We start from the raw sequence: 57,671 nt of genomic DNA, 5'->3' as shown, positions 1-57,671 counted from the left end.
TAAGAAATATCAAATACTGCGCAAGCTTGTTGCGCCTTTTGTGCATAAGATTGTGTCGGTAAGTGATGACTTACATCAATGGCTAATAAATGTCGTAGGCTTGTCTGACAAAAAATGCGATCTGATTTTAAACGGTGTAGATACTGCGCAATATAAACCGGCAGAACGGCACACTGGCGCTGCGGTAAGTGAAGGTTCAACTGCCGCACAAGCGCTGATTTTTGGACACGTAGGCCGACTGCAAGCAATTAAGAATCAAAAGAACCTGATTGCAAGTTATGTATTAGCCTGCGAGCAAAGCGAAAAATTCAAAGCGGAAACAAAACTTGTTGTTGTAGGAAAAGGACCGCTGCAAGAAGCCTTAGAGCAACAGATAGCCAATTCATCATGCCCACAAAATATAGAAATGTGGGGTGAACGCCACGACATGCCAGCGGTATACCAAGCGCTTAACGTATTCGTTATGTCATCTGATGCTGAAGGTGTTCCAATGACTATGCTTGAGGCAATGTCTAGCGGCTTGCCAGTTGTTAGCACACGTGTTGGCGGCATCCCTGAAATAACGAGTAAGGAGCAAGCCATTTTAGTCGATGCTAAATCGGTGGAAGCACTAAGCGAAGGACTGTTGCTTATGTTCGATAAATACAAAGCTGAAGGCGAATATGGGCCCGTATTCCAAGAGATGCAGGCAGCCTCGCAGCAATTAGTGGAAGAACGATTTAGTCAAAACACCATGATCAATCAATATTTAGCGTTATACCAACAAGGATTAGCTCATGTGCGGAATTAGCGGCTTTATATCGTTGACGGGTAAATACAATATAGACGAGTCTTTACTGAAAGAAATGAACAGAACGCAAGCACATCGCGGCCCAGACGCGGAAGGCTATTATTTCGATAAAGGCATTGGTTTGGCACATCGTCGCTTGTCGATTATTGATGTGTCGAGCGGCCAGCAACCGATGTTCAGCGACAACAAAGATATTGTGATTGTGTTTAACGGCGAGATCTATAACTTCCTCGACGTGAACGCCATGCTGGAAGCAAAAGGCCACGTATTTAACACTCACAGCGACACCGAAACCATCATTCGTGCCTATCAAGAGTGGGGCACTGATTGTTTGCAACACTTTAACGGCATGTTTGCTTTTGTGCTATACGACAAAGCGCAAAACGCGGTGTTTATGGCGCGCGATAGAGTTGGCGAAAAGCCCTTCTTTTACACCATCATCAACGATAGCTTCTTATTTTCATCAGAATTAAAAGTGCTGCAGGCTCACCCTGAGTTTGACCAAGCGCTGTCTCCGCAAGCGGTGGAAGATTATCTAACCTTTGGCTACGTGCCAGAAACACGCTCTATTTTTAAGCATGTTAAAAAGCTTCAGCCAGCGCACTTTATGCACTTTCCTATTTCCAATGATATGAGCGATGCCAGTTTGCGCCAACATCAATATTGGGACATTGAACAAACCAGCAGTAGTAAAATCGGCAACCCAGAAACGCTGTACGCCGACTTTAAACATAAAGTCAGCCAGCGCATGATGTCGGAAGTTCCTTTAGGTGCCTTTTTATCTGGCGGTGTTGATTCAAGCGGCGTGGTTGCGGCGATGGCGCAGCTTAATCCAGATAAAAAAGTGACTACCTGTTCTATTGGCTTTGATGTGCCAGAATTTAATGAGTCTGAGTTCGCGCAAGCGGTGGCTGATAAATATAATACTGATCACCATCTAGATATCGTAAGTCATGATGATTTCGGCTTAATTGACAGTTTGATTGATATGTACGACGAGCCTTTTTCCGACAGCTCAGCCTTACCCACATTTAAAGTATGCGAGGTAGCGCGAAAATACGTCACGGTTTGTTTATCTGGCGATGCGGGTGACGAATTATTTGGCGGTTATAGACGTTATAAGCTGCATAAAAACGAAGAAAAGTTGCGTTCGAAAATACCCAGTATTATTCGCCAATTGGTGTTTAAGCCCTTATCAATTATTTACCCCAAGGCGGATTGGGCGCCTCGCTTCTTGAGGGCAAAAACGACCTTTCAGTCGCTATCAATGAGCAGTTGGAAAGGCTATTTGAATGGCGTGAGTAAAATTCGAGAAGATGAGCGCAAAAAACTGTATTCAACTGGCTTTGAGCAAAAGCTAGAGGGGTACAATTCAGAGCAAGTTTTCATTGATATCCTGCGAACTAAGTCGTTTGACTGCCCAGTGAAAGAAGCGCAGTACCTTGATTTTAAAACCTGGATGCCAAGTGATATTTTAGTCAAAGTTGATCGTGTAAGTATGGCAAATAGCCTAGAAGTGCGCGTGCCCATGCTTGATCATGAGTTTATTGATAGTTATTTTAGTTTGCAGACTGAGCAAAATATTGAAGGGTCGAACGGTAAAGCCTTATTTAAAAAAGCCTTAGAGCCGCATTTACCGCACGACAACTTATACCGTGACAAGATGGGCTTCAGTATACCGTTGTCGGAATGGTTGCGTGGGCCCTTGAAAGAACAATTGCAAAAAGCCATTTCTGAGCCGAAGTTATTAGCACTGGATATATTTGATAGCCGGCAGCTTGAGAAAATGTTTCAAGCGCATCAAAACAATAAGCGCGATTATGGTGCTGAACTGTGGACGGTGTTTATGTTTTCGCAGTTTGTGCGGAAAAATGATGTGTATTGGTAGCCGCAAGTTTGGCTAACATTTGAACGAATGAATTAGTAAGGATTAAATGTGAAAGTATTGCACGTGTTAGACCACTCCATACCCCTGCACAGTGGTTACACTTTCAGGACCAAAGCTATTTTAGAGCAGCAGCACGGCTTTGGGATTGACACTGTGCATGTGACAAGCGCTAAACAAGGCGATTTTTCTACTAATCCTGAAACCATTGACGAGCTCATTTTTTATCGAAGTGAAGTACCTACTGGTTTTTTTAGCAAGCTGCCTTTGATTGGTCAAATGGCAATTATTTCGAGCTTAAAGAAGTCCTTAGTCAAAGTGATTAAAACGGAAAATCCAGACATTATTCACGCGCACTCTCCTTCATTAAACGGCGTAGCTGCTAATTGGGCGGCAAAGAAGTTTGGTATTCCATTTGTGTATGAAATAAGGGCTTTTTGGGAAGATGCCGCAGTTGATCACGGCACCTGTAAAGAAGGCGACTTACGCTACCGCTTAACACGCGCAATGGAAAGTAATGTGGTTAAAAATGCTGATGCCGTTACCGTAATATGCCAAGGCCTGAAAGACGATTTGATTGCCAGGGGCGTAGCGAGCAGCAAAATAACGCTCATTCCAAATGCGGTTGAACTGGATAAGTTTATTCACAGAACACCGGATGAAAGCGCCAAGCAGGCATTGCGCGACAAGCTCAATATGGGCGATGCTTTTGTGCTTGGTTTTATTGGTTCTTTTTACGCCTACGAAGGACTAGATATATTAGTGCGAGCCATGCACACCTTGGCTTCAAGTGATAAGCCTTTTAGCCTATTATTAGTGGGTGGCGGCCCTCAAGACGCTAATTTAAAAGCTTTAGCTAAAGAGCTGAAGGTTGAAGATAAAATTATCTTTACCGGCAGAGTTGCTCATGCCGAAGTGGCTAATTATTACGACCTTGTTGACCTGTTGGTATTCCCACGCAAATCAATGCGCTTAACGGAATTAGTCACACCACTGAAACCTTTAGAGGCAATGGCGCAGAAGAAGTTGGTGCTTGCCTCGGATGTAGGGGGACATAAAGAGTTGATTGAAGATGGCAGCAATGGATATTTGTTTGCTGCTGATGATGAAAAAGAGCTGGCTGAAAAGATTATAGAAATATCAGGTAAAGAGCACGCAGGAATTTTAGATAATGGCTTAAGCTTTGTGAAAGAAGTGAGAAACTGGAAAGTGTCGGTGAGTAATTATTTGCCAATTTATGAGCGTTTAACAGGTAAAAAAGTGCAAGGGAAGCAACAGTGAATATACTGGTTTTTAGCTCTCTTTTTCCCTCTAGCGTAAGGCCCCACGCGGGCTTGTTTGTAAAAGAACGCGCAAAAAGAATGGCTGAGTTTGCTGAAATTAAAGTGGTAAGCCCGGTACCGTGGTTTCCGCTGCAGAGCTTCCTGCGACTTGTTTTTCCTGATTACCGACTTATGCCCGCCGCAATGGAAATAGTTGACGGTATTGAAGTGTATTATCCTCGATTTTTATCGTTTCCTTCTGTTGGACGGCGTTTTGACGGATTCTTTATGCGTTTGTTTAGTCAGCGGTTTATTCAAAAATTAAATAAAACATACGATATCAATGCGATAGATAGTCACTTTTCTTATCCTGACGGATTTGCCGCCACACAGATTGCGAGCAACCTTCGAATACCCAGTACTATTACGTTAAGAGGTACCGAGAAGAAACATCTTGAGTCGCCTAAGTTAAGAAACAAAGTTCAACAAGCTTGGAACAGCGCCACTAAGTTAGTGACAGTTTCCACCTCGTTAAAAGAGTTAGCAGTAGCCAACGGTGCGCAAGCTAACAAAATAACCGTTATTGGAAACGGTATAGATACCGAGAAGTTTTTTGCTCAAGACAAAGCACAAGCAAAAAGCAAACAAGGTATAAACGCCAGCACGAAGGTGCTGATTACCGTGGGTGGTTTAGTGCCACGGAAAGGTTTTCATCGGGTGTTAGAAATTTTACCTGCGGTATTACAAAATTATCCAGACCTTGTTTATTTGATTGTGGGCGGTGCCACTGCTGAGGGCAATAATGAGCCTGACTTAAGGCGCCAAGTGATTGACTTAGGCTTAATTAATAACGTTAAATTTATGGGACCCAAACCATCCAATGAGTTAACGGATTACTTGTCTGCAGCTGATTTATTTGTGTTACCGACAGCGAATGAAGGGTGGGCAAATGTTTTTCTTGAATCGCTGTCTTGTGCTACACCCGTTGTTGCAACAGATGTTGGCGGTAACAGCGAGGTGATATGTAATGATCATATTGGTTTTATTGTTCCTTTTGGTGACTCAGAAGCCTTAAAAAAAGCCACGTTGACAGCACTTGAAAAGACTTGGGATAAAAACATGCTTGTGCAGTATGCTAGTGATAATCACTGGAACAATCGAGTAAGTGCGTTAAAGCAGGTATTTGACAATGCGTTGGAGCATTTCTCATTAGAGCGTGCTTCACTGGAAGGAAAGGATTAGTAAATGAGTCTTTATACAAAATTTGTTGCCAATGTTTTTTTTCCATTGCATGAAAAACTTAAAAAACATGACACTGTTAGTATTCGCAAGCAGCTAGAGGAGTCGCAATGGTTATCAACAGACAAACTGCTAGCGCTGCAAAATGATAAGCTACAGCAGTTTCTGTCTGGGCTGTATATTAACAATACCTTTGTAAAAAAACTGTTCGATAATAATAAGCTCTCACCCAGTGATATTAAGACAGCGGCTGACTTATCAAAATTGCCGTTTATGACAAAGTCGGTAATTAAAGAAAATTTTGAAGAATTGCTTTCCAAAAATGCTAAATCGGTCAGTAAATTTAGCACTGGAGGGTCAAGCGGTAACCCTTTACTCTTTTTATTAGGTAAGGAAAGAGTTAGCCACGACGTAGCCGAAAAGTGGCGCGCCACACGCTGGTGGGATGTTGACATTGGCGATACAGAAATTGTTGCTTGGGGCTCGCCGATTGAACTGAATAGTCAAGATAAGGTAAAAGCCATACGCGACAAATTTTTAAGAACACACCTGATCCCTGCCTTTGACTTATCGGATGCTAGCGTGATGACGTTCTTGGATGAAATTAAGTCGAAACGCCCCAAGATGCTGTTCGGTTACCCTTCCGTTTTTGCCATGTTAGCTAAAAAAGCCATTGAAAAACAAATTGATATGAGCAAATGCGGTATAAAAGTGGTTTTTGTGACTTCAGAGCGTCTGTACGACTACCAACGCCAAGACATTGAAAAAGCTTTTAATGCGCCTGTGGCAAATGGCTATGGTGGCCGCGATGCTGGTTTTATTGCGCACGAGTGCCCTAAAGGCAATTTACATGTTTCGGCTGAAGATATAGTGGTAGAGATTGTGGGGGACGACCTACAACCGCTTCCTGATGGTGAAGAAGGCGAGATTGTTGTGACTCACTTGGCCACGTCAGACTTTCCGTTTATTCGATATAGAACAGGCGATATTGCCAGTTATTCCAAGCGAGTTTGCGGGTGTGGACGAGGTTTGCCTATATTAGAAAATATTCAAGGACGCAGTACAGACTTTGTTTACAAAACTGACGGAACAAAAATGCATGGCTTGTCGCTAATTTATGTACTGCGAGAAGTTGATGGTATTGAGGAGTTTAAGATTACTCAACATAGCTTAGGTAAAGTTGATGTTGAGGTTGTGCCAACCACGGAAATGAGTAGCGCTATAGAGCATTACATTGTTGATGGATTAAAACAACGATTAGGTGACTCGGTGGATGTTCAAGTGTTCTCTGTTGCTGCGCTGACGCCTGAAAAATCGGGTAAGTATCGGTATGTTATTTGTAAGGTTGAATAAAAGATGATTGATAAGCTAGCCATTTTAGTGTCGAATTTTGTTATTTGTTGGAGTATTTATCAGCTTTGGAAGTACGAGAAGAGTGAAGCCGACAATAAAAAACAAATAAAAAATAAAGTACAAAAAATAAAAGATGAGAGCAAATAAACGTGACTGATTTTTTGATACTAGGTGTATTTATTTTATTTACTATTTTTGGCCTAATTCGCCCCTATATTTCTTTTGCTGGTTATTTATGGGTTAACACAATGGCCCCACAAACCATTGTTTTTGGTTTTTTGGCTGGCAAGTCACTCTCCTTATACATGGCGCTAGTGTGCTTTATCAGCTTAGTTTTAGGTTTTCGTAAATTATCAGTGCCACATCAAAAAGCAGTGCCCTTCTTTTTAGTGCTGTTTGCGGTTTGGATCACGTTATCCACTTATAATGCGCAATTTCCTTTCATTGCTTGGGTAGTTTGGGATACTACATTTAAAACCGTGTTGATGGCGTTCTTTTTGTTATTTGTAATACAAACACGGAAGCAACTTGAATTTATGATACTTGTACTTATTTCTTCCTTGAGCTTTTACATAATTTCAGCGGGTGCCAAAACTCTTACTGGCGGCGGAGGTTATGGCAATACTTTGATTGTTGGCGGAGGAAACTCTGGGATGGCAGAGAGTTCAACACTCGCTACATTCGCAGTTGTGGCGATGCCAATCATTTTTTTCTTAAAAAAGCACATCACTTTAATAACTCAACTGCAGGGTAAAAATTACCTATGGTATGGCGCGCTCATATTATGTTTGGGCACCGTCATTGGCACGTCTGCTAGAACTGGTCTGGTGGCGCTTGCGGCATATATTGCTATTTATTTTATTAAACCAAAAAATATTTTAAAGATTATTCCTGTCTTGATTATTTGCGCTATTGCTTTTATCTACTTTGCACCTGATTCATGGAAAGAGCGAATGGGAACAATGGAGAACGTAAGTGAGGAAAGTTCGGCAATGGGGCGCGTGGTAGTTTGGAAGTGGACTATAGATTACGTTGCCACTAAACCAATTATGGGGGGCGGGTTTTGGTCTTTTATTGCCAATAAAGGGCAATTAAACAAGTATACTGAGGACTTTTATCTGTCAAACTCAAAAGCCTACCACAGTATTTACTTTCAGCTGTTGGGTGAACAGGGTTATGGTGGTTTTTTCATTTACTTTTTTATGCTTTTCCTTGCTTTTATGACCAATCGTAAAATAATGCGTTCAACTGTTTATGATGATTGGTCGAAAGATTTAGCTATGCACATGAACCACGCTATTATTATATTCTGCGTTGGAGGCGCTTTTATCAGTATCGCGTATCAGCCTCTAATCTTTACGATAATAGCACTTACCATTTCACACTATTCAATTTTGGAGAAATCTACGCTTGAAAAAACAAAGTTTAGATCTGCTCACTAGTATTCGAGGATTTGCCGCCTTGTGGGTGGTTTTTTACCATATTGGTGGTCGTCTTGATGAACATCTCCACTCCAGTTTAATTAGTTTCTTTTCGGTAGGTTACCTAGCTGTTGATTTGTTTTTTATTCTTAGTGGTTTCGTAATAGCGCTAAGTTATCAGCAGGCGTTTTTGAGCAAGAAAGCACGGTTTAGAGATTTTATCGTTAAGCGAATTGCAAGAATTTATCCTTTGCATGTTTTTGTGTTGCTATTGTATTTGATTATCCCTTTAGCCTTTTACGCTACCGGTCGCGAAGTTGATTTGAATAGGTTTTCTGTTGGTAGTTTTGTTGCTAACCTGTTTTTAGTAAATAGCTGGGGCTTTGTAAGTACCTTGACCTGGAATATACCTTCTTGGTCTATTAGTGTTGAATTTCTATCTTACTGCTTGTTTCCTTTAATGCTTTTACTTGTAAAGCCATTAAAAGGTTTTTTTGGTTTGCTTATCAGCGTTTTGTTTAGTTGTGCTTTGTTAGCATTCTACTTCCACACGATGGACTTTACATCAATAGACGATGGATTACCTTTAAGCGGCGTGACTCGATGTGCATTGGAGTTTTTCATTGGAATACTAACGTGGAATATTTATCACAGATTGATGTTAGTCTCTTCTGAGCGAGGTTTAATTTGTTCTAATTTGGCTGCGTTGTTTGTTTTAGTGGTTTTGTGTTCCTATTATTTTAGGATTCCTGAGTTTGTTGTAATCGCGCTAGCATCTGCAATACTCGTGTTGCTCTGCGCCTTGCTTGAGGTTTCATATAATATCAAAGTTCCAGTCCCCTTGCGTTGGCTAGGTGATATTAGCTTTTCAGTTTACATGCTGCATTATTTGCTTAGGGATGTAATGAAGATGTTTTTACCAGAAGGACAAACGCCATTGATTTGGATAGTTTTATACTTTGCTTTGCTAATAGTACTGAGTCACTTGTGTTTTCAATATGTTGAAAAAAAATCTCAGAAATTTCTAATTAACAAGTTTGTTAACAGGGCTGAAAAGACTCGATGAAGAAAATTTCGATTTTTTTATTAGTTATATTTATTTTACTTTCGCTTGTTGCGGGCGGTGCTATTGGCTTTTTAATGCGGCACTATAATTATACGCTCTACGAAGTTGTGAATAAGTCTGCAGTGAAGTTGGGTGTGGTTGAGGAACAGCAACGACTTATTAGTTACGAAAAACAATATGAAAATACGTATGGGAATACTTACTGGCAGAATTCGAATGAATCAAAGTTATTCCCTTTTTTAAGTAGTATGAACCAACCGAGTGTTAAACGTTATTTTTTAGATAGATTGTCTATTTTAAAAAAACAACGAGCTATGGGGTACTCATGCGATAACGCAAACCAGTTTAAGTTGCTTATTGTCTATTACTGTTCGATTGAAGGTGAAATAGAGGAATCAGTTTTTTTGAACTTAGTTCTTAATTATTCATTTGAAGTGCCAAGAGAAGTTGGTTCGTACGGTAATGCTCTTACTTTCGTTATTGCTTATGAACTCTTGAAATACAGCTTTGACATATCGAAGGATAATGAAGAAACGCTACAAAGCATCCTTCGAAACATGCTAGGCAGTTATTTGAGCAAGCTAGATGGCGACAGCGCATCTCTTTTTCATGGGCGCTCTGTACTTGCGTCAAACGCGATTATTTTAGCTAGCCAATTAGACGGATCTTCTTTAGAAAACAAGGCACTAGTTTCGCGTGCGGTTGGTCATTATCAAGATTTTTACCAGGCATTGAAAAAAGTCGAAATTTGGCCCGAGGGCTATAATTACTGGATAAATTCAAGAGCTCTCCCTATAGTTATGGCGCTCGAGGCTTTTAAGTATGCGGTAGTAGATAACATACAATCAACAAAAGACATTGAGGTTTTACAGCAAAGGATTGGGTTGTGGCATATTTACAATACTCGTCCAGACTGGACAATACAAGGTTGGGGGGACGAAGGCCCTAGAGTAGATCTAAAAGACGAAACGTCAAAAGTTATCGACTATCTCGCTCTTGTTACCAATTCTCCTGAAATAGACTCGTATGCAAGTTTGTTAGTGCAGCGTTTTGGTTCGCGCGCATATTGGCGAGGCTATAAAATGTACCTTCCTATTATTGCGTCGGACATGTGGTTTTCGGAAAATTTAAACATTATGGGGAATAAGGATGTAACGCTCGAGCCCTTGAGTCACCTGCTACCATTAAGTGAAATATTCGGCAGGGGATATAGTAATCACGTTGTTATACGAAGTGGATGGGGCCCCAAAGATACCTTTATTCAGTTTCGAGCAAGCCAAATGTTTACGCATCACCAACATAATGACGCTGGGCATTTCACTCTTTTTAAAAATGCCCCATTGATTGTGAATTCCAGTGCGTATAGTGGCATGAACACAGAAAATAGGATGTATTTTGCTTCTCGCTCTATTGCTAAAAATACAATAAAAGTAATGAATCCTAATGAAACTTTTAAACCTAGTCGCCAATATAGCATCAAAAATGCGGACGGTGGACAACGAATACCTATCGGCTTAGGAAGTTCAGTGAAAAGCTTCCAGGATTGGCAGGATAGCTTTGATAGTGGCAAATATCATAAAGCTGAATTATTGAAGTATGAGATTGATAGTCAAAACAATGTTAGTTTAAGCGTTGACCTAACAAACGCATATAACAGCATTAAATTTTCAACAAGTTCGGACGATACCAAAGTTAGTCGTGTAACTCGCAATTTTGCTTATATCTCTGCTGCAGATAGCGTACTAATATTCGATCAAGTTTTAACTACTTCAACTGAACTCCCCTCAGTTAACGTGATCTTTTTTTCCGAACGCCCCACGCTTTTTGGCAGCGAGGTAACGCGATTGGGTAAATCTAATGACGGTATAACGATGACAAATTCACGTGATTTTTTTATTGAACAAGGTGATGCAAGCTTAAGTGTTGCTGCTCTTAGTTCAATTGACTTTGGCATTATGTTAATTGGAGGGCCAACGTATCGAAATTTCGTTAGAAATACACCGAGCTTAGATACTCCTATTGGCAGCAATTTTGATGGAGGCTATGAAGTAAAGCCTTGGAATGATAAATCAGATTGGCGATTAGAGATTCCGTTTGCGATCAACGGTAAGAAAGCTTCGTCATTGACAATTTTACGACCTGGCAGTTTTAAAGTGCCTAAGTTAATAAAAATCGCCACTGACTTTAAGTTATGGATTGTTGAAGATTTTGCGATCGTGTCAATATTAAATAACCACAACAATTTGAAGGTTATCGATTCCATAGAAGGCGCAACCACGATTGTATTCGTTTCTGAAAAAGCAGGAGAAGCAATGATATTCGAAGAAAACGAAGACAATCTAAATGTAACATATACCGAGGGTATTACGATTATTAATCGTAAAGCGAAAAGTCAATAATGAGTAATAAAAAACTCTTTTTAGGGTTCTTTACCAAATTTTCTTTTAAATGTTTTCTTATTATTACTTTTTACACTTAAAATATGGATTGCTCAAATAACATGCCATATCTATTTAGCCTTAAAATGCGCAAAGCATGCTTAATACTGCATAACTATGATTGGTCTACTATCAAGAATTTCTTTTTATGATTAACTCACCAAGTGACACAAAGCTGCTTGTGACCGCTTATTTATGGAACTTCCTTTCAAATGGAGTTGTAAGGAGTTTCGGTATTGTAAGTACCCTCATATTAGTAAGAATTCTAGATAGTGATGACTTTGGTATTGTAGCTATAGGCATGATGGTCGTTGGCTTTTTTGATGTGTTGGCAAATATAGGGGTAAATCGTTATCTTATTTTGAAAGAGGATCCAACGCATCAGGATTACTCCAGCGCATGGACATTTAATGTGTGCTTAAGGATCTTATTATTTCTATCATTACTTATAGCTAGCTCGTTTATAGCTCAATTTTTTGACAACCCTGAGCTTCAGTTTGTTTTTATTTTTTTAGGCTCAATACAAGTAATTGGCGCATTTAATAATATAGGTCTTGTTAAGTTAGAAAAAGAATTAAATTTTTCAATAAAAAATAAAATACTAATGCTTGCTAAAGTATTCTCATTTGCTGCAACCCTATCTGCAGCTTTTTATTTCCAGAGTTATTTTGCAATGCTAGCCGGCTTGTTAATTAACTCGATAGTATTTTTGATAGCTAGTTACATATTGTGCTCTTACCGCCCTAAGTTTTTATTAAAATTTGACCGAGAATTGGTGACATTTTCAATGTTCCTCTTTGTTCGGAATTTCATAGGCTATGCGCGCGCACAAATGGATTTATTTATTATCAGCTCAAGCTTTGGAAAAAGTGTCACTGGTGAGTTTTCTGTTGCAAAAAACTTTTCAATGCTTCCACTGGGAGAGCTAATTGGGCCCGCGATGGCACCTGTATTTTCCGCTCTGTCAAAGTTAAAAGGAAAGCCAGCAGAACTTGAAACAAAATCTTTTCAAGCTTTATTCTTAATGTATTTAGTCATTATACCTGCAGCAATTGGGACATATATGGTTTCAGCCCCGTTTACTGCTATTGTTTTAGGGGAGAAATGGCTTCATGTGCACTCTGTTTTGGGGATGCTAGCATTCTTAATGTTCCCGTTTACAACGCAGCCAATTTTAAACATACTTTATGATGCTAAAAATAAAGTTCGCCAATCAATTTTGATCGATGTAATTGGAATTTTTACGCTTATCGTCTCTGTATACTATTTCGTGCCAAACACCTTAAGTGAGTTTGTAGATATAAGATTACAAGTAGCTTTTTTTATGTTTTTGTTTAGTTTAATGCATGCAAAAGCAGTGACTGATTTATCTTTAACTAAAATGTCGATCATATTAATAATTCCAATAATTCCTTCAACCATAATGTATGTTGCGATAGATGCTTGTAAAAGCTTAGGGGGAAATGCACTCGAGGAGTTATTTATTCAAGTTGGGGTAGGAGTACTTGCATATTCAGCTTGCTTGCTTCTAATAGCCCTGATTCAGGTCAACTTCCTAAAAAGTAAATTTGTCAATCAGATGATACCCGAAAAAGCACACAGAATATTAAACTTCGGTTATACCGCCTGAACGACTGCATTTGTATGTTGGGTATTAAAGCCTAAATGAATGAGCAGAAACTAGTGAAGTGTCTAGGTTACTAGTGGCGATTCAGTTATCCAAATTTTGTTAATAAAAATTTTATTAACAAAATAAATACTTTGGGAGCAGAAGTCTTTTTATTAAACTCTCCATCTTTTTGCGTGAATAAATGCCAATAGGCTAAATAAATAGCATCGACCTGTAACGGTAGACTCTTGCTTGTCAATGACTGTATCTGGGTTGATGAATTTTTAATCAACCAAATCGTGTTTTTTAATGCTTTATAGCGTGGACTGGAGTAGGCAAACCAAAATCTGATACCGTTTCGTGTAGTGTAATAGTAATAGTGTGGCGGACGCTCACCTTCATGTGCGTTATGGTATATCCTGGAATTCTTTATAACCTTTGATGAAAACCCTGCATTATAAGCTCGCATGCTCAGGTCAGAATCTTCTACATACGCAAAGTACTCTTCACGAAAGCCCCCAATCTTAAAATAGCATTCTTTGCTAATAATCAAAGCGGTGCCCCAAAGCATATTTATTTGACTTTCAGTCGAATGGTCGATGTCGTCAATCGATGAAGATTCTGCAATAGTATTGGTATCCTTGTTAAAATAGGTAACTGCATGCTGCACAGTATTGTCGTTCATACTCATTATAACGGGGCTTGCTAAGCCTATATTTTTGTTGTTACCTATTGCATCAATGAGTTTACACAAAGTGTCGTGTTCAGTTACTGCATCATTATTCAATGCCCAAACATAGTCAGCACCGTTTTTAAATGCCTCCTGCATTGCAATGTTGTTACCGCCAGCATACCCCAAATTATTTTTGAGACTAATTAATCTAATGTTATCTATTGTAACTAACGTTTGCTTATCTTTATCATTTGAACCGTTGTCAACAACGATAACGTTAAAGTTTGTATATGATAAACTCTCAAGTGAACTCAAGCACTTCAGGGTATCATGTATATTGTTCCAATTTAATAAAACTATAGTTACTCTAGGGTACATCATAATAGCCTTTTAATAATTTTAGTGTGACTGTAAATATACTGCTAGTTTGATTAAGGCTTTTTAGAAGAGCCTACTCATTTTAGTTTACTTAATTTATCACTTTTAAGAATAATTTCTTATAAATGTCTTTTCGTTGCTCAGTGAATAAGCTTAAAACATTCATTGCAATAGGCAAGACCACCAGAACCAATATCGCATGTAAAATACTTTGGTCTTGAGCCGATACCAAAGCCGTAACTACATATAATAACGGTAGGTGATATAAATATAGTGAAAATGTGCACCCTGCTGCTTTTCGAATAAGGTTGCCCATATATTCGGTAGCGACCTCTTTATATGAAAATAACGAGAACGCACTACAGAAGTGAAAAACAACGATTAAACCGAACAGGTAATCATAAACAATGTTTTGTGTTTGTGGATTGAATAAAGCTAACAGCTTGGCTGGCAGTATAGCTTGGGTTAAAGATAACGCAGACGCTTCCCCTATATCCAGCAAAATAATAATAATCATGACTATCGATAATATAAAACATAAAAACGATCTATTTACACTCAACATTCTCTTTTTATTAATAAAAAAAGCAGCAACTCCTAGCATCCAAAGCGGGAAGTAAAAAAGAATATTAGGACCCATTACAATAATTACAATACTCGCGAATAAGAATCTCTTAAAACCTTTTAAATAAAATATACATGCAAATAATACATAGTAAAACATTTCAAACGCAATCGACCACATAGGCGCATTTGTATAGTAAATAACCTGCTGCCAACTTTGATGAAGCATAAAAAAAACTGAAAACAAGCTATAACTAGGCGATGCAAGCTGCCCAGCGAACCAATCTAACAACTGCGGCTTATAAATTAAACAAACATTGTAACTAACAATTGTGATTATAATTGAAGGAATAACAACGGAGTAAACCCGACTAAAACGGTTTACAAAAAAGTTCTTTAGAGTTTCTTGCCTATCATAAACCACATACGCAATAACGTAGCCTGACAACACAAAAAACAATACAACAGCTTCATGCGCAGGGAACACTGCCAATCGCCAAAGTAATGGGTTGCCCATAATAGTAACGTGGCTTAAAAATACAACGACTGAAGCAGAGAAACGCAAAAAATCCAGGTAAATTGAAAACTGATTGTTCATTTTAAGATTGCCTATGGTTGAATCGCATAGCGCCTACAATTATTCTACTCGCCACGTTTTAATATCTTAAGAGAGTAGTTTAACTCTCTTTTTTTCAATTTTACTGAATACGCTACACACCTATCAACATAAGTATTGTTTAGTTATAAGCAACACTCAGGGCGGCTCCAGCAATCAAGAAACCTACAATTGCCAACTTCGCGACCATGCCAAATTGTTTGATTCAGGGAATAGGGCTTTTCTTCGATGACTTTGCAAAACGACGAAAACAAGAGAAAACTAATCGAAAAAACACAATAAAACCTAAAAAGCCAAAGTTACCTAAAACGAGATGTTTCCATGTGATTACCTTGCCCATAAATGAACGGCTCTGAGTATAGGACAAATTAATGTTATCTACTAGCCTCTGTGACTAATGTTATCTACTAGCCTCTGCGACAGCTGCAGTTTTAGGTGGTTTTGTGTTTTCTCATTTGGTGCGTTGGAAAAATTAGAGAAATCCTTGTCGTTAATGTGAACGAGTAAGCTGGCTATTAGTACTGAAATCTTGATAGTGAGATACTAAGCGGTAATTATTAAACTCATATTTTAGTCAAGTAAGAAAATACCAAATACTCTGTCTCGGAAATATACCAATCATCTAAAAATTTTAATCTACCCTAGCGATAATTAGTGCTATAACAGTTAAATTGTTAGATATGATGAAGGGCTCGACTACTTGAATGATTAACCCAATGAAAATTCGGATGTCATACCGCCGCATCATTTTTGATATACAAGTAAATTTGGAATTTTATTCCTAGTGCTCTTTTAATATTTCAGTCTAATTTTGACTAAAGACTTTTATGGTCTGCTTCTAAGGGTTACAATTTATTGCAAGTTTGAAAAAATATGTAGTCAAAATAAATTGATGCATTTATCTGAGCGATTTGCACGCGTTGTGTGCCATTGCTGACAATACCACTTAAATGCATAGACTTTTAAATAGCTTTTGTTTTTTTAAGTTTAATCGACCGAATTCTGAGGAGAAGTTAGTTTGAAAACGATAGTCGTTTGCGATTTTTTTAGTCATGCAAATATGCATTTGCCGTTCAATGAGGGATTCATTAGAGTTGTAGCCACTAATTACCCGATGCATAAAATATTATTCGCTGCAAACGGTGAACATATAGAAAACTTGAAGGGACGTTTGACTGACATAGATAATGTTAGCTTTCATTCAATTTTGCAAATGAAATACCTAACGAAAGGGTCACTACATAATCCCATTTTTGGAACTTTAGCTGCTAGAAAAGCCATCAAAACTTGCGAGAGATTAGCAAAAGATCATGTAGTGGAAAGCTATTGTTTTTTGGGTTTTAATTCGTTTTTGTTGCTCAACTTGATGAAGTTATATAAGCACGAAGTTGAAATCGATATTAACTTAATCCTTCATAACGACTTGAGTGCAAATTTTGACTGGAGGTCTAAAAATCCTTTTGTTAAAGCGTTTGATTTACGTACAAGCTTAACTTTGAACATGCCGAATAATTTAAACATTGTTGTTTTAGAACTAGGCATAAGAGAGTCATTACTTGAGATTTACCCAAATTTGAAAAAAAACATCCGACTACTTGAACATCCAATATTAGCTAGTGACTGTAACGCAGGGAAGCCGTTTGACCAAGCAAATATAAAAATTGGTTTTGTTGGGCATTGCAGCAAAAATAAAGGGTTCAATACCTTCTTAGATATTGCAAAACGATATCAAAGTAATGTGGTAACATTTTACGCAATTGGGCAAAAGGAATCAGGAAGCTCAGATGACAACTTCGATGCATTGGAAAGAGCTCCATCTTTGAGCTCTGTGCCCAGAGATGAATACGTAAAATTAGTTGCCGATATGGATATTATTTGTTTACCAGTGTCAACGGGTTATAATTTTGTTGCTAGTGGAAGCGTGCTGGATGCGATTTCAAATGCTAAGCCGGTTTTTATACTAAACAATAATAGTTATAGGGCAATGCAAGATAAATATGGCGAAATCGGTATTTTATTTGATAATAAAGAAAATATGCTTGAGACCTTTTCTTCCGCGATTGCCAAAGTATCATCAAATATGGCGCTGTGGCAAAAAAACATCCAAAATATTAAATTGGCGCGTACTGCCGAAAATATAGAGTTTTCATTAAAGTCTCGATACAGATCTGAGAAAGCTAATTCGTTGTAAGAAAGCAACTGATTCCAGATAATATTCCAAGGAACAGTCTATCAAGTCAGCATTAAATAGTAGATAAAATGAAAAAACATTACATTATTATACCAGTTTACAATAACCTGCAAATGACCCAAAATTGTATCGAGTCACTGCGAATAAGTGTTAGAGAAAACCCTTCTTTTACTATGGTAGTTGTGAATGACGGAAGCGCATACGACATCGCGCAATATTTGCGAGCTCAAAATGATTTAATGTATCTTGAAAATCCTTCTAATCAGGGCTACTTAATTACAACGAATAAAGGTTTTGAGTTTGCCTTGTCGCAAAGCGACTGTCAAAGTGTAGTGTTATTTAATAATGACATGCTAGTTAGTGGAAATTGGTTGGAGCTATTAGTTAATGCAACTGAGCACTATGGAATTACAGGTTACTTTGGCGCTGGTAATGTAAATATTGAAGATCTAAGTCACATGGAAGTTAATAAACTTGAGTTTTCATGTGCCCTTATTACAAGAGCCGTTTGTGAAAATGTTGGTTTATTAGATGCTCGGTTTAAAAAAGGTTACTACAGCGACGATGATTATTGTTTAAGAGCAATAAAAAAAGGTTATACCATTGGATTAGTAAAAAACAGGTATAATGCGGAACATCTATGCGGAGCAACGGCTGGAGAGAAACGCAAAGAGAGTATAGAAGAAGGCGCTAGGCAATTTTTACAAAAATGGCAAGGTGATAATCATGAATCTGTAAGGGAGTTTTTCAAAACATCGTTTTATGATTCTAAAAAAATAATGCCTGAGAACACTTTAGTTAGATTGTTGCGTTTTTTGCGTTGTAAATAAAAGGTGAGTTGATTAATCTGGTGAGCGAGTCAAAATTCTGCGACAGTCATATCACTTGCTTGTTGAGTATCGATAAGGTCTTGCCATTCTTCAGCGCTTCGTCTGAGCATTGATAGTATCTCCTGTGTTTATCAATGACGAGATTTTAATGGGTATGGTTAAGATTGGAAGAACGGTCTATTTTGAACGTTTACGTGCTCACGATATAAGTCTGGATCAGAGACACCACCTTCATTTTGTTTAAGGATAGCCATAATTTAGCTTTGGCCATATTTTAATTTTCTGTAAGCAATGGGATACACTCCTCCTCAACCTGACGACATTTACCTCCATATTGATGCGGTCGATTTTAGAAAATCGATTAATGGCTTGCTGAATATTGTGGAAACGGAACTTGAGCTTGATGCTTTCACTGGCACACTATTTATCTTTATTGATAAAAACCAAGATAAATCAAAATTACTTTACTGGGAAGCGACTGGACTTGCACTTTTGCATAAACGACTCGAAAAACACAAGTTCAAACAGCCTAAGTTGAACGATCTGAATCACATCAGATTGAGCGAACAACAGCTCAATTGGTTGTTAGGAGGCTACCCTCTGTGACAGCTGTCTTTATGACTCGATTAGTTTGTATAAATACCGAATGGGGTAAGTTTTGTATGGCGTGTTAGTCTTCAGCTTCGTCGGGTAGTTAGACAGTAGGTGCAAGAATTGGAGGATTGGGATGTTGGTGCTCCAACCATGTAATCGACATAAGTCAGGCATCATTGCACCTGATTCGGTTTCTTTTAAAATATTAATCATTTGGCTTTCGCTAAAACGTTTTTTTTTCATCTTCGTTTTCCACTAGAGTTAATATAAATTGAAAACTGTATGAAGGCTATTCTGATTTTAGAGGAACCCACGCTAAAAGGCAGCTGCAAAAAAATGTTAGCATACAGCGTTTATAAACATTACATTCGGAAAATCGGGATAAACTAAAATTGCTAGTTTCTTTTATGGCGAAAGCCAATGATGAGCGAGAAAAGTTGAATGAGAAATATTCAAAAACAGAAAAATAAGATCGTAATTTTGGGGTCCGGCCGCTCAGGCACTACATGGTTAGCAAAACTCTTCGATAGCTGCCCCGATGTCATGTATTTCCATGAGCCTGATTCAATAAACAAACAGTCTGGTATTCCTTATTTGCCCCGTAACAGCGAGAATGATGAAGTTATTCGTAACGCGGAGTGTTATATCAACCAGCTTTTTATCAATAGCCATAACAAAACACATGGTAAGAGACCTTTTTTTCCGAAAAACTACCGCTCTTCGGTCGCTGAGTTTATATTTAGGAGTAGTGTATTTTCATCAAAGTTATTCGAAAAAATCGGAGTCAATAGTGTTCGAGTACTAACTGTAGAGAACTCTAATAGCGATATTATTCGAGTAGCTAAGTCTGTTGACTCTGTTTCACGAGCAAGCTTGTTCCTTCAAGGTAGCCCTGACCTTAAAATTGTACACTTGGTGCGAAACCCTTTTGCAGTTGTAGACTCTAGACTTAGGGGGGCGAACTTAGGGTTAATGCCGAATACATCATATTATCAAGACGTATTTGAATCTTACGGTAATAATCTGTTCGATATTTCACTTAAGGAATTAAATACTCTTAGTATCGAAGCACAATATACCTATGAATGGATGGTTCATAATCATCACGTCATTGCTAATTGCTCAAATCATCGAAACTACTTTTTTGTCTCCTATGATAAAATGGCTGCAGAAGTAAAAAATGAATTAACAACACTCTTTCATAAATTGGAGATACCATGGTCTGCACAAACGGAGAAGTTAATTCAAGAAATGCTGCTATCTGAGCAGAGACAAGGTGATTACTTTGGTGTAATGCGGTCACCAAAAAGCCAGCTCGATAAGTGGAAAGAAAACCTTTCAGACCGGCAAATTAATGATATAAACAAGATATTAGTAAAAAGTGATTTGTTATATCGCGAATTTAAATGAATTGCCTACCCGCTAGAAAGCTTAATCTTTTTTGAACAGTAGCGAGTTCACTTATTATTCTTATTCAACCATCTCAAAGGTGCTCGGTTTTTGTTACTTTGCCCTATACTCAGTAACCGTTTAAAATTTGAGTTGTTAAAGTAAACCAATGTCGAGATATATGTAAAAGCATGGAGGTCTTTAAAATTAATTTTTCTTAAGAATAAATAGCCACTAGGCGACTTAGTTATCAATGATTATCGCGAGGGTAGGCTAAAATTTTTAGATGATTGGTATATTTCCGAGACAGAGAATTTGGTATTTCCTGATCATACTGATTTGAGCTTTGATATACAGGTATGTATACAGTCTATAACTGTTATAGAACATTTTTATGTGGCTACCAATGTGGATTTTTGATTCATTTACAACAAAGACTAACACGCCCTAGTTTTACGGAAAAATTTATATGAAGATATTCGAAAAACGTTTGGAAACCAATGCTAGAACATGTATTTACGTTGCTGGTATAAAAATATTTACTTATAAAGCTAAAGATATTGTGCAAGCTGATGCTATTTCCTATATTAAAAGCACTCAAGAAAGCTATCGGCTGATTGAAGCCAGCATTAAAAACAAGGTTAGTAATGGGCGAACTGTTAACATTACCTTCATGGTTAATTCTCCTTCAATGTTTCCAGGTAAGCCTCTATTTGCATCCCTACTCAAAAATAATAGTTTTTATGTGAATCTTTTAGTCATTCCCGACTTAAGGTATGGACTGGAACATGCCAATGAAAATCAGAAACGAACCATTGAGGCATTAAAAGAGTTTAGCGATAGAATCAAAGTTGCTCCTGTAGAAGAAAAAGAGGACGATACAAATATATGTGAGTTAGCAGATATATTATTTTTGCCAACTCCATATGACATATCTCATAATAAATATAACCTGAAAAGTTTGATTAAATTAAATATTCTTCCCGCAATGATAAATTATGGTTTTTTTCGTTCTATCTATGACAGAGATTTTCTTATATCTAGACCTATGTATAGCCTATATTGGAAAGTATTTCTCGAAACGAATTATAATGTAAATGAGTTTAAACGTTTTTCATTAATTAATGGGACAAATACAAAACTTGTCGGCTACTGTAAAATGGATGGTTATAAGCAAAAAAGAAAAAAGAAACAAAAAGAAAAACCGTTTTAATAGCTCCCCATCATTCAGTTGAGGGAAGTTATAATGAGGTTTTAGGATTATCCAACTTCACTAAATATGCTGATTTATTTCAAAGCTTACCAGACAGGTATCCGCAAATTGATTTTATATTTCGTCCTCATCCATCGTTATTTCTTCAGTTAGCAGATGAAGAATTCTGGGGAAGATCTAAGGTTGACTCTTACGTAGCAAGTATAAAAAATAAGAATAATATGATTTTTAGTGATGGTGGAGATTACTTTGAAGAGTTTGCAGTATCTGACGGAATAATTCAGGATTGTGGTTCTTATCTTGTAGAATATTTTTATACTCTCAAACCACAATGTTATTTACTTAAGTCCCCCTGTGACATAGATACTAAATTTGTTGAATTAGGTAAGCAATGTCTAAGTCACTGTTATTTAGCTTACAATCAAAAAGAAATTATTAATTTTATAGAAAAAATAATATTAGGCGAAAACGACCCAAAACAAAAAGACAGAGAGAAGTTTGCACAGCAAGAGATTATGATTAATCACCCTTATGTTGCGAAAGAAATTGTAAATTATTTTGAAAAGTTTTTTATAGGTACAAAATGAAAAGAGTTATTACTTACGGAACGTTCGATGTTCTTCATTATGGGCATATTAATCTGTTAAAGAGAGCCAGATCATATGGAGATTACTTAGTAGTTGTCCTCTCTAGCGATGAATTTAATAAAATTAAAAACAAACAATCTTATTATCCTTATGAGCAAAGAAAAATAATTTTGGAAGCATGTAGATATGTTGATTTAGTTGTACCCGAGGTAAATTGGGAGCAAAAAGTTGATGATATAAAGAAGTATTATGCTGATATATTCGTTATGGGCGATGATTGGAGGGGAAAGTTCGATTATCTCAATAACTATTGTAAAGTGATATATCTTGATCGAACCCCCGATGTTTGTTCAACTACAACCAAACAGCATTTAAAAAGTAATTGAATTAAAGCGAATAAGTTAAATGAAAGCAGATCAATTCTATTAGCCCTAGGGATAATACTTCTCTATTTTCCCCAACCGTATTTAAAGCGCAAAAAGCAGCTATACAGAAACCATTTTAATGAAAATTTTGATGCGAGGGCTAAACGGCTAAATAACAAAGCACTATGATAATCACCGCTAGCTTTCTTTGTTTCGGTTAGCTGCTTATAAAAAGTAGACAAGTGGAGTTGACATTTTTTGCGCAAAGCTAAATGGTCTAGCTTATTTAGAAGGTTTGTCACACCGCATATTTGGCATTCAAGTTTACGAATATTTTCTAAATTGGTAGATGCGCTTTTAGAATCTGGAACGTAGTGCGTACCTATAAACTTAGAGTGAAAAAGTATATACCTTGCTTGATCAATAGCCCTTAAATAAAAGTTTTTATCTTCTTCGTAGCGCAAAGACTCGTTAAACCCCTCGATTTTAGAAACAAGCTCCTTTTTTATTATTGTGCAATTAAGATGTGAAAAACCATTGCTGGTTAGTAATGTTGTTAACTTTACGATGAATACATCATCTATTATTTGCTCTAGGCTATTTGTTTTTTTATTACGTCCTCAATCCATACTGGGCCGTTAACTTCGTCACCGTTCGTTTTTAATGCTCGTTGGTTAGAGAAATATATATCAAGCTTTGCATTAGATTTCTCATAAGATTTATAAAACCTTGCTAGATGTTCATTGCATGTCCATTCGTCATCGTCATCCAAAAAGCCAATATATAGGCCTTTCGAGACATTTATCCCGGTGTTTCGCGCAAAGCTTGGACCATGCCCATTTTCTCTGTGTGGAAGGAAAATAAATGTTAAGGCTGTTCTAAATTTTTTCTCTAACTTTTGATATTCAAGTAAATCATCATTCGTTGCACCGTCTACCACAGCAATTATTTCAATATTAGTGAACGTCTGATTCAAGATAGACAGAATTGCTCTTCTAAATAACTGAGGTCTGTTCCTAGTCGGAACAACTAAACTTAAAAACGGTGTTTGGGCTAGAGGCGTCATATTTTAAATTACTACTCTGTATTTTTCTGAAAGGCGCATGTCTGTTTCTAAAGGTTGCGTTAATAGTTTATTCGATATAGGCATTATATCTCCAGATGATTGACACTTCACTTTTGGGATTAACTTTGAAGCTTCATAATAGATCAGCGAACAAAGATGGGGTAGTAACAGAAGTAATAGTGGTTAGTATATCGCTATTATTCTTATACATTTGCTGCACGCTTTCTTTCGTTTCAACATAAGGCGACCCACCCAACTTACTAGTCGAAGAATGAAAAGAATAAATCAAATGCTCAACCCCAGTTCTGGTAAGTGAAGCAACCAGCTTCTTCATTTGCGCTTCATCAAAACCTTCAGGAGAAAGCCTCACACGCTCCACACCAAGTAACTTAAGTATCACCTTGCCAACAACGTTATTATTTAAGTTATGCAGGTTAGCTGTGTCTCTATTGAGCCAGTCAGCTAAGACGCCGATATGACTAATGTAACCAGAGGAGTGGGGAATACATTTAATGCCATTTTGCGTGAAGCTTGCATTATTTTTATTCGAAAAATCAGGCCCATCCTGATGCCTAAAATCAGCAAAAGGACTAATACTCACATCAACCTTATAACCCAACTCACTCAATATTTTATAAGTGTTCTCACCCACACCATAACGCCCTGCTAAATAAGTCGTCGGGCTTCGTCCAGTCAACTCAGCAATTTTGTCCGTCAACATGGCTAGCTTTGCTTTTTCTAATTCGGCAGGCAAATTCCCAGGGTAGGATAGCTTCTCATCTATATTATCAGTATCCGAGTACTGCTCATCAAACGGAGGATTTACCCACGGATGCAAATGGGCAGCAAACTCAACTTGTTCTGTGTAGTTCTCTTGCATAAAGCGAATAACGTTTTGGCCTTGCTCTGAGGTCACGAACGACCAGTCCATGGCAAAAGTAATGCAGCAGCCTAATTTCAGCATATCCACACACATTTCGGTAAGTTCTTTACCGTGGGTAACCGAAGTGTTGTGTCGATTAAAGCCGCCGGCCCAATCAAACTCTTCTTCAGTATGGATAACAATAGACAGCTTTACTTTTTTCACTTTGAATTCACTTTCAGATACTGTTCAAAAATATTTTTAACGGCTTTAACAACGAGAAGATAACAATATTTAACAGCTTCACCGCCATTTCAGTATGGATCTGCAATCTTGTCTTTTTGTCCTAAACCAATTGAAACAAAGTGTGCAAGATTAAACACATTTTTACAACCATAAAAATCCCTCAATAACTCACTGTTGGGTTCATCGAGAATTAAGATAATTGGCTCTATTTGCTGAATTTAATTGTCAGTTTTCAGGCGGTGCGATTTCCGCTACAATGCAAACTAAATTTACCACTAAAACGAGACGACACATGGCCAGAAAGGGAATTATTCTTGCGGGTGGCACTGGGTCCAGATTACATCCCTTGACACAAGTAGTCAGTAAGCAGTTGATGCCAATTTATGATAAGCCGATGATCTACTATCCCTTGTCTACGTTAATGGTGGCAGGTATTTCAGAAATTCTTATTATTACTACGCCAGAAGAGTCGCAACGTTTTATCGACTTATTAGGTGACGGCTCGAAGTGGGGCATTAAGTTAGAATACATTACCCAGCCATCTCCTGATGGTTTGGCACAAGCCTTCCTGCTTGGGGAAGAGTTCATTGGTAATGATAGTGTCACCTTGATTTTAGGGGATAACCTGTTTTACGGGCATGATCTGCAAAAATCTTTAGTAGAATCTGCGGCGCAGACCAGTGGTGCTATTGTATTCGGTTATCACGTTACGGATCCTCAACGTTATGGTGTGGTTGACTTTAATGACGATTGGAAGGCCCTGTCTATTGAAGAAAAGCCGAAAAAGCCGAAATCTAACTACGCCGTTACCGGTTTATATTTCTACGATAATAAAGTGGTCGAGCTTGCTAAACAAGTTAAACCAAGCCCGCGTGGCGAACTAGAAATTACCGACTTAAATAATTTATACCTAGAAGCGGGCAATCTTAATGTGCAGCTTATGGGCCGCGGCTCTGCATGGCTCGATACGGGTACTATTGATAGTTTACTTGATGCGTCTAATTTCATCTCGGCGATTGAAAAACGCCAAGGTTTGAAAATATGCTGTCCTGAAGAAATTGCGTTTAGAAAAGGCTTTATTAGCCGAGCGCAGTTGATTGAAGTGGCACAGCCGCTGATTAAAAGTGGCTATGGTGAATACCTAGTTCGAATAGCAGACGAGAAGATTAAATAAAACATGAAATTAATTTCGACGGCAATACCTGATGTAAAAATTATTGAACCCAAGGTAAATTAGTGCGCGTGACCGATGGCGCAGTTTTTGATGTAGCAGTCGATGTGCGCAAGAACTCAGCAACGTATGGGAAATGGGTGAGCGTTGAATTGTCGGCTGATAATAAGCGCCAGCTTTGGGTTCCAGCTGGTTTTGCGCATGGCTTCTATGTGATGACAGAGTTTGCCGACTTTAACTACAAGTGCACCGATTATTATCATCCTCAATCTGAAATATCCATCAAACATGATGATGCAACGTTGAATATTCAATGGCCTTTTGTGGATGGGGTTGAAACCTCGCTTTCTGCTAAAGATATCGACGGCTTAGCATTTGAAAAAGCACCAACTTTGGACTTATAGCTGTGATTGTTATTATCGGAAAAAACGGTCAGTTAGCCAAAAAATGTATTGAGATTTTAGGTGATAAACAAGCCATCGCGCTTGGCCGAAGCGATATTGATATTACTTCTGATAGCGCCTTTGCGGTGTTAGATGAAATCAAACCCAGTGCGATTATTAATGCATCAGCGTACACCGCGGTAGATAAAGCCGAGAGTGAGCGAGAGCAAGCATTGAGCATTAATCAGCATGCGGTGGCGCGTTTAAATCAGTACTGCGAAAAAAATGATATTCACTTCGTGCATATATCAACCGACTATGTATTTAAGGGAGATAAAGGCTCGGCTTACTTACCGGATGACGACTACGAACCTGTAAATATTTACGGCGAAACCAAAATGTTGGGTGAAAAAGCCATTCTCTCTAGCAAACATGAAAAAAGCTGCATTTTACGAACAAGCTGGGTGTATTCTGAGTTTGGCGGTAATTTCGTGGCTTCCATGCTGAAATTTATGGAAGAAAAAGAACAATTAGGCATCATTTGCGACCAAATAGGGACGCCTACTTCTGCCGATACCTTGGCTCGTGCTTGCATTCTTGCATCACAAGAGCAGTTGCGCGGGGTGCATCATGTTACCGATGAAGGCGTGGCCAGTTGGTATGATTTTGCTAAAGCAATTCAGCGCATAGCGTATCAACAGGGCTTGATTTCAAAGCAAATACCCATCAAGCCAATCAGCACCAACGAATACCCAACACCGGCGAAAAGACCCTTATATAGCGTATTATCAAAGCAATCATTAAAGACTGGATTGCCGACGCTAACCTTGCCATATTGGCAGGAGGCTTTAGCCTCAGTGTTGTTAACTATTCAGAAAACTCAACATAGGACGAATGTAAATTGAGAAAACTACTTGTTACAGGCGGTGCAGGATTCATCGGCTCAAACTTTGTGCATTATTGGAAAGAAAAGTATCCTAGCGATTTAGTGGTGGTTATTGATGCACTGACTTATGCAGGCAACATTGAAAGTTTAAATAAAGTTAAAGATACGGATAACTACGTTTTTGTAAAAGGCAATATTTGCGACCAAGCCTTAATCGAAAGCTTACTTGAAGAACATCAAATTTGTACCATCGTGCATTTTGCTGCTGAGTCACATGTAGACCGTTCTATTACTGGGCCAGATGAATTTATTGAAACTAATATTATTGGTACTTATTCTTTGCTCAAAGCGGCGAAAAAAGTGTGGTTGGACGGTGATAAGCTAGAAAATCACCGCTTTCATCATGTCAGTACTGATGAAGTTTACGGTACCCTTGAAGCCAACGATCCTGCTTTTCATGAAGATACGCCCTATGCGCCTAACTCACCTTATTCCGCGAGTAAAGCGGCAAGTGACCACTTAGTCAGAGCATATCATCATACCTATGGCTTGAACGTGACTACCAGTAATTGCTCAAACAATTATGGTCCTTTCCATTTTCCGGAAAAATTGATCCCGCTTATTTTAACCAATATTTTGCATGACAAAGCGCTACCGGTGTATGGCGATGGCATGCAAATTAGAGATTGGTTGTATGTTGCGGATCATGCCAAAGGCATAGATTTAGTGCTTGAGTCGGGTAGAATAGGAGAAAATTATAACATTGGTGGTAATAACGAGTGGGCTAATATCGATATCGTGAAGTTACTTTGTAAGCAATTAAATAAGGTGTTTAGCGCTGATAGCTCGTTGCATAGCCGTTTCCCATTAGCTAAACATGCCATTAACGGTACTGCAGAAAGCCTGATTTCCTTTGTAACCGATAGACCTGGGCATGATAGGCGTTATGCCATTGACCCTTCAAAGTCGAATCATGAACTGGGCTATGCACCAACAGAAACTTTTGAATCGGGTATTGATAAAACGATTCAGTGGTATTTAAATAATGAAGTGTGGTGGAAGCCTCTATTAAAATAGACGTTCACTTACAGTAAATTGCTCAAGTAACAAAAAAGGCGATTACTAATCAATAATCGTCATTTTTGTTACTTGATTTTATTCTTAGCTCAGCGCTTTTCCCGCCAACTTTTCCCACTTTCCGGTTTTCATTGATAGTAGTAACGGGTCGAATTTACCCGCAAATATTTCTGCAATGATACTTCCCATAGAATAAGTTAGCACGAGCACAGCCATCATCTTACCCGAAAAACGTTTAGGGGAAAGTTTAGATACTTAATCAATCAATAATAAATACTTAATAAGGTAATATAAAAAATTATCTGCTTGTTCTTGCATTACGCCAACCAATATATTTTTCGATTAATTTGGGTACGGTGTATCTTACAAATTTATTAGCTGGTTTTTCAAAATATAAAAAAGCTAAAATCGAAATTAATATCAAAGACATTAAATATGTTAAAAAATACACCAAAGGGGAAATAGAAAAGAAGCTTGAGAAGAGGAACTTATGCATTCTATATACTGGTACTTGAAGAATATATAGCGAAAAACTAGCTTCACCAAGCAGTACTAAAGTCTTTAAGCTTAATAAATTTATTACTTTTGAACAACAAAGAGACAAAGAAATAATAAAGCTCAAAAATTATGGAGCCAAAAAGCTTGATCCAAATGCAACTTTAAATCCAATGAGGTTTATCAATTGCCCCTTGTTATCCAGTATGAATATAATTGACAGCGCTGAAACGATTGCCAATAGTTGAGGGGAATAATTATAATTCACATTGCAATCCTTGTTTTTAAGTAACCAAACCCCTCCAGATATCCCTATCAAAAAGCTGCATAAATGAGAAATTGGGAAGTAGAAAATTAAATCATGTAAAAGTGTTCCAGAACCATTATAACTTCCATTTGATAAAGCATTGGTTAAGACCACTTGTGTTATTAACCAACATGCTAGAGAAATTGAAACAGTAGATTTGACAGACCATTTTTTCTTCTTGATATATAATAAAACAAATGGAAATATTAAATAAAAAAATGCTTCTACTGATAATGACCATCCTGGATAGTTTATTGAAAGGGGATATGGTGAGAACCAAGATTGCAGAAAAGTTACATTAAGCAATAATGCTGACCATCAGATAGATTTACCCTCGTATAAATCTATACTAATTATCAATATAATAGCAACCATGTAGATAGGCACTATTCGTGATACCCTCGCCCATAGATACGAAGATATTTTAATATTACGTTCAAAATGTGATATTGACATGACGAAGCCAGAAAGAACGAAAAAAAAGTTACAGCCGAGGCTGTAACTAATTTTGTGTAACTGCTTATCATAAATTACTCTATTGAGAGTTTAAGGATAGGCAGATGCAGATGAACAAAAAAGAACTTGAAGCTTTCGCAAAGGAAGCAGCCAAAGGCATTAAAACACCGCAAGACTTGAATGAATTCAGTCTCATGCTTAAGAAAATTACCGTTGAAGCGGCGTTGAATGCTGAGATGGAAGAGCATCTAGGCTATGAGAAACACGCTAAGTCACTCATAAAGAATAACCGCAACGGCAAAACCAGCAAACGCATCAAGACGGAAGATGGTGAGTTCGAGCTTGAGACTCCTCGCGACAGTGATGGCACGTTCGAGCCTAAATTAGTCAAGAAACACCAGTCCCGATTCACCTCCATGGACGAGAAGATATTGTGGCTTTACGCTCAAGGCATGAGCACGCGTGAAATCGTTCAAGCCTTCGACGAATGGTATGGTGCTGAGATATCGCCAACCCTCATATCGAGAGTCACCAACGCTGTTATTGACCAAGTCATTGAATGGCAATCGCGCCCGCTAGACCCTATCTATCCGATTGTTTACCTTGACTGTATTGTAGTTAAAATCAGGCAAGATAAACGCGTTATTAACAAATCTATCTTCCTTGCATTAGGCATAAACGCGGATGGTCAAAAAGAATTAATGGGCATGTGGATTGCTGAGAACGAAGGCGCTAAGTTCTGGTTAAACGTGCTAACGGAGCTGCAGCATCGAGGCGTGGAAGATATCCTTATTGCCTGTGTTGATGGCCTCAAAGGCTTCCCTGATGCAATTAACGCCGTATTCCCTGAAACCAACGTTCAGCTGTGTGTCGTTCACATGGTGCGTAATTCATTGAAGTATGTGTCGTGGAAAGACTACAAGGCCGTCACGGCTGATTTAAAACGTGTTTATCGCTCCAACACTGAGGAAGAAGCCTTGCTTGAACTCGAGCGCTTTGGTGATACCTGGAATGAACAATATCCGCAAATCAGTAAGTCGTGGAACGCGCATTGGCAGAACTTAAACACGATATTTAACTACCCTGCGGATATCCGTAAAGCCATTTACACCACTAACGCCATTGAGTCTCTCAACAGCGTTATTCGCAAGGCCATCAAGAAACGGAAGATATTCCCAAGTGACGATTCAGCTAAGAAGATGGTGTACTTGGCCATCACCGAGGCATCGAAAAAGTGGTCGATGCCAATTCATAACTGGCGTCAGGCGATGGTTCGTTTTATTATCGAGTTCGGTAACCGCCTCGAGAAACATATTAACTAATGGCAGTTACACAGAATATGTTACAGGCTCTTACAGCCTCCATTTCCGGCCCTGCTATCAAGATTCCCTTAAACCCTGTTGCATCTTTACCAAAGTGGTATATAACCACAATTGATCCAGCAATAAACCTGAAAAATGTTAATGATTCTATACGCATGATACATCCATGATCTTTTTGTTATTTATCGAAATATTTGGCGCTAGCACCCGTTGTTTGTCAAACTAGATGTCGCCTCATTAGTTAAATAACTACTTCATTTATATCTGGATTGAGCAGGCCATTGCCTTTCGGCTGCCAGTTTTTTGAATTTCCCGACCATCTATTGGGGTTTTCTTTTTGCTTATTGAGATAAAGCGTCTGTCTTTTTTCTAATATTCCAATGTCCTCACCAGTGTGACGTTGATGTGATGTAACGAAATTTATATCGCTAGTTGCTTAGAGTTTACAAATTCGTTGTGCTTTGTTAACGGGATTATCCCTTTAAAAAGCTCGCGCAATCCGGCCTTTCTACTAATTTATGCAATAAGTTAGTGCTGGGCCGATAACGTTTACTTTTTTCACTTTGAATTCACTTTCAGATACTGTTCAAAAATATTTTTAACTGCTTCAACAACAAGTAGGTAGCAATATTTAACGGCTTCATCGCCATTTCCGTATGGATCGGCTATTTCTTGGTGTTGGCCTAAGCCACTGGGTACAAAGTGTGCAAGATTAAATACATTTTTACAATCATAAAAACTGCTCAACAAGTCGCTATTGCGCTCATCGAAAATAAAAATAATGTCATCGTCCGGATTAACTGCAGACTGTTTTAGCCATTGTGAGCGATGAGTGTCTAGGTCGATACCGATATTTTTTGCACCTTTGATGCATTCAACCGGGCTTTGTCTGTTTTCGTTTTGATGAAAGCCAAAGGAATCAATTTGCCAATCTAAGTCCACTTGATTGCAAAGTGTTTGCAGCGTTTTATGCGCCATGGGGCTGCGCATGATATTGCCGTAACACACGAATTTTATCGACACACTAGGCGCAACATAAAGCATCGCCATTAATCTATTCATTTCGGATGTTGTGTGTGTGGGCTTGGATAATACTTTGCGTATTTTGCCGCCTAATGTGTTTCGATAAAACTGCTTCACTTCTTCTTTAAACGGCGCTTTGTCTTTTGCATCATAACTATCAATGGTTTCGTTGCTTAATAGTCGGCCGTAACCAATACCTCTTTTGAATAAACGATAAACGCCTTTTAAAACATCACCATGCTGCAAATCATATTCAAATTCGGCTTTTGTATCATATAAGTCATTACTTAAGCTTCGTGCGTACGCTTTTAAATTATACTGTTGATTAGGTAATTTATGCGGTGTTAACTCACCAAAGAGGGCTTTTGCATAGTCGGCAGGAAAGTCGATGCCAGCATGAATCGCTAATGGGAGTGAACCCCAGAAGCGCGCGTTAACCTCAATTAAAATCCAGTCGCCAGTTGTTTGATTCTTTTTGAATTCAAACATGCCAACACCATTGAACTTGGTCGCCTCGCAAAGTTTAATGCAAGACTCGGCCATGCCAGCATCAACAGGAATCGCTTTACGGTAAGAGCTCCCACCGCCAGCTCTAGGTTCATTCACTCTGGCGTGTGCGAACAAATGTTGTACTTGTCCATTCATTGCTAGCAGGCTTACACCTTCGCCAATGCCAGTAAAGTACTCTTCAATCAGAAATTGGTCTTCGGCATCTATGTATTTTGTGTATTGTGAAAGTTGCTCTTGAGTATCAACTATTTCCACTTTTTGACGCTTTGAAAGTTGTTCAGACTTAAAGGATAAAGTTGGTTTTATCACAAACTTTTGGCCGAAATGCGTTTGTAGGTAATCTAGGCTTTTATCTTTAAGTGTAATGATTTCGCCGCGTGCAACGGGCACACCACATTTAATCGCTATTTGTTTGGTGGTACTTTTATCGAACAGGTGCTCGATAACTTCTTGGTTAGGGATCGCCAGTACACAAGAGGGCGGAAACTTGTCTTTATTTTCAAATAGCGGAAATATCGCTCTTTCATCGCAAGGGAAGAGGGCGTCGTACTTTTCAATTTTAACGAGTTCTATTAGCGCTTCGAGCCATTCGCTTTGTGTGTAGGACTGATAATTTAGAAAATAAGCATTGCTAATGTAAACAGATTTTAAGGACGGCGATTGCCTGTCGTAGCAAACTACATCTACTTGATATCCTGCTTTACCTAATGATCGAATAACGCTCAAAAAACTGCGTGTATCTTCACCGAGTACCAATACTTTTTTATTCATGATTGGTCTCCAGGTAGTATGCTGAATATGGCGTCTAAGCCAAGAGCGCTGGTGTTCACTTCCCACACTTTTTGGTGTTTCAAAATATCAATTAAAATTATTTTTCCATAAGAATGGGCAGTTGCGTTTAATTTTTTTGAGGCTCTGTTTTTCGAAAATCCAACCAAGACCAAATTTGCAGAAACGGGTAAAACGCCTCTACACCATCCCTCTAGATCCGGAATGAAATGATTCAGGTCACTGGTTAGTTTTAGTTTTCGGGTTTCTGTATCAAAAACCTGAACTTGACCATCCACATTGGTAAAGTAAATATTGTTTTTATAAACCATGCCGTCGTGCACTAAATTCTGACCAATATCGATGCGAAGTGAGTCGTCCTCAAGGCAAATTGCGTCCATAGTATCGCAGCGCGTCACCCAAAGTTTGTTATTTAATACAAAGCCAAAGTTAGGATGGGTTAGGTGTGGTTTAGTGCTTTCAATTTGGCGATAGTCTTTGTTGGGTTGATACTTGCTAAGCTCGCTACTTTTCAAAGTAGAGAAGTGCTTGGTATCTTTTTCGTCAATTACTTCAATAACAGAATCTAGGCCGGTGTTAACCACGTAATCTTTTTCGTTGTGAGTAAATACGTGATGTAAATCGTTGAAGCAGGGTAATGAATAGTTCTTGATTAAGGTAAAGTCAGGCAGTGAGTATTTGTGTACTTCAGTTTCGGTAACAACTGAGAGTATTGCTTTGTTTATAGAGCCTGATTTGTAGATGATATTGGTGTTTTTTGATTGCAAACTCGTTGTGGGCGAATAGTCGACGCTATTTAATATGCTAAGAGCACCTTCAGGTGAAATCTCACAGTGCAGAATTTTTGCATTATTGTATTGAGGTCCGTCTTTTGACGCGTTTTCTTGTCCTCCAGTCAGAATCACCTTTATTGCGTTTGCTTGGCTTGAGAGTGCTGACCGCTTTTTATATTTATCCTTTAAGTTACGCAGTTTGTTTTCGAGTGTAAACCGCAGTTTTGGCTTGCTGAATATTGATAAATAAATAGGTGATGACATTGAAGAAAGTGAGCGTTTGTACTGACTTTCTCCAGCCATGAAATCGTATACATCAAACCCCTTGTTTAGGTAGTGTTTGATGGCTAAGTAATGAGACACTAAACCCGGTTTATAGGTTGCATCGTTTTCGTCGTAGTTATTTGCAGACAAATAAAACTTTACATCATTGTCTTGAATAAAGTTGTATAGGTAACATATAACATGCTTACCGGCACTGACTTTTATTAGGTCAACGAAACCTCTGTCAAAGTTTTTGGAAATTAAATCTTGATGGAACTTAACGAATACCGGGTTAGTAAATCCACTTCCTACAGTTGTGTTTCGCCAACGATTGATGTGAAACGGAGCTGCTTCTGCAAGCCATGAAAGGGCTTCTTGCGATGATGATGCAGTACTTAGTTGAATTTCACCTAACTTTTCGTATGACCTGATGCTTCGATTGATTTGATATCGAGTATTTTTGGATAGGGTAGCTAAATACTCTTTCTTAGTCTCCCGCAAGTGAGTTAAATCAACTTGGTAGCTGTGACTGTGCCATACCAATTGTTCATTTAAATTAGCCATATGAAAAGGTGTTAAGGCTGCTTTTTGAGATGCGCCAATGATAATTTCATCCCACTCATCGCTTTGAACTAAATGGTCTACCATCGACTTTCTTACCGCCTTCTCAGTGCCTTGAGCAAGCAAAAAATCATTGTACTCAATCCAAGTTTGATCAAGCTTTTCATTACCGGTTCGATGTAAGTGAAGTTGTTTAGATTTAACGAAAATATTTCGGGTAATTGACTTTTGAACTAGTATCCCTAAGCCAACAGTTTCATCATTAATTCTTGCCTCACAAACAATGTACTCACCATCGAGGCTATTTAGCCAATTTCCTATCCAACTCCAAGATAGAAAAAAGTTTGGGGTACTTTTTTTATATAGAGCCAGCCATAATTGCTTGAGTTTTTCTTTTGAATAGCTATTTCTATGCTCTACAAATATCTGATGCATCGCCAATTAATCATATGGAGTTTCTCAGTATTCTGATGTTTACTGCGATGAATGTCCACTTAGTTAACTATTTTACGTATGACTTGCTATTTTCATACTTCGAAAACTGTGTGTTAATGGAATTCCTAAACCGTAAATTGATTTACTTTTAGTATTCATATAGCCTTTGCCCTAACAATACCTCACTGGAAGAAGGTTTATGCGCAAACTATCCTCATTTATATTAATTTCTTTATTCACCGTGTCCTTAATTGGTTGTTCTGAGCCCAAAGAGGAAGAGCAAGTTGAACAGTCGCAAAAGCTTATTGCAGAGTCGAATTACGCTGAAGCCATTATCGTGCTGAAAGATGTTGTCGTTAAAAATAAGAACAATGATGATGCGAGGAGTTTACTCGCAGATGCTTATTTTAAAAATGGTGATTTTATACAGTCCGAAAAGGAGTTGATTAGGGTTACGGACTTGCGAAAACATACTCCGAAAGAGCAAGAGCAATTATTGTTAGCTATTTATTTTCAACAAGATGGATTTAGAATCATCGATATTGAATTGGATGATAAAGCTACTGATTTATCAAAAGTATTAAAAGCTTTCATAACGTTTTCTTCCACCAACCGGTTCAATGATGTTGTTGACCCAGTTATTCCTCAGTTGATAACGCAGGATAGTAAATTATTATTAGACGGTTTGATTGCTTATTCACTAGAGAACTTTACTGTCGCAACGGAACAGTTTTCTCAAATCAAAAATAAAGAAGCGTACTTTCCGTTTGTAAGCGTTATTAATGGGTTAGCACACTATCAAAGTGGCGAAAATGAAGCAGCCCTAGATGAATATAACCTTATTCTAAAATCGAGTATCAATTTTGACTTAGTGAAGTTATATAAAAGCGAAGCATTAATACAATTTCAAAAATATGATGAAGCTAAGGTTATTCTGGCAAAACTATCAAAAAAATACGAAAAACAACCCGTTGTAACCAAATTACTTAGTTTAATTGACTATGCGGACGAGGATTATGTCAACGCGAAAAGAAACTCTGAGCTAGCGATTACTTATGGAATTTCAGATTCAACCGTCAGAGGTATCGCTGCATTATCGTCAATGTCTCTTCAAAATTACGAAGCTGCTTATCAACATTTTCAGACAATGGGGAGCGATATTCAACGAGACGCATCGTTTAACGCTGCCTATTTGTATACGAAATTAAAATTAGGGTATGAAGCCGATGTGGCCGAAACCTTAATGCAACGCGAGAGTGGCGTTGAGTCATTTCCCAATATCACGGCTTCGACAATTGAGAACTTACTTGCAAATCGCGAGTTTGATATGGCTGAAAAACTCGAACAACAGATCATTGAAAAAGGTATGAGTAGCAATACTAGTATAGCTAGGGCGTTGGTGAAGATGGGTAACGTGACTGCAATTGAAGTGGTAGAAAATGAACTTAAAGTAAACCCAAGTGCAGATAGCCTTTACACGTTGGTTTCTTATTATTTTAATAGTCAAGATTTTGAGCAAGCCAAAACATTGAGCCTTAAGTATTTGCAGACTGAGCCAAACTCTTTAATGGCGTTAAACGCTCTTATGCTATCGCACGCGAACCTTGAAGAGAATGATGAAGCCTTAGCGATAGCTGCCAAGATTCAAACACTGTCAAAGAATGAAGCTATAAGCTCAAATTTTATTGCAATACAGCAATTTGAAAACAATGATTATGATGCTTCATACAAAACACTGAGTGAATCGCTTAGCGACAATATTCTCAATGTTTCACTATTGAAAACAATGAGAACTATTAATATTAAAATTGGCGAGCCAGAGCGTTCTTTACCGTTTTTCCAGAAAGCATACGAATTTGATAATCAAGCGGCATACAAGTTTTGGTATGCGCAGGCTCTAACCGATGCAAAACTATCTTTGAAGGTTATTGAGCTTCTAAAAAATCACCAATTTACAGCAAACACACCAAGAGCAATTTGGGTGTTTTTAGCAGATGCATACACCTACAATGAACAGCATAAAAATGCCGTAAATTTGCTTGAATCTTGGGTAAGGATTCAGCCAAATGATGCCTTTGCATATATTAAGCTATTGTCTCAACCTCAAGCAAAAAGGCTTGTTCCTGGAATTTATAATTTGGTAAAAGAAGGACTTTTACGTTTTAAAGATAACGAATTGTTTAGCCTGTTCGCCGCACAATATGCAATTGACTTGGGAGATGAAGCGATAGCTAAAAGAGTATTGACAAGTATATCTCCTGAGGTGCAAAAAAGCCTGTTTTACAAAAATCAGTACGGTCGTTATTTGCTGCTGACAAAAAAGTATGACAAAGCTTTACCTCTTTTAATTGCTGCATATGAAAATGAACCCAACTTTTTTCATTTATCTCAGGTAAATAATGCATATTTGGGTATGTTACAAAGTGACAAAGCGATTGAAGCAATTAATAGTCATTTGATTAGCTTTCCTGATGATGCACTAGCTAAAATGCTTAAAGCTGACGTATTAATGTGGACAGATCCTGACGCTGCAATTGAAGAATATATGATGCTCTTACAGAAATATCCTAAAAATGCCGTAGCGATGAATAATATTGCTTGGCTAAGTTTGCAGAAGGGAGAGATTTCACAGGCAAGAAATTTTGCGCAACAGGCTGTTGATTTATTTCCAACTAACTCCAATTTTTTAGATACGTTAGCACAAACCTATTTGCGTGAAGAGAACTACAAAACTGCGCAAAGTCTTTTAGCGTTAGCGCTTAAAAATAACCCGACGGATATTAATATTTTCTTTAACTATGCGGATGCACTATATGGTGTTGGGCAAAAAGAAAACGCAGTAAGAGTACTAAAAAACATTAGGACAGTAGATCCTAAATTGAAGGTTGAAATTAATCTAAGATTGAAAAAGTACTTGTAAGGTGTCGATATTTTTTACAGCGAAATTAATTTGAAAAAAAATAGCCATTAAAAACAGCGGCTTAATAATTGGCATGAAGTGTGCTTAGACTAAATAGAGAAAGTTAATTTTAACCAAAGGATAATGAAATGAAAAAACTAGCATTGGCAGCAACTCTTGCATTAGCTTGTTCGTCGGCGAATGCAGGTGTTGTATCTGCTGCGGGTGGCGTTTATTGGGATGCACTTGCAGGTCAGCCTAACTTTGAATCGACAGTAGATTATACACAGTGGTGGACGACCACTAATACAGCAACTGGCCAAGACACTGGTGCAGGTGTTAACTCAGCGGTAGACGCAAATGCGGTTACTCCATCAATGACGAATTTGACCAGTTTACTCGGTGACAGGCCAGAGCTTGTAGGTATTGGCGAGTTCTTGATGAACACAGGAAACGGTGGTAACCCAAGCTGTTCAGGCTGTGAGTTGACGTTCAGTTTCGGTGGTATTTTTCTTGAAGATATCACAATGGAAGACACGGTCTTTGGTCCACGTTTAACGCCACAAATTAATGCTGACGCAGCTTGGTTAAATATATATTTAGATTATGACAATGCTGGTGAGTTTGATGTCTCTGCTGCGGCTACTGCGAATGCGGCTACAATCGCTACAGAGGTAGGGCAGGCGACTAACGGTACATTGTGGTTGTCTACAATGCTTGAAGAGTTTAGTTATACTCCAGATTTCGGGGCACTATTTTATGACCAAGCATTAGCTGCGGGTAGTAGCCAATTCCTTGTTGATGTTACCGGTGGAATCGCTCAGAACAATTTCCTGCCTTTTTTCAATTTGATGTATGAAGCAAATACTCGAGGATTGAGTTCAAGCTTTAGTGAAGGAAATGATCCGACGTTTTCTACCCAAAAACTATATGCATTAACTGGTGACGGAACAGTCCAAGCTGCAACAATTTCAGCTCCAAGCACATTAGCATTCATGGGCTTAGGTCTATTCGGCTTAGCTTTCGCAGCTCGCCGTCGTAACAAGTAATACTTCTTACATATTAAAAACCCGCTCATTTGAGCGGGTTTTTTTATGTCTTATTTTAACCTAAATGATAAAGAACAAATTAAAGTTCTATCTTCTGCCCATCAATATGCTCTTGAATGTTCTCTAACATAACCTTAAAGCCCTTGCTCAGATTAGAATAAAGTAAATCCGCATTGATATAGTAAGGAGCACGCTTGCCGTGGTAGTCAACAACAGGGCCTATTTGTTTAAATTTAATACCCACATAGCCCATGCTTTTTGCTAGTCTCGGCTCCATCATAACGAACGCGTGTTTTTTATCTAGTTTTAGCGCTAAGGCCGCTGCAGAGAAATAAAGCCCCACAGCAATAAAGGGAAAGCACCGCAATTCAGTTTCTGAATAAATAAATTTATTTATATTTCCAGTGGCTGCACCAATAAAATGATCTGCTTTTCTACGTCTAAAAGCGGCTGGTACTGCTAATCGTGAAATCTCGCATATTTCCGCTCTTTTGAAGTTGGTAGGCGAGAAGTTATCGTCTGTAATGGTATTCATGCAGTACTTTTCGATCGGCAGTAGCTCTCCCTCTTTCATAGGGCTAACTACTCTGACTGTGCCTGCAAATGCCTCTGAATGCACATGCTGAATAAGGCAGTATTCAGAAAACGCATCAAACTCGTCTATTTCCTGCTTGTCATCTTTAATGGGTTCAAAATTAAGTTCTTCGCAATAAACATTGTGTCTAAGTCCGTAAACGCATTGTTTTTTGTGGTGGGAGTTGGCAATCACAGGCGCTAGAAACTGAGAAAAGTGATAGCTTATTTCGTGTGCTTCCTTTAATTTTTGGTAAGAGCCCCAACTTTTCTTGATGAACGCCACAAGCTTGTTAGACCGTCTTTTTGTCACAGCGTTAGGAAAAAGTCGTTGTTGTATTGAATGGATGCTCATAAATTGCCGTCCCGTCTTATATGATATCTATACTACGGTAAACGCGATTTGTAGACTGTATGGAGATTAATACAATAGATGTATTTACATACTTTTTTTGCTGTTTAAGTAGCAGTGTGCACCTATAAAGGAGTCTTAAGTCATTGAAAAATTTTTACTATTCATTAAACCAAAGCTCAATGTTTGCAAAATAAGCGTAAAAAGCTCTGCTACTTTTTTCTATGCTTCCTAGTTGAGGTAGGCCGAAACTTATTGGCGTGTCGTTTACGTTTAGATGAGCAACTGGAATAAATACGTATTCAAATGTGGTTTGATTATCGAGCAGCGTGGATAGCCGCATTCCGTGACTTGCAGACGATACTACGGCGAGTTTGGTGAACGTTACTGTTGACTGCAGTGCATTGAGTTCTTCAGATGTCCGAGTGCCTTTTGGTATCGTAAGAATATCGCTCTGTTCAACGCCTAATGATACTAAAAAGGTCTTGGCTCGCTCTGCATAGTCGAAGTCACTTTGTTCACTAAAATCTCCGCCAGTTAGCACAATAGTAGTTGGTTTAACCTTATACATCATATAGGCATGCACTAATCTTTTAAGCGCGCAGTCGTTCCAGCGGCTAACATCGGGAAGGGCTTGATTATTGTAGTGACTGCAAGCTAACACCCAAATAGCGTCAGCTGATTGCCACTGCTTGTCATTCGCTTTAATAACTGGAAATTTGTTTTCTATCGGTTGCATCAACATGTAGCTGAAAAAAGGCTGAGAGCAAAGGTACAGCCATAACACAGCCATCAATGAAACGACCTTAATGGTTTTATTTGAATGCGTAAACTTGAATGACACAGCATACATAACCAGCACTATTAATAGCGTTTGATTAATAGGAGAGGTTAGTAAATGGGCAAATTCTCTAAGCACAGGCAATCTTTGATTTGGATAAGTTAGCTAATTTAGTTATGCTAACTTACAACGTCATTGAAGAGAATGGAAATGCTAAATAATAAATGGATAAAAGCCCGCTCGCACATAGGGGTGATAGTAACTTCGACACTAGTCTTCTTGATGGTTTCTTTGAATGCTTCGGCATTGCAGCAAAGTACATTAGTTGACTCAATCAAACAAATTAAACCTTCTGTAGTTGGGATTGCTATGTATGCTCCCATTCAGTCTAGATCACCTCAGCTGTTAGGCACGGGTTTTGTGGTGGGTAATGGCAAGTATGTAGTGACCAATTACCATGTGGTAGCAAAGGAGCTAGATCCGAGCATAGTGCAGAACTATGTTGCATTAAGCGGTAGCGGTCCATCTCCTAAAATCCATACAATGGAAGTGTTAGCAATTGATCCCGTTCATGATATCGCCATACTCTCAATTAACGACACGCTGCCTGCAGTAAAAATTGCTAGCGATGAGCTAGTAGATGAGGGAACGTCAATATTTTTTACAGGTTTTCCAATAGGGGCAATACTCGGACTTTACCCCGCAACTCACCAAGGTATTGTTGCAGCCATTGCACCTGACATAAACCCTGCGAGAAATGCCGACCAATTAACGGTTCAAATGTTAAAGCGATTGAAAACACCTTTCTTTATCTATCAGTTGGACGCGACTGCATATCCTGGAAATAGCGGCAGCCCTGTTTTCAATAGCAGTACGAATGAAGTTATTGCGGTCATCAATAAAGTATTTGTGTCAGAAGGTAAAGAAGCTGCATTAACCAACCCAAGTGGTATTAGTTATGCTATTCCAGTGCGAGAGCTTAGGAAGTTAGCAGAGACGATTGACATAAAATTATAGTTCTTAATATCAGCGCTTTAACTGAAAAATGGTATTGCCTAAGTGCTGTTTTATCATTTACAGTCAAGTTAACACTATAATTACGTTGGACTGCTAGATACAATACTCACAAGCAAATTATGGGAAGAAAATATTGAAAGTTCTAGTAACAGGCGCTGCTGGTTTCATAGGTGCTCACACATGTCGACAATTGCTCGATATGGACGTGGATATTATTGGTATAGACAATATCAATGACTATTACGATACAGCGCTTAAAGACGCACGTTTAGATTGGATTGCAGAGCATGAAAACGCGGCTCGCTTTCGATTTATTAAAATGGATATTGCACATCGAGAGCCGATGGAAGCCTTGTTTAAAGAGCATAAATTCGCTCGCGTTATTCATTTAGCGGCCCAAGCTGGCGTTCGATTCTCGATTGAAAACCCGCACGCATACATCGATGCGAATATTGTTGGTTTTATGAATATACTCGAAGGTTGCCGCCATAATCAGGTTGAGCATTTAGTATATGCGTCATCTAGCTCAGTTTATGGTGCCAATGAAGCGATGCCGTTCAGTGTTGATGACAATGTTGATCACCCCGTTTCCTTGTATGCGGCAAGTAAAAAAGCAAATGAATTGATGGCTCATACCTATAGCCACCTGTATAATTTACCGACAACGGGTTTGCGCTTCTTCACGGTTTATGGGCCTTGGGGACGCCCAGACATGGCACCGTTCAAGTTTACGAAAGCGATAAGTGCAGGCCAACCCATTGATGTTTATAACTATGGTAATCATCGCCGTGATTTTACGTATATTGACGACATTGTATCAGGCGTTATTAAAACCATGATGCATGTTGCAAAACCTAATCTGCACTGGGATGCTAAGTCGCCCTCTCCAAGCTCAAGTAAAGGACCATGGCGAGTGTATAATATTGGTGCACAAACGCCAGTGCATTTACTTACGTTTATCGAGACAATCGAAAAAGCCCTTGGTAAAACAGCTGAAAAGAATCTGTTGCCAATGCAGCCGGGAGACGTGCCCGACACTTATGCTGATGTAGAAGCCTTGGTGAAAGACGTGGGATATCGTCCGAACACCACTTTAGATGAAGGTATTGAGAAGTTCGTAAAGTGGTATCAAGCATATTACCGGTAACACTTACCTTGTATTTCATTAAACCGGTTAAGCTGTCGCGCTTACCCAAAATGCGACTTGAATTTTGAAGTGTGTTGACAGCTTTTGCTATGGCTTTTTAGGCATGGAAATTGCTTATATCTCGCATATAGGCTGTTATAAAGCATGATTGTAAATTATACTGACACTCGCGCTGGATATTTTTTAGAGGAATGATGAAAATGGTACACAAAAATGACACATCGGCGTCAAAGGACAATGAAGTGAAAAGTGATGATAGTGTGAAAACTGCTGGTCGTCGCGGTTTTTTCAAGAAAGCAGTCGCAGGGTCAGCATTGATTGCTACTGTATCAAGTCGTCCCGTTTGGGCCGGCCAATGTTCACTCTCTGGAAATTTATCAAATAATACATCTAGCCAAGGCATGACAGGTCCTTGTTTACTGCTTGGTTACAGTGGAGGCGCGTGGAGTAATGGCCATGCGATGAATAATGGGTTTTGGGCTCTAATTCCCGCAATTACGAAAGATACCAAGCTTTCAGACCTTTATTCCGGTTCCTTAGGTATGTATTATAGCAATTTGAGCGGGACCGTTGGTGACGCTATAAACGACAAGAAAAATGGTTATAGCAAGGCTAACACAGGTGTTACAAATAGAGAGAGTGGTTTGTTAAAGCAACGCACAGTGGCAATATTGAACCTGCAATTATGGGAGGCTGCTAAAAAAGACTTTTTATTCGGAGGGAATAATCAGCTTAGCCCTCAGTTCAATGGTCTGCACGCTAACTTTTATTTTGACACAACGATCAGTGAAATAATGACACAAACGCAAAGTTGGTTAGAAGACGCTAATAGAGATAAATTTTAACTTGGTATTTAATAACCTTGTTGAGTATTGAGCAAGACATTTCGATAAGCACATTTAAAGAGGGCCTAGCCCTCTTTAATAGTTTTAGCGGAGATACACACTTTTTAGAATTTCCTTATGAATTAGTACTAAGCCTACTGAAGGTTGCCCCGCAAAAAAAGCAGGATCTTTTCACAGTCTTTTGTGAACAATTCAACGAACAAACAGATGAACTTGAAGAACAGTTTGAACAATTTATATCAGAAGCATTAAACTCTGGTATCATCGTTGAAAAAGACATTTAACATCGATTGCGTCTCAGATATAACATTTCTGCTATTGCACTTCAGGTAACGTATTCAACGCTATGTTCACTAAATTAAACCTCCCAATTGGCCCGTTTTCTTTTACCATCAATACCGATCATCAACGGGTTATAGATAACGTACGGACTATGTATTGCGACTACCCTAGCGTTAATAAACACGACTTTGTAGATTTTGATATCACTATAACCACTCGTTCAAAGCTTCGCCGTTTCATTAAACCTCAGGTAGACTTTTTCTTAGATGAATTTGCGCCCTTCAAACCTCTACCTAAAGATAATGCATTCGCCATGCTCGAATGGGGCATGAATTGGTGTGTTGCAACGAAGGCACATCAGTTTTTATTATTACATGCCGGAACAATTGAAAAAAATGGTCACGTCATTGTTATGCCTGCCGCACCAGGCTCTGGCAAAAGCACGCTGACCGCGGCACTCGTATACAATGGTTGGCGTTTGTTTTCGGACGAATTAGGGCTTATTTCTTTGCTGAATGAGCTTGTTTATCCTTGCACTAGACCAATTAACTTAAAAAATAACTCCATTGATGTTATTAAGAATTATGTCGAGGGTTCTGTATTTAGCACAATTGCCAAAGATACTCATAAAGGAACGGTTTCATTACTAAAACCGCCAAAAGACAGTGTAGATAGAATGTCTGAGCCAGCGAAATTACATAGCTTTGTGTTTCCAAAGTATGTTGCCAATAGCAAAGCTACGTTACGTCCGATTGACAAATTGGCTGCATTTCAAATTATCATAGACCAGAGTTTTAATTACCATATTCTTGGTGTCGAAGCTTTCGAACTCATATCAAGACTGCTAAATAAAGTACAATGCTATGAATTTGAATACAGCGATTTTGACGAAGCCAATCACGTTTTCTCCGAGCTGGTGGATTTATAATGTCGATACTCATATCTCTGCTCTCAACTCCAGATAAGCTTAAAACCCTGAGCGATGCGCAATGGCAACAAGTTCTAAAAGAGGCTAACGCTAGCCAGCTAGTAGGCCGCTTAAAATATTTATGCGATGTTGAAAGTGTGACGCCATCAGCTCGAGTCATTTGGCACCTAGACTCTGCATATAAAATTGCTCAAAAACAACGAAAGCAAGCAGAAAGAGAGTTTTACGAGTTAGCTAAAGCCTTGCATGGCCTAAATACCAGTACTATTTTTTTGAAAGGTGCTGCATATATTACTAAAAACTTACCTTGCTCTAATGGCAGAACGTTTTCCGATATCGATATACTGGTTAAAAAATTCGATCTACAAAAAATAGAACAAACCTTAAAGTTTTCGAATTGGATACAAACCAAAATAGAGGATTATGATGAGGAATATTATCGAACGTGGATGCATGAAATACCCCCACTGACTCATGTACACAGGGGCACGGTACTAGATGTGCATCACAATATACTTCCTCCGACAAATGCTGATAGTCCAGAGGCCTCAAAATTTCATACAGAAATTGTCACGGTAGAGCACGTTGGCAGCGTGAATACCCTAAGTGATATCGACTTACTGATACACACAGCCGTACATTTGTTTACGGAAAGTGAGTTTCATCACGGGTTACGAGACATGTCTGACATACATTTGTTATTGCAGCATTTTCAGCAAGAATATAATGCGAACGAAAAGAAGCATTTCCTTGCTAAGTTAGTAGCCAGATCCAATGAGCTTGGACTATACAATTATGTAAGACTGGCATTGCGTTATTCATATCTTCTTTTTAACACTAACCTAGATAATTTTGACACTGAAAGTTTACGATGCAATTCAAAACTGATGGGGGCTGTTCAAGATTTTTGTTTTATCAGTGTATTCCAACCTAATCATAGCTCTTGTCGCGACTGGAAGACGCCTGTAGCGCAGTTCATTTTATATTGGCGAGGACATCTATTGAGGATGCCATTGAGGCTACTCATTCCGCATTTAATTAAAAAAAGTTGGATGCGTTTAAAAGAGTTTTTCACGCAAGATAAAGTAGAAAGTGAGAATATGATCCCGTAGGGCTTTGTTGCATACCTTCTGATTGGTGCAGCACGAGGCGCCTGTTGCGCCCCGTGCTGATTTAGAATTACCCCTTATAAAAAACCCGCTCAATCCTATCCTTCAAAAACGCTTTATGAATTTTAGTCGCCTGATCACCGCGCGACCTCTCAACCATATCTGCAATTCGACCAAGCTCATACATAGCAGATGCTTGCGCGAAGTTGTCATAACCGCTGTCTTTCTCTAAGCCCGACATTTTGATTAAACGGTCTACGTATTCAACCTGCAAGTTACGACGATACGAATTTACATCGCCCTTGATATCAGCCTTAAACATAGCGTCCGTTAATCGGCTCATCATTTTCTCAGCGGTAAAAGTATTGCCGTAAAGTGTTGTGTCAGTAAGGCGAATTAACACATTTGGATGCGTAACATGATCAAGTACGTTCTTTTGTGCACCTAGCAGCATGTCGTGCAGGCGAGGTGACTCATCGCGTCCCCAACCACTGAAACCACGACGCTGACGCTGGATGAACGCAAACAAAGGTGACATTTCATCAATGGCATCAGGTGCGAATACAAAGTTCATTAGCGTATTCATCGCTTTTTGTTGCTCGTCTTCAGGCACCGGTGTTAGCGGCTGCGTGTAACCAGGCTGGCCCACAAACGCACGGTTCAAATAAACACCACCGATGTAGCGTGAAACAACAGAAGCTTGGCGTGCAAATTCACCAAACAGAACGTTAACGCCAACAGTGAGATCGTTGTGAGAACGACCGTCTACTAGCGTCTTGTCTTTTAGCTTGCCAGCCATATGCTTGATAAGTTCAAAACGGTCTTGCGCATAATCAACGGCTTCACCCGACATATCAAAAATATTGATGCGAGGGTCAACGTGACGGCCAACAGAGCGCATATCGTCGGCATCGTTACCAAAGGCTAGTTCTGGCTCGGCAGAGCGGCTTAAAATAGCTGTTAGGCGCTTTTCTTCCTGCTCTGGATCGGCAAGTGCTTCTGAGTAACCATATAAAATTGCCCAGTCATCATAAGGACCCGGTTTTTCTGTGTAGAAGTCACCTTGTTCTTTGCCAACGGGTGCATAGTTAACCGATGGATAGTCCATCACTGAGCCAGCAAGAATGCCTTTGGTAATTGAATCATCGTGGGCTTCCTCATGACCGTGCAGTTGCGATGCCATCATGTTGTGGTTCAAGCCTAAGGTGTGGCCTACTTCGTGAAGAATGAGGTATGCCATAGATTGGCGCAGTAGCTTTTCTTCTTCAATTTTGCCCATGCCGTCAGCCATTCCTGCATACTGACCGAACATCATACCGAGGTTGAGTTCATGGCCGAGAGAGCAGTTCATGCGCTCGTCACCCTGTAAGCTATTGCTTAACGAAGCATAGCCGTCGGTGAACATTTCACCGGCAATCCAGCGGCCTTTCATAAAGCTGTATTCCAACATGATGTCAGAACCAATAATCTGCCCTGTTAATGGGTGCGATATGCTGGGTCCATAACCGCCAAAAGGAGGGCGAGGTGAAGAGGTCCAACGTAATACGTTGTAGCGAACATCGTCTGAGCTCCAGGTTGCATCGTCAGGCTGAACCTTTACTTCGATTGCGTTGCTAATGCCGGCTTTTTCGAAAGCGCTGTTCCACGCCAGAGTCGCGTTTTTGATTGTGTCACGCCATTCAAGCGGAGTCGTGTTTTCAATCCACCAAGTGATTGGTTTCACTGGGTCAGAAACTTCAGCGCCTGGGTTTTTCTTTTGTAGATCCCAGCGATTGATCACGTCGCGGTAGTTTGCTGTTTGGTCAGACGTTAAGTCGTCAAACTGCTGTGAAAAGTAGCCTATTCTGGCATCGTCACGGCGTGGCTTGAAGTTGTTTTCAGGCGCTTTAATAAAGGCGTGCTGAATGTGTAGCGTTGTGTAACGCGGGTCAGAAACTTCATCACCACCGTCAACTTTAGGCGTGCTGTTTTCGTAAACGTAGCGAACCACAACGTGGGTGTTTTCCGGGAAGTTTTTGATTTCGCTGATGCTGGTTTTGTCTTTTGACAATTTGCCCGGCTTAAAGCGGCGTTTTTCCGCTTCTGGATTGTCCGACGGCGTTGGCGATACTTTGTGTAAGTCTTCATTAGCGAATAAATCGCTTAAAGAGATCGCGATTTTACCGTCTTCTTCGTGCTCTATTTTTGTTGAAACCAAAACAGCTTCACTAATATTCGCATCAGATGCTTTGCTGACCGCATTTTCTGGGTCAAAGTAAAATCTAGGCGTAGTTGAAATGATTTCGATTCTGTCGTAATTACGACGAAACTCAATTAAGCGAGAGCCTCTAAATTGGCCTCTAAAAGTGCCAGCAGCAACAGCGCCATCAACAGTGGACACAAAATAGAGGAAGGGCTTGTTTAACTGTGACTCATCAAAAACGACTAAACCACTGCCATCCTCTTTGTCGCGATAGATGTTGACGAAACCGTCAAAAGCGTCTTTTTTCTCTAGTATTTGAGTAAGTGTTTCTTTATCTTTTTCATCATCTTTTTTTGCGTCATCTTTTTTATCTTCAGCAAAGGCGGTAAAAACCAGTGAAGAGAAAAAAACGGCAAGCAAAGATTTACGTGTAAGGTTTACAAACATAATGCTTTCCAATGCGAGTTATATGTTGCCTTTCTGTCGAAGGCGCGAGTGCTTCGTTGAAGCAAGTTCAGCATATTACTACTTTCGGATGCTTAATTTAGTTTGCTTTGAATGAAAATTGTTGCTTAATTGTTACAAGATTTTTCAAAAGCTCTTAACTTACTTGCCGTAACGGCCAGGTTGCAAGATACGATTAGGGTCGGTATGCGTATACATGCCTTGCATTAACCGCTGAGCTGAAACTGTGTCCGTGAACAATAATTGTTGTTGCTCAATATTAAGGCGATAGGGCACATATCCTCTGGCTAAGCCTTTTTCGACTAATTCGGCTAAACATCGTTGCGCTAAATCAGTTTGCTTAGCGTCACTTTTGTTGAAGAGAATGGGAACCGTACTGTCGATTAAATCATGTTTTAGGTTAGTGAACGTGATCATTGAGTCAATACCGTATCGTCGGCAAATATCCCTCACGTGTGCAACATATTCAATCAACTTGTTTTTATTCATTGGGATTAATGGTGCATACCAGAGAAGACCGCAGTCGTCTTTGGCTGGATCAAGGCTTTCGCTATCTTCGGGGCGTGTTAGCTTGTTTCGCCAATAAGCTAAGGTAAGCGCTATGGTATTGGGTTTGCCTTGCATTATTTCGACGCCGCTTGCCAATGAGTCCAATTGTTTATGCACGGAGGGAAATACGAATTTAGGTAACTTATTAAAAACCGTTTTACCGGTCTTAACCAAAAGGTCATTTGAGAATATGACTTTGGTGGCATGCAGCTTGGCTAGCAGTTTAACTTTCTTTTTGACGGCTTTGACTATATCGGTATCACCATAAATTGTGCCCACCACGGTCCAAGCGGGAATACTTTTCTTGTTCGAAATTTGTGAAATCTGCTTTGGGCTCAAGAGAGATGATGTGATCAAATTTGGATTTTTGGACAACATTGAGATTAGTCGACGTTTGTCCATTAAATTGATGGAGCCAACTATGCCGTCATAGCGTTCTAATGTTTCTCTAATAAAATCATAGGCGTGAGTAATATCTTCGTCGTTTTGATAGTTAATATAAAACGAATCGAAAGATTCCGTTATCCGCTTAACGCGAATGGTCACTTCATAAACGACCCCCAAGCCAGACTGCGTGAATAATCCATCTAAATAAGGACCAACATTCCATTTGTAGGACGTGTTTACGCCAAATTCATCTGCATTGGCCTTAGCAAGTAACTCTGACAGCGGCGATAAATAATGCTCTCCATTAGGAAGATAAGCTTTGAGATCGTTCAAAGCGCCAAAGTGGTCTTGATGCGGAGTGATCCCATAACCTCGTTCTAGGGCATTGCCTAAAATAGATACACTCGGGCCTGCGCCCGTAACGGGTACCATAAACGGAAGGTTGTTGTCTGCAAAAAAATCGGCTAATGAACCTTGAGTCACACCCGGTTCAACCGCGATATGGCCGAGTTCAGCGTTCACCACGGTAATTTTTGTTAAGGCTGATAAATCGAGGATGACTGCTTTATTACTTTGGTTAGGCAGTGACGTTCCGTAACCCCAGTTGTTGCCAGTTGAAATGGGATATAGCGTAAGGCGCTCGGAGTCTTGAAGCTGATTTACTGCGGCGAATACAAGTGGAATATCTTCGCTGCGTTTGATTTTTATGGCGCCAAAAATAGTCCGCTCTAAACCCTCGGTGCCTTTTAAATAAAGCTCGCTCGCCTCTGCACTATTTATAACAACAGACGTGAAGTCATCTTGCGATACCAAATTGGCTAATAGTTTCGTTATATCAGACAAAGGCTTTGTCCTCATTTTTTAATAGAAGTAAATAATGCAACTTTGTACATATAATGTCACGTGTAAACTAGCTCAACTGCAACTCAACAAATTCCTTATAAACCGGACTCGCTGCCATCAACTCGGCATGCTTACCCTGCGCGAGCACTCTGCCTTTCTCCAGCACAATAATATTGTCAGCATTAATCACGGTTGATAAACGATGCGCAATAATTAAGGTGGTGGTTTTGGTCATTAGCGAATCCAAGGCTTGTTTGACGTATTTTTCACTGGTGGCATCTAATGCACTGGTTGCTTCGTCTAATAACAGAATAGGGCGTTTGGCCAAAATCGCTCGTGCTATTGCAATACGTTGCTTTTGACCGCCAGACAGCTTCACGCCGCGCTCGCCTAGCTGCGTTTCATAACCGTCCACAAAATCTAATATAAACTCATGCGCAAAGGCAAGTTTAGCTGCTTCAACCACGTCTTCTTTACTTGCGGCTGGATTGGATAAGCGAATGTTGTCTAAAACGGTCGTTGCGAATATGACGGCATCTTGTGGAACTAATGCAAATTGGCGGCGAATATCATGTGTGCTTATGCTTTTTTGTGCGGTATCACCAATTAAAATATCGCCGTAATCAATGTCGTAAAAGCGCATCAGCAAATCAAACAATGTTGATTTACCTGCGCCGCTGTGTCCCACAATGGCCACTTTTTGGCCGGGCATCACCTTGAAAGATACTTCATGGATGATTTCTTTATCCGGCACGCTCGGATAGCTAAAACCTACATTATGCAGCGTTAATATGGGCTTGTTAGCCTCAACTAAGGCCTGTTCATTAATTCTAAAACCTTTGATATTGACGTTTACTGCTGGTTTTTCAAAGACCTCATCTGCTTGTGTGCTGAGGTTTGACGCCGACGAGTCAATGGGTATATCAGATACGGTGTTCATCAACTCGACAATGCGTTCGCTTGCGCCAGCCGCTTTCTGTAGATCACCAATCACCTCGCTAATGGTGGCTATAGCGCCGCCTGCTAGCACAGCATAAAAAACGAAGGCAGTAAGTTCACCCGCTGTAATAGCGCCGGAAATAACGTCAATGGCACCAATCCAGCCCACAATGAATATTGAGCTTAGGCTGATAAACATGATCATCGCAATAAGAAGGGCGCGATAGTGGATGCGTTTTGACGCGCTTTGCATAATTTGTTCTGCGCTGGCATCAAAGTCATTAACGCTTTGGCGTTCGTGATTGTAGGACTGCAAGGTGTGTATTTCATGTAGGCTTTCGTCAATTAAGGTACCCATATTAGCCACGTCATCCTGACTGATTTTGGCAAAATGACGCACTTTTTTACCCAATAATTTTATCGGGAGTAAAATGACGGGCACGGCAATGAACACATAAACGGTGAGCGTGGTGCTGGTGATCGCCATTAAGATAAGCGCACCAATAAACATAACAAGTGAGCGCAGTGCCATTGAAACGCCAGTACCAACTACGGATTGCAATAGCGTGGTGTCGCTGGTGAATCGGGAAATAACTTCACCCGTGCGAGATTCTGCATAAAAGCTAGGCGACAGGGTGACTAAATGCGAAAACAAGGCTTTGCGGATATCGGCGCATACTCTCTCTCCAAGCCAAACCATTAGATAAAACCGGCAATAGGTTGCGATGCTGCCAATAAATGCGATAACTAATACCAGAACAAGTGAACTGAGCAACATAGATTCATCACCCGCAACGAAGCCTTGGTCAACCACCATCTTGATGCCTTGCCCTAAAATCAACCACGACATTGCGCCAACAACGAGGGCGATTAAAGCAAAAACAACTTTGCTGCTATAGGGGCGTAAATGTGAGAATAGCCATGAAAGTATTGAAGTGCTGCTGTTCAATGAAGTGCCTTTTGAGATTAGTTGGATTATATGGTGCTACGTGCGCGTTGAATGCAATAGCACAGGATATACTATAGAAAGCAAAAGGGCTCACTAAATCAGTAAACCCTTTTCTTATTCAGCGCGAATGCCGCGCTGCTTTTACTCTTCTAAATAAGGTTAGCAGCAGCAAAATATTCATCAACCAAATGGCACCGCCACCACCTGAACTCAAATTGCTAGGAGGCGCAGAAACTGGGGCTGCGGCGACAATGACTGTCACACTCATGGAAGTGGCGACGCCGAAGTCATCCGTTGCGGTAAAAGTGAATTCTAAGGTGCCCGCGGTATTGGGTGCGGTAAAACCGGCAGACAAACTGTCGGCATTTGACAAGTTAACTGTTGGCCCAGAAGCTTGTTCCCAGGCAAACGTCATGCTTTCACCCTCAGGATCGCTTGCCGAGGCTGTCAAAGTAGCCGATTGACGGGTATTCACATTCAAACTTGTTTCAGTATTGATGGCGGGTGCAAGGTTTGATTCGTCGTCTCGTATCGTGACGGTTACTCTTGGTGAACCTGAAATTGCGACATTTTGAGGGTTATCAAGAACGATGGCGAAGCTTTCGTTATCTTCACTCAAATCGTCGTTAACGATGCTAATGTCAATATTTTTTACACCCAATTCACCTGCGGCCCATGCCAATGAATTAGCGGATAAGCTGACATCGGCGCCATCTTCTGCTGAGTCATTTTCAATGCGCACACTAACGGTAGCTGCTTGGTCAGAACCACCTAACCTCGTGACGCTTAAACTTAGCGTTCCGTCAGTTTCTTTTACAGTTACGTTGTCATCATCTAAGACAATAGACGAGGCCAGTCCGCTTAAGCTTTGGATATCAATTTTAGCGATGTTTGGCAGGCCTAACTCTGCATTGTCTGATGCATTTTCTAGGCGAATAAACATGGTCTCAACACCTTCGTCGATATTGTCATTAGAGGCTTCAATGCTAATGACTTTTGCATCGGTGTCGTCCACACTCCACGTTAGCGTGCCGCTCTCGGGAGCAAAAAAGTCACTTACACTGACAGCGCCGCGCATGATTTTATAGTCGACTGATATTGCGCTTGTGCCTGAACGTTCAACGATGATGTCGACTGTGTTGCCCTCGGTGACAGCATAGGCTTTTGTTGAAAATTGAATATCATCCTTTGCGGCGCTTTGCGTCTCGTCTTTTAAAATATACAAGCCGCCTTGAATATCACTCGCTAAAATAATGCCGGAAGGTAGGTAAGGATAAACACCCCAAACACCATTAAAGCCCGCGTTATTAGACGAAGGAAAAGTGTCAAAGAAGCCTATTTCTGTCGGCGCCAATGGATCTGACAGATCGAGTATTGTTACGCCGCGCTCATAGTTTGACATATAATATTTATTGCCACGAACGAAACCGTTGTGGTCGATTGCTCGCGTTGGTCCGCGCCACGTGGAAACAAGAGTAGGGTCGTTTAGGTCAGAAATGTCAAACACATGAACGGTTGTGTTCAAGCCTCGGTTACTTTCGTCGAGTTCATCATGCAAAATCACATATTGTCTGTCTTCAGTCCACCAACCTGAATGCGTGTATTCTGCATCTGGATATGACACAGCTGATAACTCTACCGCATTTTTAACGTTTGAATGGTCCCACAGTCGCAAAGTTTGTTCATTGAAATCGAGCATGAGCGTGCAGCCAGCGGAAGAGGCGTTAACACAGTCACGGTCGGCGCGTGCATCGTTGATCAACAGTGATGATGCATCGTGAGTGTAATCGCTGCGTGTTGCGCCTGAAAGCGAGTAACTTGGCGCTAGCTGTTCCGGGTCGCTTAAACGGTAGCTGCGCATTGAGCCGCCTAGGTTATCAGCACCGAGAATATGCACTTGTGGAACGGCGGCGCTGTCACGTAGGTTCAAGCCATAGTCGACGTTTGAAATGTAGATGTTGTGTGCTTTTGAATCTGTAAGATCGCGCCTTACTAACACTAAACCGTCATCAGGATTGCTTAAATCCATAATAGTCAGGCCTTCTGTTGTGCTATCGGCGGTGGCATAGGCATAAGCCTCCCACTTATTGGTATCGCTATTGAAGTATTGATATACCTTCATATCGCGCCACGTTGTATTTTGACCTGAAATTGCGTTAATAATTACGGGGTTTGTTGGATCAGATACGTCGACTAGTGCAACTCCTCGTCTGAGCCCTAACAGTGCGTATTCTTTCATGGTGTTGAGGTCGACATGGCCCCAAATGTCGTTAGCACCTGTGCTGTTGGTAGGGAAGTCGCTGATAGGGAGGTGCGATAAAAGAGAAATATTATTACAAGCAAATCTACCTGCTGTGCCATTCACACAAGCCGTTTCTGCTTGTGATTCGTACATGGCTTTAACGGCATCGAGACTCTTATCTAAATCAAGCGCATTTTCGGCAGTGTTGCCTTTCTTGTCAGCAATAACATCAAAACCTTTTTCATAGAGCTGATTAGCATATTGTGCCGGCACGCCAATTAAGGTGGTTGGGAATGCCTGCGGGTTTTGTACTTGGTAGTTGTCTAAGGTTTGAAAGCCGCCTAGCGCAGGAACAACGTCACTGATTAGATAAAAAACGTCGGCAAACTCAGTTAATTCGTAAGTGCCCTGAGCCACTAAAACGGCGTCCCCTTTATTGGCTTGCTGCGCGGCATAACCAATGGAAGCACAGGGGCGAAATCGATTTTTACAATCACCTGTGTCAACGCCTTTTTCAGCAACGAAGCGGGCTTTATCATGCTCGGTATGAGCGTTTGCTTGCACACAAATCCCTGTGGTAATTACAAGCAATATGCGTAAACTAACGAGTATTCTTTTCATAATGATTCCGTTTATTTTGTACTCAATGACATATTTATTCGACCAGTTATTAACATCAAAAGTGTTTTCTGAACTTTCTGCTACATTCAAACAAGATCTTAATGTAAAACATTTAGTGCTTATATGCGCGTTAATTTTGAGTGCTTGTTCGCCAGCGCCAGAGTCGGCAACTGCTTCAAATGGTGCTATTAATGCGACTGAAAACGGAATAAACAGCCATGATGCAGAAAATCAAAATGAAGTTCAGATCATTTTTACGCCATACTTCCAAGAACAAGAAATTCAATGCGGGCAAGCACTCAATATTCAGAATGAGCAATGGCGCATAATAGAATTATCGATGTTTTTTAGCCAGTTTTCGCTCAACTTTTCTGAACGATTTATCCTAGACGATAACGATTGGCAAAGCCAGCAAGTTGCTTTGATTAGGCCAGCGATAGACTGCGAAGAATCAACAGCTAATACAGCGATCACTGCCAAAATTAATGGGGGCAGGGTTAATTATGATGCGAAGGCTAAAACACCAATTACGCTTTCCTTCAATGTGGGCGTTCCTTTTGCTGTTAATCACCAGAATCCGTTGATACAAGGGTCGCCATTAAATGATTCGTCCATGTTTTGGGTTTGGCGCAATGGTTATAAATTTATTCGCTGGGATATGCAAAGTGAGTCTGGCGATCCATGGTCGTTTCATTTAGGCAGCGTGGGCTGTGAGTCGGCTGCAATGGTTCGTGCTCCGCAAAAGCCGTGTGCTCAGCCTAATTTAATCCCGGTAGCAATTACGCTGCCGTTCGATTCAATACAACTGGTTGAAGCTGACGATAAGAATAGTAAGGCGCAGCGGCTGCAGATTAAGGTCAGTATTCACTTGGACGCAATACTGGGTAATATCGAGGCAACTAGAAAAAACAGCTGTATGTTCTCTGGTATTGACAGTACTACCTGCACTCAATTGCTTGAAAACTTGAAGCTGAATGCGATTTTTAAGTAATCTGTATAGGTAAGCAATCGCATGGATAATAAGAAGATGGTTGACTATAGTGAAAATCAGATTCGACGTTTAAGACCTCGCTGTCGTTTTTTTAACGTAGTCCTAATTTTAGCTATCACAATGTTAGCAACAGCTGGCTGTTCGCCGCAAAAAGCAGCTACGCCTTATAAATGGAACATTCCTGAAGGTTTTCCCGCTCCTAATGTGCCTGACGACAATCCAATGACACGAGAGAAAGTGGCCCTGGGCGAGCGTTTGTTTAACGACGTGCGACTGTCGGCAAATGCAAAGCAATCATGCGCCTCCTGTCATTTGAAAGCCTTCGCGTTCGCCGAGCCAAAAACCACGTCGGTTGGCACTACGGGCGAAGTGTTGAATCGCAATGCCATGGCGCTAGTTAACGTGGCTTACAACGGCAGTTTCACTTGGGCTCATGATGGTTTGGGCAAGGTTGAAAATCAAATTCTGATACCCTTATTTAATGAAGCGCCGGTGGAAATGGGAGTGACGGGCAATGAAAAAGCCATCCTTGCCAAATTAGACGACTATGGCCCTGAATTTGAAAGCGTTTTTGGAAACGATGATATTAACTTCGATCATATTGTTAAAGCACTTGCCGCGTTTGTTAGAAGTTTAACCTCCTTTAATTCCGACTTTGACCGCTACGCGTATTTTAATGAAGACGAGGCATTAACGCCTTCCGCAATAAGAGGCATGGACTTGTTCTTCTCTGAAAAGCTAGAGTGCTTCCACTGTCACGGTGGTTTTAATTTTACGCAATCGAGCAAGCATGCCATGCAAACCTTGGATTTAGTGTCGTTTCACAATACTGGGCTTTATAATATCGATGGAAAGGGCAGCTATGCCAATGGCGATCAGGGCCTTGCTGACATTACTTTTAACCCCAAGCATCGCGGCAAGTTCAGGGCGCCTACTTTGCGTAATATCATGCTAACCGCGCCTTATATGCATGATGGTTCGGTTGCCACAATGTCTGAGGTGATTGATATTTATGCGGCTGGTGGCAGAGGTGATGGGGTTAACAATCCGCTTAAAAGTCCTTTTGTCCAAGGCTTCGATATTACGGATGAAGAAAAACAGGATTTGTTAAACTTTTTGGAAAGTTTGACGGATTATGAATTTGTGGGGCTGTAGGAACACCTAACTAAACGTCTTCCAATTAATATTCGTCGATAACAACAACTCTCGCAAACTCAATGCTCGCGGCGTCGACTTACCCTTGGTATTCCAAGTATGTCCGCTACAAGCAGCACTGAAAATCGCTTTATTTGGCTTAATTAGTCGATGAGTAACGTGGTTTTTTGCTGTTTCAAGCGACTCGCCATTCAAAGTAAACCAACCAAATTTATTCGTGTGTAGTTTGCTTACCGGGTTAGCGAACATATCAATTGAATCAAGCTCGATGTGCTCA

45 protein-coding genes and 2 pseudogenes (2 of these 47 running past the window's edge) are annotated in these 57,671 nt (G+C 39.7%); 32 read left to right on the top strand and 15 right to left on the bottom strand.

Annotation, left to right across the window (positions count from 1 at the left end; translation table 11 throughout):
- From GNIT_RS12175 to GNIT_RS12135, 10 genes are all read left to right on the top strand, one after another.
- Positions 1–790 carry the 3' portion of a glycosyltransferase gene (locus GNIT_RS12175; protein ID WP_014109532.1) on the top strand. The gene continues 368 nt to the left of window position 1, outside the view, so only the last 790 of its 1,158 coding nucleotides appear in the window; its start codon lies beyond the left edge, outside the window; it ends in the stop codon at positions 788–790.
- Positions 777–2,678: an XrtA/PEP-CTERM system amidotransferase gene (locus GNIT_RS12170; RefSeq protein ID WP_014109531.1), complete on the top strand. Its 1,902-nt coding sequence runs from the start codon at positions 777–779 to the stop codon at positions 2,676–2,678. Before GNIT_RS12175 ends, GNIT_RS12170 begins: the two co-directional genes overlap by 14 nt.
- Positions 2,679–2,726: 48 nt before the next feature.
- Positions 2,727–3,956, top strand: a complete 1,230-nt coding sequence (locus GNIT_RS12165) for a TIGR04063 family PEP-CTERM/XrtA system glycosyltransferase (protein ID WP_014109530.1) — start codon at positions 2,727–2,729, stop codon at positions 3,954–3,956.
- Entirely contained in the window at positions 3,953–5,179 is a 1,227-nt protein-coding gene (locus tag GNIT_RS18010) for a glycosyltransferase (RefSeq protein WP_041246419.1), read from the top strand. The genes GNIT_RS12165 and GNIT_RS18010 overlap by 4 nt, the downstream gene beginning before the upstream one ends.
- Positions 5,180–5,182: 3 nt before the next feature.
- Positions 5,183–6,529 carry a phenylacetate--CoA ligase family protein gene (locus tag GNIT_RS18005; protein ID WP_014109528.1) on the top strand — a complete coding sequence of 449 codons (1,347 nt, stop codon included), beginning with the start codon at positions 5,183–5,185 and terminating at the stop codon, positions 6,527–6,529.
- A gap of 3 nt (positions 6,530–6,532) precedes the next feature.
- On the top strand, positions 6,533–6,676 hold the full coding sequence (locus tag GNIT_RS18185; protein ID WP_014109527.1) for a hypothetical protein: 144 nt from the start codon (positions 6,533–6,535) through the stop codon (positions 6,674–6,676).
- Between the two features lie 2 nt (positions 6,677–6,678).
- Positions 6,679–7,971, top strand: a complete 1,293-nt coding sequence (locus GNIT_RS12150) for a putative O-glycosylation ligase, exosortase A system-associated (RefSeq protein ID WP_014109526.1) — start codon at positions 6,679–6,681, stop codon at positions 7,969–7,971.
- Positions 7,940–9,016: an acyltransferase family protein gene (locus tag GNIT_RS17720; protein ID WP_014109525.1), complete on the top strand. Its 1,077-nt coding sequence runs from the start codon at positions 7,940–7,942 to the stop codon at positions 9,014–9,016. The genes GNIT_RS12150 and GNIT_RS17720 overlap by 32 nt, the downstream gene beginning before the upstream one ends.
- On the top strand, positions 9,013–11,415 hold the full coding sequence (locus tag GNIT_RS12140; protein WP_014109524.1) for a heparinase II/III family protein: 2,403 nt from the start codon (positions 9,013–9,015) through the stop codon (positions 11,413–11,415). Before GNIT_RS17720 ends, GNIT_RS12140 begins: the two co-directional genes overlap by 4 nt.
- A 187-nt stretch (positions 11,416–11,602) precedes the next feature.
- Complete coding sequence (locus GNIT_RS12135; RefSeq protein ID WP_014109523.1) at positions 11,603–13,084, top strand: oligosaccharide flippase family protein; 1,482 nt, start codon at positions 11,603–11,605, stop codon at positions 13,082–13,084.
- 85 nt (positions 13,085–13,169) lie between these two features.
- Here GNIT_RS12135 and GNIT_RS17715 read toward each other — a convergent pair whose 3' ends face one another.
- Together GNIT_RS17715 and GNIT_RS12125 are read right to left on the bottom strand one after the other, a co-directional pair.
- Positions 13,170–14,051: a glycosyltransferase family 2 protein gene (locus GNIT_RS17715; RefSeq protein ID WP_238526894.1), complete on the bottom strand. Its 882-nt coding sequence runs from the start codon at positions 14,049–14,051 to the stop codon at positions 13,170–13,172.
- 154 nt (positions 14,052–14,205) lie between these two features.
- Entirely contained in the window at positions 14,206–15,276 is a 1,071-nt protein-coding gene (locus tag GNIT_RS12125) for an acyltransferase family protein (protein WP_014109521.1), read from the bottom strand.
- 1,036 nt (positions 15,277–16,312) lie between these two features.
- Here GNIT_RS12125 and GNIT_RS12120 point away from each other — a divergent pair.
- From GNIT_RS12120 to tnpB, 3 genes are all read left to right on the top strand, one after another.
- Positions 16,313–17,485, top strand: a complete 1,173-nt coding sequence (locus GNIT_RS12120; RefSeq protein WP_041246418.1) for a glycosyltransferase family protein — start codon at positions 16,313–16,315, stop codon at positions 17,483–17,485.
- Positions 17,486–17,553: 68 nt separating this feature from the next.
- Positions 17,554–18,315, top strand: a complete 762-nt coding sequence (locus GNIT_RS12115) for a glycosyltransferase family 2 protein (protein WP_041246417.1) — start codon at positions 17,554–17,556, stop codon at positions 18,313–18,315.
- Positions 18,316–18,606: 291 nt separating this feature from the next.
- Positions 18,607–18,921 (top strand): IS66 family insertion sequence element accessory protein TnpB, encoded by a 315-nt coding sequence (gene tnpB, locus GNIT_RS12110; RefSeq protein ID WP_014109516.1) that lies wholly within the window; start codon positions 18,607–18,609, stop codon positions 18,919–18,921.
- Positions 18,922–18,930: 9 nt separating this feature from the next.
- Here the strand turns inward: tnpB and GNIT_RS18555 are convergent, their stop codons facing one another.
- A complete protein-coding gene (locus GNIT_RS18555; protein ID WP_148261716.1) occupies positions 18,931–19,152 on the bottom strand; it encodes a transposase in 222 nt (73 codons plus the stop codon).
- A gap of 198 nt (positions 19,153–19,350) precedes the next feature.
- Here GNIT_RS18555 and GNIT_RS12105 point away from each other — a divergent pair, with 198 nt between their 5' ends.
- The 4 genes from GNIT_RS12105 (at position 19,351) to tagD (ending at position 22,484) form a co-directional block, all read left to right on the top strand.
- Positions 19,351–20,319, top strand: coding sequence for a sulfotransferase domain-containing protein (locus tag GNIT_RS12105; RefSeq protein WP_014109515.1), 969 nt, complete (start codon positions 19,351–19,353; stop codon positions 20,317–20,319).
- Positions 20,320–20,767: 448 nt separating this feature from the next.
- Positions 20,768–21,511: a hypothetical protein gene (locus GNIT_RS12100; RefSeq protein WP_014109514.1), complete on the top strand. Its 744-nt coding sequence runs from the start codon at positions 20,768–20,770 to the stop codon at positions 21,509–21,511.
- A 221-nt stretch (positions 21,512–21,732) separates the two neighbouring features.
- Complete coding sequence (locus GNIT_RS12095) at positions 21,733–22,098, top strand: CDP-glycerol--poly(glycerophosphate) glycerophosphotransferase (RefSeq protein ID WP_014109513.1); 366 nt, start codon at positions 21,733–21,735, stop codon at positions 22,096–22,098.
- A complete protein-coding gene (tagD, locus tag GNIT_RS12090; RefSeq protein ID WP_041246416.1) occupies positions 22,095–22,484 on the top strand; it encodes a glycerol-3-phosphate cytidylyltransferase in 390 nt (129 codons plus the stop codon). The genes GNIT_RS12095 and tagD overlap by 4 nt, the downstream gene beginning before the upstream one ends.
- Before the next feature lie 571 nt (positions 22,485–23,055).
- On the opposite strand, the gene GNIT_RS12080 is transcribed toward tagD, so the two are convergent.
- Both GNIT_RS12080 and GNIT_RS12075 read right to left on the bottom strand, forming a co-directional pair.
- Positions 23,056–23,529, bottom strand: coding sequence for a glycosyltransferase family 2 protein (locus GNIT_RS12080; RefSeq protein WP_041246414.1), 474 nt, complete (start codon positions 23,527–23,529; stop codon positions 23,056–23,058).
- 133 nt (positions 23,530–23,662) lie between these two features.
- Positions 23,663–24,616, bottom strand: a complete 954-nt coding sequence (locus GNIT_RS12075; protein ID WP_014109509.1) for a polysaccharide deacetylase family protein — start codon at positions 24,614–24,616, stop codon at positions 23,663–23,665.
- 313 nt (positions 24,617–24,929) lie between these two features.
- Between GNIT_RS12075 and rfbA the strand changes: the two genes are divergently transcribed.
- The 4 genes and pseudogenes from rfbA to rfbB all read left to right on the top strand — a co-directional run bounded on the left by rfbA (position 24,930) and on the right by rfbB (position 28,154).
- The gene (rfbA, locus tag GNIT_RS12070) at positions 24,930–25,811 is read left to right on the top strand and encodes a glucose-1-phosphate thymidylyltransferase RfbA (RefSeq protein WP_014109508.1); all 882 of its coding nucleotides are present in this window, start codon (positions 24,930–24,932) and stop codon (positions 25,809–25,811) included.
- A 47-nt stretch (positions 25,812–25,858) separates the two neighbouring features.
- A pseudogene (locus tag GNIT_RS12065) lies at positions 25,859–26,212 on the top strand (dTDP-4-dehydrorhamnose 3,5-epimerase family protein); the annotation flags it as partial.
- Positions 26,213–26,214: 2 nt separating this feature from the next.
- The gene (rfbD, locus tag GNIT_RS12060) at positions 26,215–27,096 is read left to right on the top strand and encodes a dTDP-4-dehydrorhamnose reductase (RefSeq protein WP_014109506.1); all 882 of its coding nucleotides are present in this window, start codon (positions 26,215–26,217) and stop codon (positions 27,094–27,096) included.
- The gene (rfbB, locus tag GNIT_RS12055; RefSeq protein WP_014109505.1) at positions 27,093–28,154 is read left to right on the top strand and encodes a dTDP-glucose 4,6-dehydratase; all 1,062 of its coding nucleotides are present in this window, start codon (positions 27,093–27,095) and stop codon (positions 28,152–28,154) included. Before rfbD ends, rfbB begins: the two co-directional genes overlap by 4 nt.
- Before the next feature lie 84 nt (positions 28,155–28,238).
- On the opposite strand, the pseudogene GNIT_RS18580 reads toward rfbB, so the two are convergent.
- Positions 28,239–28,409: pseudogene (locus GNIT_RS18580) on the bottom strand (MFS transporter); the annotation flags it as partial.
- Between the two features lie 1,113 nt (positions 28,410–29,522).
- Here GNIT_RS18580 and GNIT_RS12050 point away from each other — a divergent pair.
- Positions 29,523–30,734: an IS256 family transposase gene (locus GNIT_RS12050; protein ID WP_148261715.1), complete on the top strand. Its 1,212-nt coding sequence runs from the start codon at positions 29,523–29,525 to the stop codon at positions 30,732–30,734.
- Between the two features lie 558 nt (positions 30,735–31,292).
- On the opposite strand, the gene GNIT_RS12045 is transcribed toward GNIT_RS12050, so the two are convergent.
- Complete coding sequence (locus GNIT_RS12045; protein ID WP_014109500.1) at positions 31,293–33,038, bottom strand: arsenate reductase/protein-tyrosine-phosphatase family protein; 1,746 nt, start codon at positions 33,036–33,038, stop codon at positions 31,293–31,295.
- Positions 33,035–35,089, bottom strand: a complete 2,055-nt coding sequence (locus GNIT_RS17710; protein ID WP_014109499.1) for a GNAT family N-acetyltransferase — start codon at positions 35,087–35,089, stop codon at positions 33,035–33,037. The genes GNIT_RS12045 and GNIT_RS17710 overlap by 4 nt, the downstream gene beginning before the upstream one ends.
- A 199-nt stretch (positions 35,090–35,288) precedes the next feature.
- Between GNIT_RS17710 and GNIT_RS12035 the strand changes: the two genes are divergently transcribed.
- On the top strand, positions 35,289–38,009 hold the full coding sequence (locus GNIT_RS12035) for a tetratricopeptide repeat protein (RefSeq protein ID WP_014109498.1): 2,721 nt from the start codon (positions 35,289–35,291) through the stop codon (positions 38,007–38,009).
- A gap of 128 nt (positions 38,010–38,137) precedes the next feature.
- Positions 38,138–39,037 carry a PEP-CTERM sorting domain-containing protein gene (locus GNIT_RS12030; RefSeq protein ID WP_014109497.1) on the top strand — a complete coding sequence of 300 codons (900 nt, stop codon included), beginning with the start codon at positions 38,138–38,140 and terminating at the stop codon, positions 39,035–39,037.
- A gap of 79 nt (positions 39,038–39,116) precedes the next feature.
- Here GNIT_RS12030 and GNIT_RS12025 read toward each other — a convergent pair whose 3' ends face one another.
- Both GNIT_RS12025 and GNIT_RS12020 read right to left on the bottom strand, forming a co-directional pair.
- Positions 39,117–39,965, bottom strand: coding sequence for a PEP-CTERM/exosortase system-associated acyltransferase (locus GNIT_RS12025; protein WP_083822448.1), 849 nt, complete (start codon positions 39,963–39,965; stop codon positions 39,117–39,119).
- A gap of 157 nt (positions 39,966–40,122) precedes the next feature.
- Positions 40,123–40,881 (bottom strand): YdcF family protein, encoded by a 759-nt coding sequence (locus GNIT_RS12020; protein WP_014109495.1) that lies wholly within the window; start codon positions 40,879–40,881, stop codon positions 40,123–40,125.
- A gap of 66 nt (positions 40,882–40,947) precedes the next feature.
- On the opposite strand from GNIT_RS12020, the gene GNIT_RS12015 reads away from it, so the two are divergent.
- The 6 genes from GNIT_RS12015 to GNIT_RS11990 all read left to right on the top strand — a co-directional run bounded on the left by GNIT_RS12015 (position 40,948) and on the right by GNIT_RS11990 (position 46,074).
- Positions 40,948–41,760, top strand: a complete 813-nt coding sequence (locus GNIT_RS12015; RefSeq protein WP_014109494.1) for a S1 family peptidase — start codon at positions 40,948–40,950, stop codon at positions 41,758–41,760.
- A 133-nt stretch (positions 41,761–41,893) separates the two neighbouring features.
- Positions 41,894–42,907, top strand: a complete 1,014-nt coding sequence (locus GNIT_RS12010; protein WP_014109493.1) for an NAD-dependent epimerase — start codon at positions 41,894–41,896, stop codon at positions 42,905–42,907.
- 200 nt (positions 42,908–43,107) lie between these two features.
- A complete protein-coding gene (locus GNIT_RS12005) occupies positions 43,108–43,752 on the top strand; it encodes a hypothetical protein (RefSeq protein WP_014109492.1) in 645 nt (214 codons plus the stop codon).
- A gap of 20 nt (positions 43,753–43,772) precedes the next feature.
- Entirely contained in the window at positions 43,773–44,036 is a 264-nt protein-coding gene (locus GNIT_RS12000; protein ID WP_158307652.1) for an HPr-rel-A system PqqD family peptide chaperone, read from the top strand.
- Between the two features lie 62 nt (positions 44,037–44,098).
- Positions 44,099–44,962, top strand: coding sequence for an HprK-related kinase A (locus GNIT_RS11995; protein WP_049786935.1), 864 nt, complete (start codon positions 44,099–44,101; stop codon positions 44,960–44,962).
- Positions 44,962–46,074, top strand: coding sequence for a nucleotidyltransferase domain-containing protein (locus GNIT_RS11990; protein WP_014109489.1), 1,113 nt, complete (start codon positions 44,962–44,964; stop codon positions 46,072–46,074). Before GNIT_RS11995 ends, GNIT_RS11990 begins: the two co-directional genes overlap by 1 nt.
- A 67-nt stretch (positions 46,075–46,141) precedes the next feature.
- Here GNIT_RS11990 and GNIT_RS11985 read toward each other — a convergent pair whose 3' ends face one another.
- The 4 genes from GNIT_RS11985 to GNIT_RS11970 form a co-directional block, all read right to left on the bottom strand.
- Complete coding sequence (locus tag GNIT_RS11985) at positions 46,142–48,700, bottom strand: zinc-dependent metalloprotease (RefSeq protein ID WP_014109488.1); 2,559 nt, start codon at positions 48,698–48,700, stop codon at positions 46,142–46,144.
- A gap of 159 nt (positions 48,701–48,859) precedes the next feature.
- A complete protein-coding gene (locus GNIT_RS11980) occupies positions 48,860–50,497 on the bottom strand; it encodes an FAD-binding protein (protein ID WP_014109487.1) in 1,638 nt (545 codons plus the stop codon).
- A gap of 67 nt (positions 50,498–50,564) precedes the next feature.
- Complete coding sequence (locus GNIT_RS11975; RefSeq protein ID WP_238526973.1) at positions 50,565–52,286, bottom strand: ABC transporter transmembrane domain-containing protein; 1,722 nt, start codon at positions 52,284–52,286, stop codon at positions 50,565–50,567.
- A 217-nt stretch (positions 52,287–52,503) separates the two neighbouring features.
- Entirely contained in the window at positions 52,504–55,248 is a 2,745-nt protein-coding gene (locus GNIT_RS11970) for a choice-of-anchor B family protein (protein WP_014109485.1), read from the bottom strand.
- A 25-nt stretch (positions 55,249–55,273) separates the two neighbouring features.
- Here GNIT_RS11970 and GNIT_RS11965 point away from each other — a divergent pair, with 25 nt between their 5' ends.
- On the top strand, positions 55,274–56,239 hold the full coding sequence (locus tag GNIT_RS11965) for an MbnP family copper-binding protein (RefSeq protein ID WP_238526893.1): 966 nt from the start codon (positions 55,274–55,276) through the stop codon (positions 56,237–56,239).
- A gap of 120 nt (positions 56,240–56,359) precedes the next feature.
- Complete coding sequence (locus GNIT_RS11960; protein ID WP_041246833.1) at positions 56,360–57,394, top strand: methanobactin export MATE transporter MbnM; 1,035 nt, start codon at positions 56,360–56,362, stop codon at positions 57,392–57,394.
- Between the two features lie 6 nt (positions 57,395–57,400).
- Here the strand turns inward: GNIT_RS11960 and GNIT_RS11955 are convergent, their stop codons facing one another.
- Positions 57,401–57,671: the end of a hypothetical protein gene (locus tag GNIT_RS11955; RefSeq protein ID WP_041246832.1), read on the bottom strand. 380 nt of this gene lie beyond the right edge of the window; the window shows 271 of its 651 coding nt (coding positions 381–651); its start codon lies off the right edge, out of view; its stop codon occupies positions 57,401–57,403.

It is taken from the genome of Glaciecola nitratireducens FR1064, from assembly GCF_000226565.1.
Lineage (GTDB): Bacteria > Pseudomonadota > Gammaproteobacteria > Enterobacterales > Alteromonadaceae > Glaciecola > Glaciecola nitratireducens.
Note: the sequence above shows the minus strand (reverse complement) of the source record. Positions and strands in the feature narration are given on the sequence as shown.

What these genes read in the sequence shown, in the direction of transcription:
- GNIT_RS12170 (WP_014109531.1), top strand. Translation starts at nt 777, where the DNA reads ATGTGCGGAATTAGCGGCTTTATATCGTTGACGGGTAAATACAATATA.
- GNIT_RS18005 (WP_014109528.1), top strand. Translation starts at nt 5,183, where the DNA reads ATGAGTCTTTATACAAAATTTGTTGCCAATGTTTTTTTTCCATTGCAT.
- GNIT_RS18185 (WP_014109527.1), top strand. Translation starts at nt 6,533, where the DNA reads ATGATTGATAAGCTAGCCATTTTAGTGTCGAATTTTGTTATTTGTTGG.
- GNIT_RS12140 (WP_014109524.1), top strand. Translation starts at nt 9,013, where the DNA reads ATGAAGAAAATTTCGATTTTTTTATTAGTTATATTTATTTTACTTTCG.
- GNIT_RS12135 (WP_014109523.1), top strand. Translation starts at nt 11,603, where the DNA reads ATGATTAACTCACCAAGTGACACAAAGCTGCTTGTGACCGCTTATTTA.
- GNIT_RS12125 (WP_014109521.1), bottom strand. Translation starts at nt 15,276, where the DNA reads ATGAACAATCAGTTTTCAATTTACCTGGATTTTTTGCGTTTCTCTGCT.
- GNIT_RS12115 (WP_041246417.1), top strand. Translation starts at nt 17,554, where the DNA reads ATGAAAAAACATTACATTATTATACCAGTTTACAATAACCTGCAAATG.
- tnpB (WP_014109516.1), top strand. Translation starts at nt 18,607, where the DNA reads ATGGGATACACTCCTCCTCAACCTGACGACATTTACCTCCATATTGAT.
- GNIT_RS18555 (WP_148261716.1), bottom strand. Translation starts at nt 19,152, where the DNA reads ATGAAAAAAAAACGTTTTAGCGAAAGCCAAATGATTAATATTTTAAAA.
- GNIT_RS12105 (WP_014109515.1), top strand. Translation starts at nt 19,351, where the DNA reads ATGAGAAATATTCAAAAACAGAAAAATAAGATCGTAATTTTGGGGTCC.
- GNIT_RS12100 (WP_014109514.1), top strand. Translation starts at nt 20,768, where the DNA reads ATGAAGATATTCGAAAAACGTTTGGAAACCAATGCTAGAACATGTATT.
- GNIT_RS12095 (WP_014109513.1), top strand. Translation starts at nt 21,733, where the DNA reads ATGATTTTTAGTGATGGTGGAGATTACTTTGAAGAGTTTGCAGTATCT.
- tagD (WP_041246416.1), top strand. Translation starts at nt 22,095, where the DNA reads ATGAAAAGAGTTATTACTTACGGAACGTTCGATGTTCTTCATTATGGG.
- GNIT_RS12080 (WP_041246414.1), bottom strand. Translation starts at nt 23,529, where the DNA reads ATGACGCCTCTAGCCCAAACACCGTTTTTAAGTTTAGTTGTTCCGACT.
- rfbA (WP_014109508.1), top strand. Translation starts at nt 24,930, where the DNA reads ATGGCCAGAAAGGGAATTATTCTTGCGGGTGGCACTGGGTCCAGATTA.
- GNIT_RS12050 (WP_148261715.1), top strand. Translation starts at nt 29,523, where the DNA reads ATGAACAAAAAAGAACTTGAAGCTTTCGCAAAGGAAGCAGCCAAAGGC.
- GNIT_RS12045 (WP_014109500.1), bottom strand. Translation starts at nt 33,038, where the DNA reads ATGAATAAAAAAGTATTGGTACTCGGTGAAGATACACGCAGTTTTTTG.
- GNIT_RS17710 (WP_014109499.1), bottom strand. Translation starts at nt 35,089, where the DNA reads ATGCATCAGATATTTGTAGAGCATAGAAATAGCTATTCAAAAGAAAAA.
- GNIT_RS12035 (WP_014109498.1), top strand. Translation starts at nt 35,289, where the DNA reads ATGCGCAAACTATCCTCATTTATATTAATTTCTTTATTCACCGTGTCC.
- GNIT_RS12030 (WP_014109497.1), top strand. Translation starts at nt 38,138, where the DNA reads ATGAAAAAACTAGCATTGGCAGCAACTCTTGCATTAGCTTGTTCGTCG.
- GNIT_RS12025 (WP_083822448.1), bottom strand. Translation starts at nt 39,965, where the DNA reads ATGAGCATCCATTCAATACAACAACGACTTTTTCCTAACGCTGTGACA.
- GNIT_RS12015 (WP_014109494.1), top strand. Translation starts at nt 40,948, where the DNA reads ATGGAAATGCTAAATAATAAATGGATAAAAGCCCGCTCGCACATAGGG.
- GNIT_RS12005 (WP_014109492.1), top strand. Translation starts at nt 43,108, where the DNA reads ATGGTACACAAAAATGACACATCGGCGTCAAAGGACAATGAAGTGAAA.
- GNIT_RS11995 (WP_049786935.1), top strand. Translation starts at nt 44,099, where the DNA reads ATGTTCACTAAATTAAACCTCCCAATTGGCCCGTTTTCTTTTACCATC.
- GNIT_RS11990 (WP_014109489.1), top strand. Translation starts at nt 44,962, where the DNA reads ATGTCGATACTCATATCTCTGCTCTCAACTCCAGATAAGCTTAAAACC.
- GNIT_RS11985 (WP_014109488.1), bottom strand. Translation starts at nt 48,700, where the DNA reads ATGTTTGTAAACCTTACACGTAAATCTTTGCTTGCCGTTTTTTTCTCT.
- GNIT_RS11975 (WP_238526973.1), bottom strand. Translation starts at nt 52,286, where the DNA reads ATGTCGTGGTTGATTTTAGGGCAAGGCATCAAGATGGTGGTTGACCAA.
- GNIT_RS11970 (WP_014109485.1), bottom strand. Translation starts at nt 55,248, where the DNA reads ATGAAAAGAATACTCGTTAGTTTACGCATATTGCTTGTAATTACCACA.
- GNIT_RS11965 (WP_238526893.1), top strand. Translation starts at nt 55,274, where the DNA reads ATGACATATTTATTCGACCAGTTATTAACATCAAAAGTGTTTTCTGAA.
- GNIT_RS11960 (WP_041246833.1), top strand. Translation starts at nt 56,360, where the DNA reads ATGTTAGCAACAGCTGGCTGTTCGCCGCAAAAAGCAGCTACGCCTTAT.